The organism is Pseudomonas sp. AK106 (assembly GCF_053903055.1).
In genome coordinates this window covers 2,801,939-2,858,338 of record NZ_CP096426.1, presented here as the reverse complement: position 1 = coordinate 2,858,338, position 56,400 = coordinate 2,801,939, and the positions used below count along the sequence as shown (strand labels likewise).

The 56,400-nt window shown below is 57.0% G+C and carries 54 protein-coding genes and 2 pseudogenes (2 of these 56 only partly in view); 15 read left to right on the top strand and 41 right to left on the bottom strand.

The window, feature by feature from the left end; all coding sequences use genetic code 11:
• From M1E04_RS12805 to araD1, 3 genes are all read right to left on the bottom strand, one after another.
• On the bottom strand, window positions 1-395 hold the start of the coding sequence (locus M1E04_RS12805; RefSeq protein WP_192131584.1) for a UxaA family hydrolase. 1,162 nt of this gene lie to the left of the window's left edge; 395 of the gene's 1,557 nt are visible here — the first part of the coding sequence; the start codon lies at window positions 393-395; the stop codon falls past the left edge of the window.
• A 55-nt stretch (window positions 396-450) separates the two neighbouring features.
• On the bottom strand, window positions 451-1,770 hold the full coding sequence (locus M1E04_RS12800) for an MFS transporter (protein WP_456291421.1): 1,320 nt from the start codon (window positions 1,768-1,770) through the stop codon (window positions 451-453).
• A 69-nt stretch (window positions 1,771-1,839) separates the two neighbouring features.
• The gene (araD1, locus tag M1E04_RS12795; protein ID WP_192131588.1) at window positions 1,840-2,838 is read right to left on the bottom strand and encodes an AraD1 family protein; all 999 of its coding nucleotides are present in this window, start codon (window positions 2,836-2,838) and stop codon (window positions 1,840-1,842) included.
• 103 nt (window positions 2,839-2,941) lie between these two features.
• Between araD1 and M1E04_RS12790 the strand changes: the two genes are divergently transcribed.
• Window positions 2,942-3,886, top strand: coding sequence for a LysR family transcriptional regulator (locus M1E04_RS12790; protein WP_065991691.1), 945 nt, complete (start codon window positions 2,942-2,944; stop codon window positions 3,884-3,886).
• A gap of 98 nt (window positions 3,887-3,984) precedes the next feature.
• Here M1E04_RS12790 and M1E04_RS12785 read toward each other — a convergent pair whose 3' ends face one another.
• Together M1E04_RS12785 and M1E04_RS12780 are read right to left on the bottom strand one after the other, a co-directional pair.
• Window positions 3,985-4,443 carry a GNAT family N-acetyltransferase gene (locus tag M1E04_RS12785; protein ID WP_192131590.1) on the bottom strand — a complete coding sequence of 153 codons (459 nt, stop codon included), beginning with the start codon at window positions 4,441-4,443 and terminating at the stop codon, window positions 3,985-3,987.
• Window positions 4,444-4,610: 167 nt separating this feature from the next.
• Entirely contained in the window at window positions 4,611-5,237 is a 627-nt protein-coding gene (locus M1E04_RS12780) for a glutathione S-transferase family protein (protein WP_456291420.1), read from the bottom strand.
• A 255-nt stretch (window positions 5,238-5,492) separates the two neighbouring features.
• Between M1E04_RS12780 and M1E04_RS12775 the strand changes: the two genes are divergently transcribed.
• Entirely contained in the window at window positions 5,493-5,741 is a 249-nt protein-coding gene (locus M1E04_RS12775) for a CsbD family protein (RefSeq protein WP_192131594.1), read from the top strand.
• A 208-nt stretch (window positions 5,742-5,949) separates the two neighbouring features.
• On the opposite strand, the gene M1E04_RS12770 is transcribed toward M1E04_RS12775, so the two are convergent.
• The 8 genes and pseudogenes from M1E04_RS12770 to M1E04_RS12735 all read right to left on the bottom strand — a co-directional run bounded on the left by M1E04_RS12770 (window position 5,950) and on the right by M1E04_RS12735 (window position 13,596).
• Window positions 5,950-6,306: a hypothetical protein gene (locus M1E04_RS12770; RefSeq protein ID WP_456291419.1), complete on the bottom strand. Its 357-nt coding sequence runs from the start codon at window positions 6,304-6,306 to the stop codon at window positions 5,950-5,952.
• Window positions 6,307-7,246: 940 nt separating this feature from the next.
• On the bottom strand, window positions 7,247-7,963 hold the full coding sequence (locus M1E04_RS12765; RefSeq protein WP_456293190.1) for a methyl-accepting chemotaxis protein: 717 nt from the start codon (window positions 7,961-7,963) through the stop codon (window positions 7,247-7,249).
• Between the two features lie 204 nt (window positions 7,964-8,167).
• Window positions 8,168-8,377: pseudogene (locus tag M1E04_RS12760) on the bottom strand (methyl-accepting chemotaxis protein); the annotation flags it as partial.
• 1,192 nt (window positions 8,378-9,569) lie between these two features.
• The gene (locus M1E04_RS12755) at window positions 9,570-11,096 is read right to left on the bottom strand and encodes an IS66-like element ISPsy43 family transposase (RefSeq protein ID WP_456291418.1); all 1,527 of its coding nucleotides are present in this window, start codon (window positions 11,094-11,096) and stop codon (window positions 9,570-9,572) included.
• Between the two features lie 83 nt (window positions 11,097-11,179).
• Window positions 11,180-11,515 (bottom strand): IS66 family insertion sequence element accessory protein TnpB, encoded by a 336-nt coding sequence (tnpB, locus tag M1E04_RS12750; RefSeq protein ID WP_456291417.1) that lies wholly within the window; start codon window positions 11,513-11,515, stop codon window positions 11,180-11,182.
• Window positions 11,512-11,844 (bottom strand): IS66-like element accessory protein TnpA, encoded by a 333-nt coding sequence (gene tnpA, locus M1E04_RS12745; protein ID WP_003317539.1) that lies wholly within the window; start codon window positions 11,842-11,844, stop codon window positions 11,512-11,514. Before tnpA ends, tnpB begins: the two co-directional genes overlap by 4 nt.
• A 197-nt stretch (window positions 11,845-12,041) precedes the next feature.
• On the bottom strand, window positions 12,042-12,698 hold the full coding sequence (locus M1E04_RS12740; RefSeq protein WP_456291416.1) for a hypothetical protein: 657 nt from the start codon (window positions 12,696-12,698) through the stop codon (window positions 12,042-12,044).
• Window positions 12,685-13,596 (bottom strand): helix-turn-helix transcriptional regulator, encoded by a 912-nt coding sequence (locus tag M1E04_RS12735; RefSeq protein ID WP_456291415.1) that lies wholly within the window; start codon window positions 13,594-13,596, stop codon window positions 12,685-12,687. Before M1E04_RS12735 ends, M1E04_RS12740 begins: the two co-directional genes overlap by 14 nt.
• A gap of 384 nt (window positions 13,597-13,980) precedes the next feature.
• On the opposite strand from M1E04_RS12735, the gene M1E04_RS12730 reads away from it, so the two are divergent.
• The 3 genes from M1E04_RS12730 (at window position 13,981) to M1E04_RS12720 (ending at window position 16,298) form a co-directional block, all read left to right on the top strand.
• Window positions 13,981-14,127, top strand: coding sequence for a hypothetical protein (locus M1E04_RS12730; RefSeq protein ID WP_456291414.1), 147 nt, complete (start codon window positions 13,981-13,983; stop codon window positions 14,125-14,127).
• A 76-nt stretch (window positions 14,128-14,203) separates the two neighbouring features.
• A complete protein-coding gene (locus M1E04_RS12725; RefSeq protein WP_456291413.1) occupies window positions 14,204-14,917 on the top strand; it encodes a toll/interleukin-1 receptor domain-containing protein in 714 nt (237 codons plus the stop codon).
• Window positions 14,918-15,002: 85 nt separating this feature from the next.
• Window positions 15,003-16,298, top strand: a complete 1,296-nt coding sequence (locus M1E04_RS12720; protein ID WP_456293133.1) for an MBL fold metallo-hydrolase — start codon at window positions 15,003-15,005, stop codon at window positions 16,296-16,298.
• Between the two features lie 169 nt (window positions 16,299-16,467).
• On the opposite strand, the gene M1E04_RS12715 is transcribed toward M1E04_RS12720, so the two are convergent.
• Entirely contained in the window at window positions 16,468-16,950 is a 483-nt protein-coding gene (locus M1E04_RS12715) for a hypothetical protein (protein ID WP_456293132.1), read from the bottom strand.
• An 896-nt stretch (window positions 16,951-17,846) separates the two neighbouring features.
• Between M1E04_RS12715 and M1E04_RS12710 the strand changes: the two genes are divergently transcribed.
• From M1E04_RS12710 to M1E04_RS12690, 5 genes and pseudogenes are all read left to right on the top strand, one after another.
• Window positions 17,847-19,256, top strand: a complete 1,410-nt coding sequence (locus M1E04_RS12710; protein ID WP_456293131.1) for a DUF2130 domain-containing protein — start codon at window positions 17,847-17,849, stop codon at window positions 19,254-19,256.
• A 49-nt stretch (window positions 19,257-19,305) separates the two neighbouring features.
• Entirely contained in the window at window positions 19,306-20,490 is a 1,185-nt protein-coding gene (locus M1E04_RS12705) for an SIR2 family protein (protein ID WP_456293130.1), read from the top strand.
• Window positions 20,487-22,259, top strand: coding sequence for an ATP-binding protein (locus M1E04_RS12700; protein WP_456293129.1), 1,773 nt, complete (start codon window positions 20,487-20,489; stop codon window positions 22,257-22,259). Before M1E04_RS12705 ends, M1E04_RS12700 begins: the two co-directional genes overlap by 4 nt.
• Before the next feature lie 8 nt (window positions 22,260-22,267).
• On the top strand, window positions 22,268-22,480 hold the full coding sequence (locus tag M1E04_RS12695) for a KTSC domain-containing protein (protein ID WP_456293128.1): 213 nt from the start codon (window positions 22,268-22,270) through the stop codon (window positions 22,478-22,480).
• 243 nt (window positions 22,481-22,723) lie between these two features.
• A pseudogene (locus tag M1E04_RS12690) lies at window positions 22,724-23,278 on the top strand (AAA family ATPase); the annotation flags it as partial.
• 333 nt (window positions 23,279-23,611) lie between these two features.
• On the opposite strand, the gene M1E04_RS12685 reads toward M1E04_RS12690, so the two are convergent.
• Window positions 23,612-24,046, bottom strand: coding sequence for a hypothetical protein (locus M1E04_RS12685; protein WP_456293127.1), 435 nt, complete (start codon window positions 24,044-24,046; stop codon window positions 23,612-23,614).
• Between the two features lie 84 nt (window positions 24,047-24,130).
• Here M1E04_RS12685 and M1E04_RS12680 point away from each other — a divergent pair, with 84 nt between their 5' ends.
• Window positions 24,131-24,400 (top strand): helix-turn-helix domain-containing protein, encoded by a 270-nt coding sequence (locus M1E04_RS12680; protein ID WP_456293126.1) that lies wholly within the window; start codon window positions 24,131-24,133, stop codon window positions 24,398-24,400.
• Between the two features lie 242 nt (window positions 24,401-24,642).
• On the opposite strand, the gene M1E04_RS12675 is transcribed toward M1E04_RS12680, so the two are convergent.
• Genes M1E04_RS12675 through M1E04_RS12660 form a run of 4 tightly spaced genes read right to left on the bottom strand, consistent with a single transcriptional unit; the run spans window position 24,643 to window position 29,595 of the window.
• Window positions 24,643-25,107 carry a hypothetical protein gene (locus M1E04_RS12675; RefSeq protein ID WP_456293125.1) on the bottom strand — a complete coding sequence of 155 codons (465 nt, stop codon included), beginning with the start codon at window positions 25,105-25,107 and terminating at the stop codon, window positions 24,643-24,645.
• Window positions 25,104-27,449, bottom strand: coding sequence for a hypothetical protein (locus M1E04_RS12670; RefSeq protein WP_456293124.1), 2,346 nt, complete (start codon window positions 27,447-27,449; stop codon window positions 25,104-25,106). Before M1E04_RS12670 ends, M1E04_RS12675 begins: the two co-directional genes overlap by 4 nt.
• Window positions 27,446-28,957 (bottom strand): tyrosine-type recombinase/integrase, encoded by a 1,512-nt coding sequence (locus M1E04_RS12665; RefSeq protein WP_456293123.1) that lies wholly within the window; start codon window positions 28,955-28,957, stop codon window positions 27,446-27,448. Before M1E04_RS12665 ends, M1E04_RS12670 begins: the two co-directional genes overlap by 4 nt.
• Entirely contained in the window at window positions 28,957-29,595 is a 639-nt protein-coding gene (locus M1E04_RS12660; RefSeq protein WP_456293122.1) for a tyrosine-type recombinase/integrase, read from the bottom strand. Before M1E04_RS12660 ends, M1E04_RS12665 begins: the two co-directional genes overlap by 1 nt.
• A 1,568-nt stretch (window positions 29,596-31,163) precedes the next feature.
• Here M1E04_RS12660 and M1E04_RS12655 point away from each other — a divergent pair.
• A complete protein-coding gene (locus M1E04_RS12655) occupies window positions 31,164-32,468 on the top strand; it encodes a tyrosine-type recombinase/integrase (RefSeq protein WP_369317885.1) in 1,305 nt (434 codons plus the stop codon).
• 41 nt (window positions 32,469-32,509) lie between these two features.
• Here M1E04_RS12655 and M1E04_RS12650 read toward each other — a convergent pair whose 3' ends face one another.
• From M1E04_RS12650 to M1E04_RS12610, 9 genes are all read right to left on the bottom strand, one after another.
• Entirely contained in the window at window positions 32,510-33,601 is a 1,092-nt protein-coding gene (locus M1E04_RS12650; protein ID WP_456293121.1) for a protein-glutamate methylesterase/protein-glutamine glutaminase, read from the bottom strand.
• Complete coding sequence (gene cheD, locus M1E04_RS12645) at window positions 33,564-34,097, bottom strand: chemoreceptor glutamine deamidase CheD (RefSeq protein WP_456293120.1); 534 nt, start codon at window positions 34,095-34,097, stop codon at window positions 33,564-33,566. The genes M1E04_RS12650 and cheD overlap by 38 nt, the downstream gene beginning before the upstream one ends.
• Window positions 34,094-34,903, bottom strand: coding sequence for a CheR family methyltransferase (locus M1E04_RS12640; RefSeq protein WP_456293119.1), 810 nt, complete (start codon window positions 34,901-34,903; stop codon window positions 34,094-34,096). The genes cheD and M1E04_RS12640 overlap by 4 nt, the downstream gene beginning before the upstream one ends.
• 11 nt (window positions 34,904-34,914) lie before the next feature.
• Window positions 34,915-35,454, bottom strand: coding sequence for a chemotaxis protein CheW (locus M1E04_RS12635; protein ID WP_065990844.1), 540 nt, complete (start codon window positions 35,452-35,454; stop codon window positions 34,915-34,917).
• Window positions 35,455-35,490: 36 nt separating this feature from the next.
• Window positions 35,491-37,149, bottom strand: coding sequence for a methyl-accepting chemotaxis protein (locus tag M1E04_RS12630; protein WP_456293118.1), 1,659 nt, complete (start codon window positions 37,147-37,149; stop codon window positions 35,491-35,493).
• A 29-nt stretch (window positions 37,150-37,178) separates the two neighbouring features.
• A complete protein-coding gene (locus M1E04_RS12625) occupies window positions 37,179-39,233 on the bottom strand; it encodes a chemotaxis protein CheA (protein WP_456293117.1) in 2,055 nt (684 codons plus the stop codon).
• A 66-nt stretch (window positions 39,234-39,299) separates the two neighbouring features.
• Window positions 39,300-39,587, bottom strand: coding sequence for an STAS domain-containing protein (locus M1E04_RS12620; protein ID WP_065990831.1), 288 nt, complete (start codon window positions 39,585-39,587; stop codon window positions 39,300-39,302).
• Between the two features lie 23 nt (window positions 39,588-39,610).
• The gene (locus M1E04_RS12615; protein WP_065990830.1) at window positions 39,611-39,979 is read right to left on the bottom strand and encodes a response regulator; all 369 of its coding nucleotides are present in this window, start codon (window positions 39,977-39,979) and stop codon (window positions 39,611-39,613) included.
• Between the two features lie 9 nt (window positions 39,980-39,988).
• A complete protein-coding gene (locus M1E04_RS12610; RefSeq protein WP_432213760.1) occupies window positions 39,989-40,900 on the bottom strand; it encodes a methyl-accepting chemotaxis protein in 912 nt (303 codons plus the stop codon).
• Window positions 40,901-41,774: 874 nt separating this feature from the next.
• Between M1E04_RS12610 and M1E04_RS12605 the strand changes: the two genes are divergently transcribed.
• Window positions 41,775-42,299 carry a cyclophilin-like fold protein gene (locus M1E04_RS12605; RefSeq protein WP_456293116.1) on the top strand — a complete coding sequence of 175 codons (525 nt, stop codon included), beginning with the start codon at window positions 41,775-41,777 and terminating at the stop codon, window positions 42,297-42,299.
• Between the two features lie 187 nt (window positions 42,300-42,486).
• A complete protein-coding gene (locus tag M1E04_RS12600) occupies window positions 42,487-42,882 on the top strand; it encodes a PA0061/PA0062 family lipoprotein (RefSeq protein ID WP_456293115.1) in 396 nt (131 codons plus the stop codon).
• Window positions 42,883-42,961: 79 nt separating this feature from the next.
• Here M1E04_RS12600 and M1E04_RS12595 read toward each other — a convergent pair whose 3' ends face one another.
• From M1E04_RS12595 to M1E04_RS12575, 5 genes are all read right to left on the bottom strand, one after another.
• On the bottom strand, window positions 42,962-45,334 hold the full coding sequence (locus M1E04_RS12595) for a pyrroloquinoline quinone-dependent dehydrogenase (RefSeq protein WP_456293114.1): 2,373 nt from the start codon (window positions 45,332-45,334) through the stop codon (window positions 42,962-42,964).
• A gap of 66 nt (window positions 45,335-45,400) precedes the next feature.
• Window positions 45,401-46,498, bottom strand: coding sequence for an MFS transporter (locus tag M1E04_RS12590; RefSeq protein ID WP_456293113.1), 1,098 nt, complete (start codon window positions 46,496-46,498; stop codon window positions 45,401-45,403).
• Window positions 46,499-46,831: 333 nt separating this feature from the next.
• Entirely contained in the window at window positions 46,832-47,737 is a 906-nt protein-coding gene (locus M1E04_RS12585) for a LysR family transcriptional regulator (protein WP_065990892.1), read from the bottom strand.
• A 163-nt stretch (window positions 47,738-47,900) separates the two neighbouring features.
• On the bottom strand, window positions 47,901-48,347 hold the full coding sequence (locus M1E04_RS12580; RefSeq protein ID WP_244656952.1) for a (R)-mandelonitrile lyase: 447 nt from the start codon (window positions 48,345-48,347) through the stop codon (window positions 47,901-47,903).
• Window positions 48,348-48,554: 207 nt separating this feature from the next.
• The gene (locus tag M1E04_RS12575; RefSeq protein ID WP_192131685.1) at window positions 48,555-49,082 is read right to left on the bottom strand and encodes an AAA family ATPase; all 528 of its coding nucleotides are present in this window, start codon (window positions 49,080-49,082) and stop codon (window positions 48,555-48,557) included.
• Window positions 49,083-49,531: 449 nt separating this feature from the next.
• Between M1E04_RS12575 and M1E04_RS12570 the strand changes: the two genes are divergently transcribed.
• The gene (locus tag M1E04_RS12570; protein WP_065990812.1) at window positions 49,532-49,774 is read left to right on the top strand and encodes a hypothetical protein; all 243 of its coding nucleotides are present in this window, start codon (window positions 49,532-49,534) and stop codon (window positions 49,772-49,774) included.
• A gap of 60 nt (window positions 49,775-49,834) precedes the next feature.
• Here M1E04_RS12570 and M1E04_RS12565 read toward each other — a convergent pair whose 3' ends face one another.
• The 8 genes in view from M1E04_RS12565 to M1E04_RS12530 are tightly spaced (at most 37 nt apart) and all read right to left on the bottom strand, a layout consistent with a single transcriptional unit that may run on beyond the window.
• Entirely contained in the window at window positions 49,835-50,185 is a 351-nt protein-coding gene (locus tag M1E04_RS12565; RefSeq protein WP_407073248.1) for a RidA family protein, read from the bottom strand.
• A 37-nt stretch (window positions 50,186-50,222) separates the two neighbouring features.
• On the bottom strand, window positions 50,223-51,383 hold the full coding sequence (locus tag M1E04_RS12560; protein ID WP_456293112.1) for an NAD(P)/FAD-dependent oxidoreductase: 1,161 nt from the start codon (window positions 51,381-51,383) through the stop codon (window positions 50,223-50,225).
• Between the two features lie 22 nt (window positions 51,384-51,405).
• The gene (locus M1E04_RS12555; protein ID WP_456293111.1) at window positions 51,406-52,800 is read right to left on the bottom strand and encodes an FAD/NAD(P)-dependent oxidoreductase; all 1,395 of its coding nucleotides are present in this window, start codon (window positions 52,798-52,800) and stop codon (window positions 51,406-51,408) included.
• Window positions 52,797-53,180 (bottom strand): (2Fe-2S)-binding protein, encoded by a 384-nt coding sequence (locus M1E04_RS12550; RefSeq protein ID WP_192131692.1) that lies wholly within the window; start codon window positions 53,178-53,180, stop codon window positions 52,797-52,799. Before M1E04_RS12550 ends, M1E04_RS12555 begins: the two co-directional genes overlap by 4 nt.
• Complete coding sequence (locus M1E04_RS12545; protein ID WP_456293110.1) at window positions 53,170-54,312, bottom strand: NAD(P)/FAD-dependent oxidoreductase; 1,143 nt, start codon at window positions 54,310-54,312, stop codon at window positions 53,170-53,172. Before M1E04_RS12545 ends, M1E04_RS12550 begins: the two co-directional genes overlap by 11 nt.
• Window positions 54,309-55,106, bottom strand: a complete 798-nt coding sequence (locus M1E04_RS12540; protein WP_192131696.1) for an ABC transporter permease — start codon at window positions 55,104-55,106, stop codon at window positions 54,309-54,311. The genes M1E04_RS12545 and M1E04_RS12540 overlap by 4 nt, the downstream gene beginning before the upstream one ends.
• Window positions 55,107-55,112: 6 nt before the next feature.
• Window positions 55,113-55,985 (bottom strand): ABC transporter permease, encoded by an 873-nt coding sequence (locus tag M1E04_RS12535; RefSeq protein WP_410933555.1) that lies wholly within the window; start codon window positions 55,983-55,985, stop codon window positions 55,113-55,115.
• Window positions 55,972-56,400, bottom strand: the 3' end of a protein-coding gene (locus M1E04_RS12530; protein WP_456293109.1) for an ABC transporter ATP-binding protein. Its footprint extends 645 nt past the window's final position; the window shows 429 of its 1,074 coding nt (coding positions 646-1,074); the start codon falls outside the window, past its right edge; its stop codon occupies window positions 55,972-55,974. Before M1E04_RS12530 ends, M1E04_RS12535 begins: the two co-directional genes overlap by 14 nt.

The following is a 56,400-nucleotide window of genomic DNA, read 5'->3' as shown; positions in this document are numbered from 1 at the left end:
TAATTGCGGGTCGCCACGCGGCCATCGGCGCGCACGATGCCCATGAACGTCTCTGCGGTGGGGGCAGGACTGCCTTTGGCGTCGACACCGAACGCGTAGTCCCGAGAGAAATCCCCCATGGCGACGTTGTGGACATGCACGTGCTGCCCCGCTTCGATGGGCTGGCTGGCGAAGCCGATGATCTGACCGTAGCGGCGCACGGGTTGGCCCACGTCGATATGACGGGCCGCGACTTTGTGACCGGAAGGCACAGGCTCAAGCACCTCGATACCTTCGGCTTTAAGCACCAGACCTTTGACCAGCGGTTGCCGTGCGATCAACACATCGTCCAACGCGTTGAGTCTGATCACGGCATGGGCAGCGGTTTCGCTGCCTGTTGTTGTTATGAGCTGCATGACGATTGCCTCGGTTATTCAGTGAGCGCAATGGGAATGGGGAGAGCAGGGCAGGTCAGGCCAATCCACGCTCGCGGTAATCAATCAGGCTGGAGAACAGCATCAAACCGGACGCCATGACGACGAAGAAAATCAGCGCCAGGAAGTACGAGCCGGTGTACTGCACGATCAGGCCAATCAGGATGGGCACAATCACACCGACCATGTTCCCGCAGAAGTTCATGCTGCCGCCCAACACACCGGCTTTGGACTGGCCGCCGAGGATCGCGGGCAGGCACCAGTACATGCCGCACCAGCGAATGAAAAACAGCGCGACACACAGCAGCGAGATAACAACGACGGCGTCACGGGTATAAGCCACAGCGAGAATGCAAATGGCGGCAATGGCCGCGGAGCCTGCGAACATGCTGCGCATGACGGTGTTGGGCTGGCCGCCGGCCGCTTTCCATTTGTCGGCCACCCAGCCGCCAAACAATTCGCCGATGAACCCGCACATGAAGATCAGAAAGGTCGCGCCGCCCATGGCCTTTATGTCCAGGTTATGGGCCTGGTGCAAGTAGCTCGGCATCCAGGTCAGCAGGCCGTAAAACACACTGTTGTAGCAAGCGAAGCCCGCGAACATGGCCAGCACGGAACGGCTCTTGAGCAATTCCTTGAGGATCGCCTTGCGCCCGCCCGTGGCTTTTCTGGCGGCCTCATTGGCGTCAGTGATGTACGCCAGCTCTGCCGCATTGACCTTGGGGTGTTCACTGGGGTGGTTTCTGATGTACCACCACGCCCAGACGCCTACGACCATGGTGCCCACGCCGGCGATGACGAAGGCGATCCGCCAGGAGTCAAACCAGGTGATCAATCCCGCAATGAGGATGGCGCCCAATGCAGTGCCCAGCGGTGCGCCGCCATCGACGAGGGTCGCACCGCGTCCGCGTTCATTGGGCGTGAGCCAGGCACCGTTGAGCTTGGCCCCGGCCGGCATGATCGGTGACTCTGCGACACCCAGGCCGATGCGCGTGATGAGCAGCGTGATCCAGTTGTGCGCGCCGCCCGCCAAGGCCTGAAACAGGCCCCAACCAATGGTGGCAATGCCGACAATGTTACGGGTCTGAAAACGGTCGAGCAGCATGCCGCCAGGGATCTGCATGAGCGCATACGACCAGAAGAACGCGCTGAGCATCAAACCTTCCAGCGCCGGCGTCATGTTGAAGTCAGCCGAGATCAGCGGCAGCGCAACGGACAAGGACGCCCGGTCGATGTAGTTGATGGCGGAGAGCAGCAGCAGGAGCAGGAAGATCCTCCACCGCACCGTGGTGGGGCGGGCGCTCGCGGCACTCGTGGAAGCAGCAGGCGTGACGACCTGTACATTGCCAGTGGTCATGTTCATCTCACTCTTATGTTTATTATGAAATGCATCCGTTGCTAAGGGCCCGGTGCAGGGCCTCACCCGTCAGAGCGATCTTGTTTCTCCAACATTGAACGCTGAGTCGACGACTTCGAAGGAGTTGCACAGGGGTTTTCCGAACTCCTCCATGCTGATCTCGAACCGATCACCCGGCTGAGTTTTGACGTTGTCTGCAACCGAAAGGGTGGCGGTGCCGAAGAAGTGCACATGCACATCGCCCGGGCGCAGGAACTGGGTGTACTTGAAGTGGTGATACTCCAGGTTCTCCAGGCTGTGGCACATGTTGTCCTCGCCGCTGAGAAACTCTTTCTCCCATAACAGGTTGCCGTCGCGCCAGATCCGGCTGGTGCCGGCCAGGTGCCGTGGCAATTCACCGACGCGCAGCTCTGGCCCGTAGGCGCAATTGCGCAGCTTGGAGTGGGCCAGATACAGGTAATTGCGCCGTTCCATGACATGGTCGGAGAACTCGTTGCCCAAGGCGAAGCCCAGGCGGTAGGGCGCGCCGTCATGGCCGATGACGTAGAGGCCGGTCAGCTCGGGTTCTTCGCCTGCATCTTCGGCGAAGTCCGGCGACTGGAACGCCTGGTTCGGGCGTACCACAATCGAGCCGTCGCCCTTGTAGAACCACTCTGGCTGAGCGCCCACGGTGCCGGCCACCGGACGGCCGCCGTCGATCCCCCACTGGAACATCCGCGCGGTGTCCGTCAGCGCATCCTGACTGTCGACGTTTTTCTGGTGCATCTTGTCGCGGGTCGAAGCACTGCCCAGGTGAGTCAGGCCGGTGCCGCTGATCAGGCAGTGAGCGGGGTCTTCATGGTCCAGTGGCGGCAGGACGCGGCCGGTGTCCAGCAGATGGGTATAACTGTCGGCACTCAGTACCGTGCCCACGCTCCGTACTTCCTGCTGCAGGCTGTGGCCATTGGCAATGGCGGCGAGGGCAAGGGTGCGGGTGCTGGCTGTACCGTTGACCACCTGAATCGAGTCGCCCTCGACCACGCCGACACGGCGCTGACCCGTGGCATCTTCAAACTGGATTAAACGCATGGTGAGGCCTCGACGTGTTGTTATCGTTGAGGTCACTTTAAATTTCCAGCCTGCTGCTGCCTAATGAGAGTTACGACCCAAGCGATAACCTTTAGGTATACCCATGCTGCCGTCCCTCTCATCCATGGTGTCTCGTCTGCGACTCAAGCAGCTGCGGCTATTGATAGCGCTCGACGAGCATGGCTCGGTGCGCAAGGCATCCGAGATCATGGCGTTGTCGCAACCGGGCGCCACCAAGGCATTGCAGGAAATCGAGACTGTTTTCGGTTCAAGCCTCTTCGAGCGCACCAGCAAGGGTCTGGAGGCCAACGATCTTGGCCGCTGTGTGATTCGTTATGCCCGCCTGATTCACACCGACCTTGAGCACCTTCGCGAAGAAATGGTCGGCATCCTCAAAGGACAAGGCGGGCGCCTGGCCATCGGCACCATCATGGGCGCCGTGCCGACGCTAGTGGACAGCCTGGCGCGACTGCGCGACAAACAGCCGGAGTTGTCGATCTCCATCGTCGAAGACACCAGTTCGCGGTTGTTGAGCTTGCTGGATCAGGGAAGGGTGGATGTCGCGATCTGCCGAACCAGCGTGAGCCCACGTCCGGGCGCGTATCAAACCCGCTTCCGCGCACAGGAACCGCTGGTGGTGGTGGCCAATCCTGCGCATCGCCTGGCCCATGCGCCGACGCTGCAACTGGACGACTTGATGGACAGCCGCTGGGTGGTGTTCCCGGTCAACATGCCCATGCGCTTGACGCTGGAGCGCGAGTTTCGCCAGGTGGGGTTGAGCTTTCCGCTTTATGCGATCGAAACCTCGTCGACGTTTACGACGTTGTCGTTGTTGCTGAAGGATCCGAATCTGGTGGCGGTGATGCCGAACGACGTCGCGCAGATGGCGCTGGACCACGGCATGTTGGTCAAACTGCCGCTGACGATTCAGTCCACCAGCGAGCCTTATGAAATCGTGACTCGATCGAATGTGGAGTACACGGCGTCGATGGTGTTGCTGATTGAGGAGATGACGGGGGTGGGTTTGGATTCAACAAGGGATGAGTAGGCTTGCCATCCATAAAGCATCAGCCTGGAAGGATGGCGTTTGGTCGGTCGCAACAGCTTGCAAGCTGAGCGGTGTCATCTGTGCGGTACAGGGTAGGCCTAAAGCCGGCGCTGCATCAGCGAATGCTCTTTGCCCCAAGCTTGAAATGACTCTAGATACTCCCATCCTCGCTTTGCGTAATAGTCACGTCGGTCATGTGTGTGCAAATAAAGTTTCTGATGTCCGACTTCTTTCGCGTTAGAGCAGACCTCTGTAATGAGTTGTTCGGCCAAGCCACGCCGCCTTGCCGACGGAGCAACAAGGACACACGCAAGCCACGGCCCGAGTTCTGGGTAATCAGGCGAATCGTGCTTGGCCAGGGCGGCCCCTCCGAGGAGCTGACCATTTTCCAGAGCGATCACAGTTCGCCAGTTCCCGTCATTCTGGCCATCTTTGAATTCTCGCTGCCAATCATGGAGCGCCTGTGCAGCGAACTCATACGCGAACTGTTCATGCAGCCACGATGCGAATGTGTCGCTATAGTCCATGTGATGGCACAGCAAGGCCGTCTGGAACATATGATTAATTCTCGAGATGAGCAGGTTGTTAGTGTCTGCAGGTGAGGTCGTAGAAACCAAGCGCGGCAACCATAAGCGTTTGAAAGCCGGGAATCGCGCTGACGTGATCAGTGGAGGCTTGGAGACGCTTTTCAGGGCAGGACCTACCAAGCCTGCGTGTTTACCACTCAGCCCGCGAACTTGTAATCACCGCCTTTTTTGATCGCATTGATATAGGCCGGCCGCGCCTGGAACCGGTCGATCCAGGCGGCTAGGCTAGGGTAGTTGTTCAGCATGCATTGGGATTTTGCAAACTCGCCAATAAAGCTCATTTGGATATCCGCGCCGCTGATTTCTTCACCCAACAAATACGGGGTAAGTTTCAACGCGGTCTCCAGATAACCTAGATAGTTAGCCAGTTCAGATTCAATTCGCGGCTGCAGCGGCTTGCCAGCGTCCCCAAGACGCCCGACATAAAGGCTGAGCATCAGCGGCAGCATGGCCGACCCTTCTGCGAAATGCAGCCATTGCACGTATTCGTCGTAGGTCGCGGTAGCCGGGTCAGGCTGCAAGCGGCCATCGCCGTGCCGGCGGATCAGATAATCGACGATAGCACCGGACTCGATCAGCACATGAGGTCCGTCCTGAATAACCGGTGACTTGCCCAGCGGGTTAATGGCTTTCAGTTCAGGGGGCGCCAGGTTGGTCTTGGCGTCTCTTTGGTAGTGCTTGATTTCGTAGGGCAGGGCGAGCTCTTCGAGTAGCCAGAGGATGCGCTGCGAGCGGGAATTATTGAGATGGTGAACGATGATCATGAAGTTCCCTATGAGGTGTAAAGGTGTGTAGGGACAGACTGTCGTGGCCCACTGAGGTTCTAAATGGTTGCGAAATCAGCAGTCAGTAGCACCGTCCCGAAGGCGGCGCCTCGATCATGATGCAAAACCTAATTCGCGAGGAATCCATCGGCTCATCCTCGCTGAACTAATCACTGCGCCCGTCCCCTAATTCTGCGCACGTTGCCCAATCCCAGGCTGATCCTGGGTCACTCACACACGAAGGTTTGGTGAATCATGAAGAGCGAACAGGTAGAAGGCGTTGTAGAACAGGTTGCCGGCAAAGCACAGAGCGCAGTTGGGAAACTGTTTGGTGATTCGAAGCTGGAGGCGGAGGGTACCGGTCGCCAGGCTTCTGGTCAGTTGACCCAGGCCTATGGCGATGCGATGGACAGCATCTCTGCGTTTGTTAAAGAGAAACCAGTCGCTGCAGTTGCCATTGGTGGAATTGCGTTGCTGATTCTGGACCGTTTCTTCCGCCGCTGAGTGAGGAGCAAGGGAAGCTCCGCCTGGGGCGTCCCGCTTGAGTTTACATTTCCCCGCCTCCTTAAGGACTGTCTACCAGCAGCTTGAAGGAGGCGAGGTCAGGTACCTTCTGTTGATTCGCTGCCTCTTTTGAGCGCGCTGAGTGTTACCCCCGGCAGCAATAAGCAAATTATTCCCTTGCCCGTTCGATCAAGCCAGTTAGCGAAAGCTAGTGTGAAGGCCTGGATCGATCGCGTTCGGCCTTGCGCGCCGCTTTGACGATCAGCCAATAGAAAACCAAGAGCAAGGGCATCGGAAGGATCAGCGTCAGCAGGGCGCGGATGCCCTCGGGCATGTCACCGGTATCGAGATCTCCGAACACCTGGATTATCAAGATACATGTAACGAACCACGAGAAAAGGTTGCTCGCCAAGACGGCCATGACCCTGAAGAACACTCGCCAGAATCTTGATGGGTGGTCCACGTTCTTTGATGCTGGCGGCATTGCGGTGTTAGGGACCAGCACAAGTGCACCGACAATCCCCAAGCCCCATTGGAAGACCGTGATCCAGGCTGTGAGCGTCATGAGAGAGTAACCAAGCGGGCGAAGTCGCGTCGAAACGATTTAAAGACGCGGCCAAGACTGTATTTAGCTTTTGGCAATGGCGCTGTGGCAGCGCTGTGCAGTGACATGATTCATGCTCCATCCGTGAATACGTGCCCGGTCCTTGCGAAAGACGTTATGAGCTGATCGACATTTTGCTTATGAGCACGTTGGTATGACAAGGGTGAGGCCGATGTTAAAGGCCAGCTGTCAATAGGCGGCTGCGCGGATGCATGAGGTAAAGTGTTTCATAATTTAACAGAGTAGGCCGTTTCGCTGGGTGTTGCGTTTCAGCTTAAGCCTTAAGCGCCAGGATTTACTAGGCTTGTGAATTGAATTCTTCGCCTGCAATGAAAAAGCTATGTTGCTCGTCTAAGTCAGCCCCCTGTTGCAAATAATTTGTTACACGTCGGGCGATCCAATGCAGCCGGCGATCCGATAAAAATAGCTACCGACCTGCGATCATGGAGCGAAAATCACATCTCATAGCATCTCTTCCAAATGATCGCTATTAGCCGTTTTCGGCCCGTCGCGACAGGCAGAAAACGGCCGATTCTGTTGAAAAAGTCGATCTGCCCAAACTGCCTGACCATTGACTGGTGAAAACGCCTTTTTTGCACGCTGCTACGTGAAATCCGAGTCCGGAAGCCTCTGCCAAAAGTAAAGATTTCAATCTCGGGCGCGTACTTTTCCGATGCGCAAACCATGGCCGACTTTTTCAACAGAATCGGCCAATACCGGCCCGTCAATGTAACCGTCCGGGCAAGTCATCTAGCGTAGCTGGCTCTAATGTTTTACGAGATTGCGCAACGATGAAGCTCAGCCCTCAATGTCGATCAGGGACTGCCGGGCATCATCACCCCAGTCAGACCCGATAAGCACTTTCTCGTGCTATCAACAATTGAAACGCTTGAGATTCCTTTCAAGCGTTGCTGGATAACTTAAACTTGCCGACTACGCCGCGAAGTTCATTAGCGAGCAATGAAAGCTCGTCAGCCGTTACGGCGTTGTCCTCTACGCCTTCCATGACGATTAAGCTGCTGTTTCGAATGCCGATGACGTTGCGATTGATATCCTCTGAGACCGAATGTTGCTGCACCGCCGCACTTGCAATCTGAGTGTTCATGCCCACAATTCCGTCTACTGCTTCATTGATCTGGTTCAGGCTGCCAGACGCTTGGCTCGCTGCCTGAATGCATTCCCTAGCTCGGGTTTGCCCAGCTTTCATCTGTTGAACAGCGGCATCAGTAGCGCCTTGCAACTGTTGGATGATCCGTCGAATTTCTTCTGTGGAGTTTTGTGTGCGCGAGGCCAGAGTCCGCACTTCGTCAGCCACGACCGCGAAACCACGGCCTTGCTCGCCAGCTCGCGCCGCCTCGATGGCCGCGTTGAGGGCCAGCAGGTTAGTCTGATCCGCGATGGTACTGATGACCTCGATGACACCACCGATTTCTTTGCTGTGTGTCGCTAACGCTTCGACTTTGCTTGCACTGAGCTCCACTTCGCTGGCCAACGCCTCAATAGCGGCACTTGTTTCAATCATAACTTTCAAGCCGTCGTTAGACGCACTGCTTGCAGATTCAGCGGCACGTGCTGCGCCCTCGGTATTCTGGGCCACGTCGGCAACGCTCGCGGTCATTTCGTTGATGGCAGTAGCAACCTGCTCGGTTTCAGCCTGTTGTGAGTTCATTGAGGCTTTGGCTTGGCCTATGGAGATCTCTAGTCGCTTTGCCGCATCTGAGACTGAATGCGAGCTACGCTCCACCTGGCTCAGTGAGCCAGAGAAGGCCGTTACCATGCGGTTAAGTCCCTCGCCTACATCACCGATTTCATCGTGGCTGTTGATTCGGACGCGCGCGCTCAGATCGCCTTGAGCAATACGTGCCGTCACAGCTAGGAGCTCATCAACCCCAATCCGCAGAGCCTTGTAGATGCCGACGAACGCATAGAGCAGCAGTATCGCAATGGCGATAAATAGCTCAGTGCCGAAAGTACGCTCATTACTCAGTGTATTCAGACGCTCATCAATTCGAATTCGCAGCGATTCCTGCATCTGATCCTGAGCTTTGTAAAACTGAGCAACCACGGCGTTTCCACGCTCGCCCAAGGTGTTGGCATTCACGTTTGAGCGCTTGCTCGGATCAAGGTAGTCCACCAGGTCTTTACGCAGATTTTCCAGGTCGGTAATGGCTGTTGTTACAGACGGCTGAACTACACCAGATAATTTCGGCTCTTCTCGGCGAAGCAGGGAAAGGCTCTGCTGCAACTCTTGACGCATTAGCAGCTCCTGTTTCAACAAAGTCTGGGCAAAAATACGAGTGGTGTCGTCCAGAGGACGGTCAGCGCTAAAACCGCTGGCCAGACCGCGAATCTGTCCGACCAGATTTATTTGCCGAGGCAGACGTATAGAGCTCAGATCGATGAGGTACAACGAACCTGCGTCTTCGTCCAAAATCATGCCGGAAGTGGCCGTAATGTAGTAAACGAAATTCATTAGGTCGGTTAACTGGTCGTTCCACGCGGAAAAGATCACCAAAGGTGCTTCGCCTGCTTTGGCGCGTTCAACCAGCTGCACACTAGCGGTACGCAACGTCTGAACTCGGTCTGTCGTTGCCAGTTGGGTGCTAAATTTTGCGTCCTGCGCAGCAAGAGTCGCATAGGCATCGTTAAGCTTTTCAGCATTGCGTGCTGCATTGGCTACTGCGTTGGTGTCACCGCTGAGCATGCCGTGTGTCAGCGCCCTCTGAATCATGGTTAGACGCAGGATAGGGGTGACGTCCAACAAGTATTGTTGACCCACCTGTTCATGCTTGATGCCCGTGATGCTCGTGTTCAGTGAAAGCATCGCCCGGGTGCCTAGCAGGAGCAGAGGAATCAGGACAATAAATCCCAAAATTGCGAATTTCATGGGGAATCGAACACGGTTGGTAACGAACAGGGCAGGCGCTAATAAATTCATCGGGTTCTCGATCACTCAAGGTCTGTGAGTGCTTTCTTAGGCGTTAAAAAGTGCCCATCTCTCATTTATGGTTATGAGGTAATGAAAGCATTCCAAGAGATCTTCCTCAAAAGCCGCTTACTCTCCTTTGTTACAGGATCGAATTGCCGCGCTTCTCTTGGTACGAAAACTATCGGCTGAACCGGGCGAAGCTGTAGGGAGGAATGCATGGATAACCAGCATAAAGGCTGAGTAGACCGGTAATGGCACCAGTTGGAGGTGCGTCCGGGCATCCCGTCTTGCGCAACTAAACCGGTCGCCACCTATGCGGTAGTAGCTCCGCAATCTCACTTGCCCGCTGCGTCGGCAGGCGCGTGAGGATGTCCTTCAAATAAGCATACGGATCATGGCCGTTGAGTCGCGCCGACTGGATCAAACTCATGATCGCCGCTGCACGTTTACCGCTGCGTAACGATCCCGCGAACAGCCAGTTCGAACGCCCAAGAGCCCACGGCCGGATTTGATTCTCGCACCAGTTATTATCGATGGGCACGGCACCGTCATCGAGATAGCGCGTCAGCGCTATCCAGCGTTTGAGACTGTAATCCAGCGCCTTGGCGATGGCCGAACCCTCAGGCACAAGCTGTCTTTGGGCGATCATCCAGGTATGAAGTGCGTCGGCGATTGGCGCTGCTTTTTCCTGCCGTATTCGCTGCCGATCACCCGGCTCCAGCTCTCGGACTTCTCGTTCAGCTTCGTACAAGGCCGCGATGTAGTTCAGCGCTTTTTCGGCGACCTGGCTCTTGTTGGTCACGTGCAAGTCGAAGAACTTCCGGCGGGCATGGGCCATGCAGCCGATCTCCGTAACGCCCAGTTCAAAGCCTGCCTTGTAGCCGGCAAAGTCATCGCAGACCAGCTTGCCGTTCCAACTGCCCAAGAAGGCTCGGGCATGTTCGCCAGCGCGGCTCGGGCTGAAGTCGTAAACGACCGCCGCCAGGTTGGAGAACTGACTGGTGGCATAGGCCCAGACGTAAGCGCGATGAGTTTTTTTCGCACCAGGCGTCAGCATTTGTACCGGCGTCTCGTCGGCGTGAACGACGTCGTGCGTCAGCACGGCTTCGCGCAGCGCATCAACCAGCGGCTGTAATTGCACGCCGCAGTTGCCCACCCACTGCGCCAAGGTCGAACGGGCGATGGGCAGCCCGGCGCGGCCGAAGATTTTCTCTTGGCGATACAGCGGCAGATGGTCGGCAAACTTGGCCAGCATGATGTGGGCCAGCAGGCCTGCGGTCGGGACGCCTTTGTCGATGACGTGCGCCGGTACCGGCGCCTGGATCAGTGTTTCGCACTGTTCGCAGGCCCACTTTCCACGGATGTGGCGTTCGACTGTGAACACGCCGGGCGTGTAGTCGAGCTTTTCGCTGGCGTCTTCGCCGATGCGCTTGAGTGCGCAGCCGCACTGGCAGTGGCTGTTGTCCGGTTCGTGATGGATCAGTGTGCGAGGAAACTGCGGTGGCAGCGGTGCGCGCTTGGGTTGCTGGCGCACTTTGGCTTCGACAGGTGCCGGTTGCAGCGCCTCAAACTCGGCTTCGATAGCGGTGATATCCGTATCGATCAAGTCGTCGAGCAGGCTGGCTTGATCCGGGCTCAACTGCTCGCTGCGCTTGGCAAACTTGAAGCGTTTGAGCAGCGCGATCTCGTGGGCCAGCTTCTCGTTGACCGATTTGTGATGAGTGATTTGCTTGTCCATCGTCTCGACGCGCTGGATCAACTGCGCCGCCAAGGCACGCAGTTCTTCAGGGTTTAATTGATCGAGATTCGGATGCGAAGTCATGCCGCCGATTTTGCCAGAGAGGGCTAGTGGCGGCGATAGACTGATGGGCCAATTGCGCTGGCAAGCAGGCCATGGCAGGCGAATTAGAGCACCGTGATGGCTGCTCCGGAACCGACGCGTTGCCAAGGCAAGCCGAGCACCAAGGCTTGAAGTTGCTCTGCATCCAACTCGACTTCAGAGCCGTGCCGCACGCCCGACCAAAAAAAACGTCCTTGATTCAAGCGCCGGGCAGCAAGCCAAATCCCCAAGCCATCATGCACCAGCACTTTCATGCGATTGGCACGACGGTTGGCAAACAGATAAGCACAGTGCGGCTTCGCCGCACCGAACACCGCCACGACCCGCGCCAGCGCAGTTTCAGTGCCTGCGCGCATGTCCATGGGCTCGGTGGCAAGCCAGATGGAGTCGATGCGGATCATCGCAGCAGGTCTCGCAGGAAAGCAGAACACGCCGCTGCATTTTCTGCCGGCCAACTCACCACGACTACGCCTTTTGAATGCGGCACTTCGATTCGGATCGTGGCAGGAAGGGCCTGATGCATCGGCACCGGCGGCGATGTCTTGACCGGGATGAAGGCGGTTTGAAGTGTCAGGTTTTTCTGTGCATGCACCCGAATCCATTTATGGACGAGGTTTGCATTGAGGTTGTGGGTCAAGGCGACATTGGCAATTGAAGTGTCAGGTTGGGCGCACTCAGCAATGACCTGGGCCTTGAAGGACTTGGAATAGGAACGGCGTTCTTGTGGCATGGGCGTCCGCTTAAAAAGGCTAAAAATGGTGTCCACCTATATTTGGGTGGACACCATCGCCTCAAGCGACGGTGTCAGGAAGGTGTGTTGCCCGGACGGTTACCCGTCAATGCCAGCAGATAGAGGTGAGTTTCCATCTGGGCGATAGATATGACTATTTAACCTTGGAGGAGCCGATTAGGGAGACCTGAGAGACCTCACTTGCCGCGGTTAAGAGACTTCGCGGCCCTGACAAATTTTGCCTTGTGGAAATAATCATCGAAGTTGCCGAGGACATCGAATAGCTTGCCGCATGTGAAGTCGAGGTCGTCTACCACTCGCGCTTCCCCCTCAGGAGTCGGCAAGAGGCAATTTCCTTGGTCAACAGCCACTAGAATCAGCCGCTCGATAAGGTTGTGGTCATAGTAGATGTCGCACCAATAGCCCGTTGCTTTGGGATGAAGCCATTGGTTAGCCCAAGGTTCGAAGAAATCTTCGCATTGAGTGCCTTCATCATCGTAGGTGATTCGAACGCGGAGCCTTGGGTCTTCTTTCAGGAAGCGTTCGGACATCCACTTACGGGTGAAAGCTACCCAGTCCTTGGCCGGATTGGTGGTCGTAATGAAGTCCAAGATTTCTTGATGCATCATGTCCCTGACCAATTTTCTGTTCGGGTAGAAAAACTCAGCGACTGATGGAAGCGCAAAGAACACTGTTGAAATCATACTCAGCAGGAAGGTCGTCGGCTCTGCATCAGAGCCATACCACCAAAAGATCGCTGAGATGACAGTAAGCCCGAAGAAAACGCTGCCTAAGAGAGTGTAAATACCTGGCCGCGACTTTACATAAAGCGCAGCTCGTTTAACTGGCTTCAACTTTATCGCTCCCGCCTAGGTCACCATTTGGGCTTTTGTATCCCGGTGCGAACATTGAGCTTTCTACCCCATAGAGAACCAAGGGATCACTGAGCCATAGACGGTATGCTTTGTCTTCAATGCTGTGGTCAGGTGAGCAGTCCACGTGGTACTGCTGTAGGACGTACCCAGCCATCGCAGCGCGCACTCGAAGCCTGAGCACACCGCCAGGCATCTCGTAGTCGAGCATCACAATCTGCGCATAATTCTTATCAGGGTGCGGCACGAGGGGGAGATCCAGCATTCGATTCCACTGATCATCGTGCTTTTGGTCTTCTTCGTTCTTGGGTTTAACCCCCCACTGAGTATGAGCAGTACCGATTCGAGCCAAAACGAAGTCTACAAATTTCCGGCGTTTCCGATCATACGCTCGGACGTGCCAGCGCAAGCCATCGCAGCTGACCGCGAACGGCACAATTTCCCGCTCAGACTCGCCCGACCCTGAGGTATAGCTGATTTTTACCACCTGGTTGAGGCTGATCGCGCGCGAGATCGGCGCCAGAACTTCCACCTTCGGCTTGCTAAGCAGCGAAACGGATTCGTTTAGGATGAGCGGCTTCTCTCCATCCAGACCGTATCCGTACCCTTGGGAAAGCGCCGTGAGCACGCGCTCAGGCGAGTGCGCGATTAGAGGCGAGAACGTCTCGCGTATCACGTAATGCTTGGTCACAGTGTCCAGCTCAGTATTCTCAGGAGCAATCTCCCGATACTGTGCAAAGTCACGGGTGGCAGCTGCCGCGCCTACCCCAAAACGATCCATGAGATCAGTTCGTGAAACGGCCCCTGTGAAGTACAGGCGGAAGTCTATGTACACCAGGCGCTCGCGTTGCGCTTGGCTGTAGTCGTTCAAATCAATCATTTGTTCTCCGTCTTGCCTTCTTGCCGTCTTACCTGCCTTGCTGAACAACCCGATATCTGGTCGGACATATCTAATAGCTCATGATAATACATGAGCATTTGACGTAATCAAAATGATTATGTTAGCCTTTGAATATGGTCGCAGTACATCTCTATCCATAGCACCTTAGGCGTTTCAAAGAGTAGGCTTGGATGGAATGTCAGAACGCCAGAAACAGAAAGGCCGGTCAAGGTACGAACTTGACCGGCCTTAGGGAAAAGACGTCTGAATCGGCTCCAGATGTCTCTCGCGCTTTGTGGAAAAAGCTTGTGGATGGTAGCCCCTATAGGCTCCCTTCGCAAGGGAGCGAGTTCTGTGTTCGAGCCACCTCAGAGGAGACATTTTATGTCCCAGCTTGAGATGTTCGAAAAACCCGAGGGGGAAGGTGAGGTCATCTACCGTATGACCATCACGACCAAATCGGGGAAGGTGATTCGACGTGCTAACGGCCAACCGTTCCGCATCGTCATTCGCCCAAAAGCGACCAATTGATTTAGTCGCTTAACAGAGCCCTGGGCACGCTTTGTGCTCTGAGGGCTAGTCGCTCCCTATATGAAAGGATTACGACATGTCTAGATGCACAGCACCAGTACGTGGACATAACTCAGCAGCCGCCGCCGCTGCCTGCCCTGCATGCCGATATCGCACCAGTTCCCGCAGTGGCTCCCGCTATGAGGGTTATGGCTCGTCCTACTCCTCGTCGGCCGGCAGTGGAGGTAGCTATGGCAACAGTGGTGGCGGTGGTGGCGGCTCCCACAGCAGTTCAAAGCCGCGCTGGTCGAGAGCGGGTTCATCCGTATCGTACACACCAGCCCAAGTGCAGTCCCTCACTCCAATTCGAGAAACCGTTGAGACGCGAGCAGCGGAGCAACCTGACCTTCGTGACGTCTTCCTGTGCCACGCGTGGGACGATCGGCATGGGCCAGCGAAAGAGCTGCACGAGTTGCTCGTGGCGGCTGGTGTCAAAGTTTGGTTCAGCGAGAGGGACCTAGGCCTCGGTATTCCAATGATGCGCGCAATCGACAAGGGCTTAGCGAATTCGCGAATCGGGCTAGTGCTGGTCACTCCCGCGTTGTTGGCGCGCCTTCCCAAAGAGAGTGTCGCCGACAAAGAGCTTTCGGCACTTCTTGCGGGTAACCAGCTCGTTCCCATTGTGCACAACACGACGTATGAAGCTCTCCGCAATGTAAGTCCCTTGCTCGCCTCCCGAAGCGGTCTGGACACTGCGGAAAATTCAATGACGGTGGTCGCGGCGAAGATCGCCGAGCTGGTAGCGCTCTAGCTCTTTTGCCCAAACAGTTTCGGCATTCAGATGCGGCTGTACGTACGCTGTAGCTGTAGCTGTAGCTGTAGCTGTAGGTGTGACCGTGTATCAGCATCTTTTAATTTCAGTGGAAGATTTTGGAGAATTGATGGACCAGCTCGTAGCTCTGCCGGTTTTTGGTGATGCATTCTTACTACGCCGTTCTGGACGCGTAATTCTTGTCGATGGCGGGAAGAGTAGCGTGCTTCTTGCAGGAGAATTGGCCAAGTACGGTGTGAGCCACCTGGATATTGTAGTTTGCACTCATGCTGACTACGACCATGCTGGTGGGCTGGTCGATCTGCTGGATCGTTCGGCGATAACAGTAGGAGAGTTTTGGTTACCAGGAGCGTGGGCGGAGTCACTGCCTACACTGTTAACAGCCCCGGTGGAGGTTGTGGATGATTTGATCCTAACCTTGGATCGTGAAATAAATGCCCGTACTTTGGACGCCGACTCGGAAGAGTTCGAGGAGCAGATGCACTCGTACGTTAGTCGCCGGAGAAATGAATACAGAAAAGCTGAACCTCCGGCCGACAGAGATGACCACAACGAGCCCTTCAAATCGACTCGTGAGCAGGGGGCGACTGGGCAGTGGAATGCTGAACTGCCACTGGACGAGGACGCTGAGGTGCGGGCAGTCAGAGCGTTCCGGAGTGGTCGCAGTCGAATAAGGTACCGGGTCGCTAAGAGGAAGGTCAGGAAAACGGTCGCTACTGTCTGGTTGGGTTTGATCGACACTGCGGAGCGAATTCGCCGGATAGCTGTGCAGGCCACGCATCACGGCGTCTCTGTGCGCTGGTTTGATTTTGGAGAGTTTGCGAAAACGAACCGAGCTGGTGGGGGGGATGCGGGGTTTCTCATTCCTCTCAATGCGGTTGAGCTTGCTAACCCGCCACCCCCGCCGATTGGGCTTTCATTTTTGGTTCGCCTCACCCCGGTTAATGAGGAATGCCTAGTATTCCTCTCCCCGAATATCGATAAATTTTGGTGGGAATGGAGCATCTTGTTTACGGGCGGCTCGCCGTTAGGGAGTGGAAAAAACTATTCTGTGAGCTGGTTGCGATGGCCTAAAGATGCGTCACGCAGCGTGATTGCGACTGCCCCCCACCATGGCTCAGAAAGCAATTTTTCAGCGTATGATCACCTTGATAAGAAGAAAGTGGCTGTGCGGGTTTGGGTGCGTTCCGGGGGTACCGACAAGCACCCAGGGAAGACTTTCCGTATGCTCCATCCTTCCTCCCGGATATGTACATACTGCCCTCATGCAAAAAAGCCGCGACAGGCCGCTGAGATCTATTTCCCAAAATCCCCGTGGTGGCCCCCGTTGCATACTAATGGCCACATTTGTACCTGCTGAATCCTTCGGGTGAACTACCTGTCAGTGGATTATAGGAAAATTCTGGTAGTTGCCGTTTTCCACTGACCGCTTTTGGCCGATTGCAGTCGGTGGTGACAGGCAGCAATCGGCCAAAAGCCGTCATCAGGTCTCTACGCAATCAGGACCGATTTAGACAAACGTGTTGGTTCTAATCGAGCACCATTTGAACCATCCCCGTTTTTTCTAAGAATTCGGAGCCCACCATTACCGGGCGGTGGTAACCGGTTTTAGCATCTTCTGCCTTGTTGGGCGAAACAATCATTATGCATTTGTGAGCTGGGTGTTCACCTCGACCAAAAAGTATGTCTGCATGAGCTTCGGCAGTACAGTCTAGGATTGTCCCGTCGGAAAGAGTCAACCAAACGTGGGCCTTGATGGGCTCAAAGATGTTGGTGCAGGTGAGTTCGTTCTCGACCGACTCTTTAGTCATTTCACAATAGACATAGTCATCCCAAAATCTATCGCCAATCGTGATCAGGCTTTCAATACCAAGATCAGCTTTCAGACGTTCCTTGAGCATTAGATGAATAGGAGCGCATTTACCCGCCAAGTGAGAGGATCTTTGCAATCCGGCTTGATATAAAGCGTCTCCACAGAGCTGGAAAATTTTCTGCTTAATGTTATCTGCCAATTCAACATCCAATGACAATGCTGAATTGTCGATATGTAGCCTTAAGCTCCGAGTGTACGTGATGGCTTCTAACAGTCTGTCTTTATAATTCAATTTAGATAGCTCAAATATTCAGAGATCGGCTCGCACACCAGAAAAATGAGCCTGTGACACCATCTTATTTGACTGCGTAGATTGCATCAACGCATAGCGTCTGCTGACGCCCGACGGGCTGCCGACCACCGCAGCGCTGGCGCCAGTAGTACTGACCCGCGTGCGCAGCCGTATGGGGCACGACCGACCTTCCTGTCCACCCTCACCACCTTCGGTATGCACCTGGACATCACCGTGGCTTCGCTGCGGATCGAATACCTGATTCCCGCAGGCCCACAGACTTGGCAGGCCATGACCCACGGGGTTGAGCAGTGGTTGGCAGAGCAGGTTAAGGAGGCCGGAACGTCCCGCTGCACCAGGAGTTGAGGAGCGGCTCCAATCGGCCAATTGCAGCACTTCGCCACATGCAGCAATCGACCCAGATGGTTATTCGATGCTGCCCTACCAAAAGCATCGAGATTGCTTGAATTGCACTGAGCACGCATGCGTGAAAGGCGACTCGTCAGAGAAGAACACCTGATGGCTCATGGTCGGCAGATAGCGGAACAGAACCTTGGTGCGTTCCTAGCCTGGGTGGTGGGAAACGCTGATCTCGACTCACAGACGCAGCGGGAAAATGGCGTGGCGCGACTTGATGGCACGCGGCCATGTGCTACAGTCGCGAGGAAAGTGATGGAGTCAGGGGACCCAGCAACGGCCGTTCTGGTATGCAGACACGCACGCAAGCGAAGCGCGCAGGCCTGAAGCTGGAAGCCGAGCCGTAGGCGCCAGGAAAACTCAGGAAACTGCACGGAGGCGAAAACATGCATGAGATTATCTGTCCGCATTGTGCAAAGGCGTTCAAAATTGATGAGGCTGGATACGCAGATATCCTGAAACAGGTTCGAGATGCCGATTTCGAGAAGCAGTTGCATGAACGACTTGAACTGGCTGAGCAAGATAAGCGGAATGCCGTTGAGCTAGCGATCGCCAAGGCCGCTACCGAAATGCAGAGGTCAGCGACAACCAAGGATGCAGAAATTCAAGAACTGCGGTCCAAGATTGATACTGAAGAGGTCGCGCGAAAACTCGCCGTCAGTGAGGCGCTAAGCGTTGTAGAGAAAGAGCGTGACACGCTTGCTTACGAGCTTGAGCAGACACGCCGCGAAAAAGAATCTGCCTCAAAGTTGGCTGAAGCGAAGCTTCTAAATGAATTGCAGAAGAGCGCAGCGACCAAAGACTCTGAAATTCAGGAGTTGAAATCTAAGCTCGAGTCTATAGAGATCGGCAAAAGGCTTGCGATTACTGAGGCCATTAGCTCTGTCGAGAAAGAGCGAGATAAGCTGCAAAGTGGTCTCGAAAAAGCAGAACTAGAAAAGCAACTTGCAGAAAAATCGCTCAAGGACAAATACGAAACGCAGATCAAAGATCGTGACGACACTATCGAGCGTCTCCGAGATATGAAAGCGCGCCTATCGACAAAGATGGTTGGTGAAACCCTCGAGCAGCACTGCGAAACAGAGTTCAATCGTATTCGAGCTACAGCCTTTCCAAGGGCATACTTCGAAAAAGACAATGATGCACGAACCGGAAGTAAAGGGGACTATATATTTCGCGATTCGGACGAGGCAGGAACAGAAATCGTTTCCATTATGTTCGAAATGAAAAATGAGAACGATCGAACTGCAACTAAAAACAAGAATGAAGATTTCTTAAAAGAGCTTGATAAAGATCGCGTTGAGAAAGGGTGCGAGTACGCTGTATTGGTATCCCTTCTGGAACCTGAGAGCGAGCTGTACAACACTGGAATCGTTGATGTTTTTCACCGCTTTCCAAAAACGTACATCGTCAGGCCTCAATTTTTCATTCCAATCATAACGCTGCTGCGAAACGCGGCTATGAACTCCCTAAAATACAAATCTGAGCTTGCGCTTATGAAGGCGCAAAACATCGACATCACAAACTTTGAATCTGAGCTTGAGGGATTTAAGTCAGCATTCGCAAAAAACTTTGACCTTGCCTCAAAGCGATTTCAAACGGCAATTAGTGAAATTGATAAGTCAATCGACCATCTCCAAAAGACGAAGGAGGCATTGCTAGGTACCGACCGAAACCTTCGTTTAGCGAACGATAAGGCACAGGATGTTACGATAAAAAAACTTACCCGCGGCAACCCAACTATGGCTGGGAAATTTTCCGATCTTGAAAGCAATGTAGCAAACCCAGGAAAATAGTATATATTCAATCAACTAGGGTCGTTGAATTAATATATTAGGTAAAAAAATGGAAAATACCTCGCACAACCCCGACCAGCACATGTTTGGATTTCGCCAGCTTGCTACAAATGGAAGAAAGAGAATAGGAATACTGCTCGGTGCAGGGGCACCCGTTAGCATCAACATAGGTAAGGCAGGCACTTGGAAGCCGTTGATACCAAATATCGCCGGCCTTGAGAAGATTGTGTTAGATGAACTTTCGGAAAGTCAACGGGGAGTTTACGATCAAATAAAATCCTCATTTCCGGACTCAAACCTAGAGAAGGTGCTGTCACGTGTCAGAATGCTTGCAGAGGTTATTGGCGATGGTAAGCTCTTTGATTTTACGGAAAATGATTTCTCCGGTTTATCAGAAGCAATATGCAATTCGATTCGGGAAGTGGTTGCGCAGGACTTACCATTGGGCGCAAACCCATACTCTGAACTTGTATCGTGGATTAACGGCATTAATAGAAAGTATGCGATTGAAATCTTTACAACAAATTATGATCTTTTAATTGAAAATGCCTTGGAGCGGGCTCGAACACCCTATTTTGATGGGTTCAGCGGTTCCAAGAGCGCTTTTTTTGATCCTTCAAGCATTTCAAAAAATGATCTTCCCCCGCGTTGGGTAAGGCTTTGGAAGCTTCATGGCTCCATTGGCTGGGAGTCAAATGCTAATGGAGAGGTTGTACGCGTACCAAACTCTAAAAACGCCAATATGGTTTATCCATCGCACATAAAGTACGATCAAACGCAAGCAGCCCCATTTTCTTCTCTTTTTGATCGTTTGAAGAACTTCATCCTTGAACCAGATACATTAATTTTAAGCACCGGATTTTCTTTTGCTGATGCCCACATTTCATCGCGGCTGCTTGAGTGCCTAATGGCGAACCCCACCGCCGCATTATTTGCCTTTCAGTTCAACTGCCTGGCAGATGAAAGGGCCGCCAAGGAGTTGGCGCTAAAATGCCCGGGAATAAGTGTTTTTTGTAGCGATGGCGCTGTGATTAATGGAGTAGAAGCAAAGTGGAAAATCGGTACCCCTCCAACCAAAAATTGGCATGAGATTCGAGCAGAATACTATAAAGACAATAAATTTTTGCTTGGAGATTTCCTACGGCTAGCTCGTTTTCTGGCAACTGCAGGTAGCGATATATCTCAAGACGCAGTTCCTCCTGTACCACAGGAAGTGCAAGAGGAGATAATATGACAATTATCCAACCAACGTTTCTGGGCCTTGTAAGCACCGTCTCAAGCTCTTCGGTGGCCGTTGAACTCGCTGCCTCAGTGGAGTCTGGAATTGTCGTTTTGGAAGGACGCAATTATCGAATCGGGCAAGTCGGAAGCTTCGTGAAAATTCCTTTGGGATATAACCACCTATACGGAGTTATTTCCGAATCTAGCGAAACCTCAACTGTCGACACCGATTCCAAAATGTCTTCGGAGAGAAAATGGATCAAAGTGGAGCTAGTGGGAGAATCCATCGGCGGAAATTTTGATCGCGGCATAAGCGAGTACCCAAGCATCGGCGATCATGTCCATTTTGTCGTCGAGAGCGACCTGAAATTAATTTTCAGAAAGAACTTGAATAGTCACTTCCAAGTTGGCCGCCTATCTAGTTCGGAAGGAATTGAAATAAGCTTGGATCTGGATAAGCTTGTCGCTCGCCATTCTGCAATTTTGGGGTCTACTGGATCTGGGAAGTCAACCAGCACGGCAAGCATCCTTCGATCGATGGTGATCAAGCCTGATGAGTCACCCTTACCATCTGCGAGGGTTTTGCTGATAGATATTCATGGTGAATATGGTCCAGCACTTAGCGATGTCGCCAAGACCTTTTCAATCATGCCCTCGGGCGAAAATCAGTTGTACATACCGTTCTGGTGTATCTCACCAGAAAAGCTTATTGATTTTCTTTGCAATAATCCAAACGATTCTCAGCGAACACTTTTCATGGACAAAACCGTTGATGAAAAGAGGTTTGGCATCATTGAGAATGATATACCAAATATAGATGCTGATAAAATAACAAGTAATACGCCGCTTCCTTATAGATTAAAGAAGATATGGTATGAGCTTTGTTATGAAGACGGTGTTAATTACAGTGATGCCGCCATGACTACGCCAGCATACTCTCCTGGCGGAGAGGGGGCTTTTGATGATTTGATCGCCCCTAAATTTCTCCCTCCAGGGGCTGGCACATCACTACCGAAGAAGGGCGGAACTGGGGCAATGAAGAGGCAGCTTGATTTGATGAAATCAAGGCTGCTTGATACGCAATACTCGTTCTTGCTAGAGCCAGGCGATTGGAATCCAGACAAAGAGGGCAAGATCAAGAAAGATCTAGATGGGCTTCTGGAGGATTGGCTTGGGCATGATAAGCCTATAACGATATTTGACTTGTCCGGTATGCCCTCGGCACGGTTGACGCTTCTTTTGGGGGCAGTTCTCGATATTATTTTTGAGTCAGCTATTTGGGGGAAAAATGTCACTGAGGGGATGCGTGAGCGACCCCTTCTTATCGTCCTTGAAGAAGCCCACCGTTATCTTGGGAAATCAGAGAGTGGGCACGCAAAAGAAATGGTACAGCGGATTGCTAAAGAAGGTCGCAAGTTTGGGGTCGGCGCAATGATTGTTAGTCAGCGTCCATCCGAGATAGATGAAACTATTTTATCTCAGTGCGGAACAATTATATCGCTGCGTATAAACAACTCGACGGATCGTGGGATAGTAAAAGCAGCTATGTCAGATGGCTTAGCCGGGATTGTTGACTCACTACCCATCCTTAGAACTGGGGAGGCTATTATTGTGGGAGAAGCAGCACAACTCCCTACCCGGTGCAGATTCAATGTTTTACCAGATGATAAATATCCTAATAGCGGAGACCCTAAAATCGGCGAAAAGTGGAACGCTGCACGCGGTGACGAAGATTACTCCAAGCTTGTTCGGGCATGGAGAAACCAAGATAATGCCCAATAGGAGAAATCATGGAACGTGTATCTGTTAGCTCTTCAAATATCGCCTCTGTTGGACATAACGAGTCATCACAAATTCTCGAAGTGGAGTTCTTGGATGGGGCGGTATACGAATATTACGATGTGCCTGAACATGTCTACCAGGAGTTGATAACCGCATCTTCCGTGGGAGGTTATTTAGCGCAGCGGGTAAAAAATGTGTATAGTTTCTCCCGTGTTGGATAGGGCTGTTACATGATGCATGGTTTTTTGGCTTGATTTTCATGAATCACGCTTTGTTCAGAGGAGGTTCGCATCGCAATGCAACCTCCTGGGTGAATCACGGCTCTAGATCTCTGATCTTTAGGATTTGGCTTAGCAAGAATGCGCACCAAATTTCTAGCCTAGTCAAAATAATCCATGCTCAGCAAACGACATCGTGGATGAACAACCTGGGTGGTCCAAGTCGTATCCATAGGGTGACGCGCCGGATATCGCACCACCACCATCATTCCGATCGATTCCGCAATGACCGGCATCGTGGGCCGAAACGACTATGGGAAATCGACTATCCTTGAGGCTCTGGCCATCTTCTTCGATAGCGCAGATATCAAGCCTGACAAGAGCGATATGAACTGTTTTAGTCTGACGGAGAGGCATGACAAATTCGAGATTGCCTGCGAGTTCGACGACCTTCCGGAAGCCCTGGTGCTTGATGAGAATGCTCAGACCTCATTGTCGCAGGAGTTCCTGCTAAACGGGGAAGGCGCCTTTGAAGTTGTCAAAACCTTCAAGGCCAGCACCGGCAAACATGACGGTACGGCCATTCGCTGTCAGCACCCCGCAGACAAAGCACTCGCAAGCCTGCTGAATCTGAAAATGATGGATCTGAAAAAGCTTGGCGAGCAATTTGGAGTCACTGAGCAAGTGGCTGATCAGCGGGTGGCTTCACAGTGGCGGCAAGCGATTCGCAATGCAGCCGGAGATGTTCCCTACCAGGAAACGCTGCTCGACGTAGGCAAATCTGCTGAAGCTCGTCGCTTGAATTCCTCGACAGCTAGCGCGCGGCTGAGATCCGTTTTCGGTCAGAAGCCTCGTCGTGCGACTGGTCGCATTGGTTCGTTCTCTGCCGGTCGTCACTACGGCGTGTGCTGGTCTAGTCGAACGCAAACGATTGGTCAGATCTGATGCAATTGACTGGTCAGTGGCAATGCAAATTGGTAGTCAAGTCCATGCAATTACGCAACTAGTAGTGGCCGTGTGGAACTCCTCCGATCTGCTGATCTGGAGGAAGGCCGAGGAGGGCGGTCTCGTCTATCGCCCGGGTCCTGGCAACCGCCGCTACAAGATTACGGCCCAAGACAGACGAGGACATCGTCAACTAACGAATGAGATCACTCGTCTATTTTTATTCTGCTGCTCTGCCTCAAGGCCTGGATCACAGTCGTTTGTATAACTCTTTCCATCTGCAACTACGTAGATGTAGTGACGACGGCGAAACTCGGAACTCTCAACGTAGTTAATTTCCAGCAATGGCTCCATTAACCACCTGCTCTGACCGTTCATGGTGGCCGGTGACACCAGCAAAATTTCTTCTACCAGTCCCGAGCTCAAACTCAGGTGGAGGCTTTCCAGGGTGGGAACATCAGAAATCATCAGCATTTCCTTAGAAATCGAATCACCCTGGCTCCGCACCACCGTCACATAAAACCAAGGGAGGTGGAGAATCTGTTCCACGTAGGGCCATAACTGAAGGCCGGGCTCCAGTCTTGTGTTGAGCGGGATTGCGGTGTGTCGATAGGTTCTGAACATAAAAATCCTCCAAATGAACACTATAGATTGTAGCCCTATAGTGTTCGAAAAGGCTTCATCGTTCCATTTGCGAGCGATGAAAAAATGGAACTGAAGAAAGCTTTTGGTATTGCACTGAGAAGCCTTCGCGTCAGCAAGGGACTTACTCAAGAGGACTTCTCAATTGTCAGCAGCCGCACCTTCCTTAGCTCTCTAGAGAGAGGGCTGAAGGGGGTCACACTCGAGAAAATTGATGAGCTAGCCTCAACAATAGGAGTACATCCGGTGACACTCGTAATAGCCTGCTACCTTCAAAAAGACTCTGCCTCAGAGCTGAATGAGCTATTTAGCCAAGTCCGCGCGGAGCTGGAGTGAAATCGGAATATTTGACAGCCTTCGAAGCCAAAACATTTAGCCTGGAGGAACGATTAGACCAAGTGCATTCCGAGCCTCCTTGACGCTTCAGCCCTCGATGTTTTCGATCAGCGGCAACAGTATGTCTAAAGGAAGGGCAGGGTAGCTAACCCTGACGGAACCCATTTAAGGCGGGGAAGTTTCAACCACACCAAACGCGTTTCAGCTGAGTATGGGGGTGATTGAATCGTGTTCCCCTGACATTAGACAGCCAGTTTTTCTGGTTTACCGTGGCTGGGAGTGGAAAACAATTCAGCATTGGGTAACGCTTGCAATTGTCTGAGTTGCTCCCGGGTTTCTTCCCATACAGGGAAAAATTTGCGCCATGCAGTCATACCGCCCATCTCACCAACAGCTAGAAGCATTGCTTTGTGGGATGCTACAAGTAGATCCCGCTCGCCTTTCAGCACATCATTTTCTTGCGTTAGACGTGCCACCTTTGCTTGTAGGTGGGTACGGGATTGTTTGTCTGTCTTTTCCATTAAGTTACGCAATTCGCGCTGACGCGTTTTGTACCGGTCCAGTAACGCTTTACGTTCGGGTTGACGAGTCACATCGCTAGCGTGCTTGAAGGGGCAGTCCGTTTCCCGAATTACAGAGCGCGCACTGATGTCAATGTTGTCGTTGAGCATTCTTTGGAGGATTGCGTCCAGCCTCTGGTCTTTCATGTGGGACTCCAAATCTTGGGTTCATCCAAGATGGTTGACCCTCGTTTGCTCTCAACGGGGTTGTATAGATCTTCACCATCTGGAAATGGCCGCTCGCCGGGAGCAGTAACAAGTATTTTTTCTAGGCTTTCAAGACGCGACTGTGCATGTTTTAGCTGGTTCTGCCAGCCAACATTTCGTGCTTGAGGCGGACTTGTCTCAATAACGGTAACGACATCGATCATTCTCTGCTTCAGCTGTTGCAGATTCTGATTTTCCTCGGATATTGGCGAGCGAGTCAGATGCCGACAGTCGTAGCATTCTAGATGTTTAGGGCAGGGGGCAACCGTAAAACTGTTCACGCAGAACCCAAAAGGTGTTGCGTGTAAGCCGTCTGCCTCCGCAGATAAATAGCGAAAAGCTTCGTCGTCGCCAAGATCTTTCTGAATCTTCTGGAACTCGTCGATAATCGGCCCCCTAATTTTCTTGGCCATGATCATTTTCAGGGTTTCTTGAGCTCTAGGAGCCATATCCTCTGCGCCGGATGGCAGATCAATATTGGCTAGGTCCTCCGCTAAGCTACGATGGTCATACACATAGCTCTGGGCAACACTGTGCCTATTGAAGCGTTTGGTGATGATTGTGTCAGCCACGCCAAGTCGAAAAAGTTCAGCATTTTGAAGATGGCGGAGTGAATGTGTATTCAGACTTAGCGCGCGATCCGCTTCCGTCTGACCATAGCGAGAAAATATATTATTAGCGCCTCCGCCAAGATGAAACTGAAGATCTTGGTTAGATGCACGACCAACCGCAAAATATCGATTGATATCAAGTAGTCCACCATTTCGCAATTCGATATGTGCTCGGATGGGCATAAGGAACATTAGTTCTGTGGGATACAGGCGCCCACCGTCGCGGAGTAAAAAAGCTTTAATATCAGGCAGTTTTGAGGCCATGGAATTCTGGATCAGAACTTCCACCTCGCTTACTCTAAAATGAGCTTTACTCCAGTCAACCGTACCGACAAAAAGAGAGCCATCGGCGCGCCGAGGAGCGATAGGCCATTTGTTGAAGTACTTCAAACAATTATTGGACAATCCATGAGTGTCAACGCGGTCAATTTGCCATTTGCGGATTTCATCTAAATATTTGGAGTCAAACGTTTTGCGGTATTTTTCGACTAAATCCTCAGGCATTGGCAGAGAAGTGAATTCAAGAGATCCCGTCACTCGACTGTAGATGTCCCACGCCGGCGCTAAAGCATCCGATGCTAGCTCTGGCATTAGCCGTCCCGAGGTGATCTGAAGCCGTAGACGTTCGCGTAGAGGCGTTGTAAGTCTTTCTACTTCTCCAAGGGCTTCAGAAATCAGATCTTCGAAGATAGAAGGAGTGTGTTGAGTATTTTCGACAAGTACGATGCCCTCTGCGCCCACATCCTCATCCTGTTTTTCGGCAAAATTCCGAACTGACAGAGAACGAGAAATCCCCCCCTTCGCTCCCGCCGGGGAGCCATCAGTTGCCAAATACTCATGCCAGCGTGCCCAATCTAGTGGAAGTAATGTGTTCTCACCAACGCGAAAACCGCAGGCTATGGCGACTTTGATTTGGTTGAAACGAATAGCGTCGACAAAAGTCTTGGGTTGTTCGGTAAAGACAATACGAACAAGCTCCCAGAAAGCTTTGTCACTTGGTAGTTTCGCTGCTCCTTTTCGATCGGAAAGCTGCGCCCTCAGGTTGTTCGTTTGACGGTACGTATTATTGCCACGCTTGAGTTCTGCCACTTTATCCTCTGAGAAGGACTGATTTGGATAGGCGAAGCAGTGTTTGGAGAGTGGCGAGCGATCAGCGATATGCAGACCATCGATCAAGGTTCGAACGACCATGGAAATATTAGCGGCTATTTTTCCCGAGGAGCCGATATCTAGGGCGACGTTATATGCGCGCTGTATCGTAGCCGGGGTTAAGTCCCATGGTGCTTCTGAATCAGCGCATGTGGCGATGATCCGAAGAGGGCGCCCGACATTCAGCAGCGCATGTCCTGGCTTGTTACGCTTTACAAGCAGCTCATTCAACAAGGTAGCTTGATATAAGTCACGCCAGTGTTCTGGTAGGGGCTGAGCAGCAAGGCCCGGCAGATTCTGTTGTTCGCGCAGGACATTGAGAATGTCCAGGGCATTGACGTCGTAACCAAGCGATGAGTGCCAGAAGTAAGGTGGTGTTACAAGGCCGCAAAGCGTAGCTAGGTCCCAGCGTGCTGCCTTTGATACCTTTCCCACATCATCGACTGGCAGGTACCAAAGCAGCCCCCGCAATTCTGCCAATGATTTACCGTTCTCGATGAATCTAAGATAAAAATCATTCATGCTGGCTTAGCCTCATCATCAATCTGCATTAGGCGAACTTCCTCCGCTACTTTTAATGCTGCTTGAAACATTCGACGTAACTGAGTGTAAGCAGGGCTCTCGTCGTTATAGCGGGAGGCAGTAGCAAAGGCAGTAACAACTGGTCGCAAGCTCTCAACTACGGATTCATGGATTTTGGGATCAGATAACGGCAAAAATTTTCGGCAAGTGTAGCAACTTAAAATTGGGTTCTTAGTACACAGAGATTGTCCTGCGGAACAGCCACCAATACCGGCAATAGGTATGCCGTGTGGAACTCCTCCAATCTGCTGATCTGGAGGAAGGCCGAGGAGGGCGGTCTTGTCTATCGTCCTAGTCCTCGCAACCTCCGCTACATTGGAGTAGATGTTAGAAAGGGCAAGCGCCTGGTTGACCCGCTGCGCCTGAGTAGGGGACGCATCAAAATAGACGTTGGCGGTCAATGTTGTTGCATGCCCCATAAATTCGGACAAGGAAATGTGGGATACACCGGAGTCGACAAGTCGTTGAGCGGCGCTGTGTCGCAGATCTGTCGCACTCCAACGTTGCCCAGTTATCTTCTCTGTCAGGCCCGCAATAGCTAAGGAGACATCTATAGGAGGCATACGAAAAAATAAATGATTGGGGTAGTCGTTGTTTACAAATAGGTATGAGCTTGCATCAATGTAAGAGTTAAAAATTTTCACCCAGTCGGTTTTTATTCTGCGAGTGATAAGACGTTTTTTTTCTGTACCCCGTTGCTTTCCAAGAGGTACAGAAATGTGGAGTGTTTTGAGATTATACGATCGTACGTCAGCAGTTTGAATGCGGGCAATTTGCCCCGGCCGAAGACCGAACTGATGACTTAAAATTAGTAAACATGCATCTCTAAGGACTAGCGCAGCCTCTAAATTCAAGCTTGAATCCCTCCGAGCTGCTATTTCATCCAAATACTCAATTATCAAAGATTGGTGATCAAGCGGAAGAAAACACTCCTGCATGCGAACGGTTTTATATGAGTCCATCTTAGGAGAAGGAAGCAGGCTTACATAATCACGCAAATCTAGCGTCCAACCGCCTAAATTTAATCTGCACATCGAATGAACGGCCGTTCTTGTCGCAAGAGCATTCAAGTATTTCCATTCAGGCACACTGGAAATCCAATAATCACGAAATTTTTGTGGTGGCTCGTGGATAGCTACTATTGCATGGTCAGGGGTGCGAAGAATGTTTTCTAGAAACATAATTGCTGATTTGACATCCAGACGCCCCAACATATCGATTGCAATATGCTTGAATGCTAGCCTTACACTCTGAGGAATCTTTGTAAATTTCACAGTGAGTTTTTTACCATCGAATTCTGTCTTCCACTCATCCTGGCTCAGATTACTGATGGTGTTATATTTATCCTCAAAGTCATCGTAATAGCGGACAACGCTTGGTAGTACAGGGAGCGAATCATCCAACAACAGCTGATACTGCTGAGGGTAGCCCTCGCTGCGGCTATCCATTAGCGACCTCCCTCAATTTCACGGAGTGCACTAACAAATGTATCGTAGCTATCTGTCCAAACATCCGCAGACTCCGATTCAAAATAGGCTCGTGCGTAGTGTCTTGGCATGGCTGATGTCGCAGACCAGCCAAAAAATACGCGCAATTTATTTGTTGCCGTGTCGAGATCAATCCCCGACTCCATAAACTTAGTTAGCCGATAAACAGCACATGTATGACGAAGATCATGCACTGTAATGCATTGACTTGCTCGATTCACCAGAGCCTTTTTCGCTGTCGCGGACAGATGCTCTGAGGCAACCTCAAAAATACGTTGGATGGACCGCAAAGAAATGGGTTTTCCCTTTTGAGATCCAAATAAGTAGCTGTGAGTCCGTGTACGTCTATAACCCATGCTCAAGTTGTCATTGGCAATCAAAACGTCCTGAGAAATAGGTAACTGTCGCCTGGATTGGGAGTTTTTAAGGCTAGGAGCATCAAAGCGAGAGTCCTCTTGCTCATAAGGGCTCTCGTCGACATTAAGCCAGTAGCGCTCCTTACCTGTAGCAGCGTCGAAGTCCGACTTAATAGCATCCAACGGCAAAATTGCTATTTCAGACCTTCGTAGGCCCATTGTTGCTGCTAGCAAGAAAATCATGTAATTACGCCACCGTAACTGTTCTGTGCGAAATGGGTTTTCATTTGATAGAGGATTAAATACCCGATAAAGATCATCGATCACAATAGACGGCAGCGCCCTTATTGGAGCGGGAGGTCGTGGTTTGCACGGTGCTAACTGTGCGTAGAGTCGCTCAAGCCTGAGAACTCTTACCGCTAAAGTATTACGTATCTCATCGGTCCACGCTCCGACATGCCGGATTACGTCCAGCATGAAGTTAAATGCGGACGCCCACGTTGAGGAGTTGTCCACGCCGTCAAAGGTGGCTTGATTCCTAAGGGACGAGAGAAACCCCGTAAGACCCGACTCGATTTCGTCAAATTGACAATCAGTCAGTAGGGCATCAAGCAGATCAGATCCGTACTGACGCTCGAAATGCAGGTACAAGCGATCTATCGCGTAAAGATGGCGGCAACGCGTGCTGTCCTCAAGTCCTGCGCGAAGAACGTCAGCCCACACGGTGGGCCAATATCTCGGCATTCCTAAGGCATCTGTTAGGACCCAGCCCCCAAGCGCTTTGGGTGTATGAGGTGATCGTAGTCTGAGACAAGGCATCGACTGATCGTAGTCAGTGATCTAAAAAAAGCCAAGCAAGGAGCAAGCATCAGAAACATTGCTAGGGTTAGCCATTGGGTGAAAATGCAACGCTTACGGAACGTCCTGTCTTTAACATAATATACATTATGCGTAACAAGACATTACGCCGCTGGGCGTGGTGTCAGAGAATCGAGCGTGGCGATTCTCCGTGCTCACCCTCGACGTTAACCACGCATCATCAGTTACCGCTCGCCACCCACGGCTGATAGCTTGCCGTTCACGTAAGCCCGACGATTCAACAATCGCGATCACCGCTTAACCCCAACGCAGCGCCCAACCCACTGCAGCGTTCAGCGGATCAATCACACAGACATCAAGCAACCCAATCGCCGTCAGGCTTCACACCGAGCGCACGTCAGCATCTGGCCGGCACCAGCAACAAGCGCCGCCGATCAAGCACCACAGGCGCAGCGCCCAAGACGTCGCAAAACCTATGACGACGCAGTCCACCGACATCTGCCTGACCACCCGCAGTGTGAACAGCGACTGCTTAATGCCAAGCTTCGAACTCGACCCCCAGATTAACCCGTGCCGATCCGATACCCGTGCAAGCCTTGTGGACAGTCAGCCAAACTGCGTATCGGCCAGCTCAACAACGGGGATCGTAAAGGTCCGCAAACGCCTGACCCGCCTCGAAAGCCCATAAAACAAGGCCTTCAGAGCAGCAATGCGCCCGCAGTAGCGCCTGATCAGCCCGCGAAATCACCACTCTTGGAGCCCAAAACTCACCCAAAAAGCGCAAAACCACCGACCACCATACGAATACACCACCAGATTGCGCTAAGAAGGCGTAAATCAGCCCCAATAAGCCAAGTCGCTCAAGGCAACCCCGCTAACACACCCCAACCCACAAATGCAATATCCGATAACTGTCAGACCCGGATATTGCATCTGCACCCATCCTGCTGGATTATGCCGCCATCTTCCGCATTCCCAGTCAGCGAATTCAAATGCCCGCGCCCTCGTCACCTCATCCGCTGTTCGAAACCTACGCGAAGTTCGGCGAGCTTAATTTCAGCTCCTTAAAGGAAGAGCTTCCGGCGATCCGGGATTATCTCGAGCAGTTCCCCGCAGAAACCCAGGCCATCGAAGGCTACCGCGCCGTGCGCAGCTTCCTCAAGTCCTACGCCGGCAACGAGTCCACGTTCAATTCCTACCGCACTCACGTCGAACGACTGCTGCTCTGGACGATGCTCAAATCCAGAACGCCCCTCCTCGCCATGCGCCGCACCCAGGCCGAAAGCTTCATGGAGTTCTGCCTGGCGCCTGACCCCGCCTGGGTCGGTCCGGTGGTGAAATCCCGCTTCACTCGCCTGGGTGCGCGCAAGAAAACCGCGACGGACACCTACGTGCTCAACCCCGATTGGCGGCCATTCAGCCAGACCGTCGCCAAGGAAGAACGCAAGCGCGCCGAGGAAGAAAACCGGCCCGCCCTTCAGGACACTTACCGGCTGGCCCAAGGCTCTATCGCGCAGATCTTCGCGGTGTGTGGCAGCTTTTTTCAGCACGCGATTGATGAGGGTTTCTGCGAACAGAATCCGTTTCGCGCGGTGAAGCAAAAGAGCAAATACAAGGAGCGCAACACCGACAACCAGGACACGCGCATCCTGACCTCGCTGCAGTGGGATTTCGTGCTGGAGACCGCTGAGCTCATGGCCGCGGAGGACGCCAGGTTCGAGCGCACGCTGTTTATCGTGGCGACGATTTTCGCCATGTACCTGCGGGTGTCCGATCTGGTGGGCCGTGACAACTGGAAACCGACCATGGGCGATCTGCGCAAGGACAGCGCCGGCAACTGGTGGTACCACGTGGTGGGCAAAGGCAATAAAGCCGGCAAGATCAGCGTGCGGGACGACTACGTCGAGAACTACCTCAAGCGCTGGCGACTGCACCAAGGTCTGTCCCCCCTGCCCGGCTTCCGTGAAAGCACGCCGCTGATTGCCACCCAACGCGGTCGCGCCGGTTTGTCGGACCGGCATATCCGCGTGTTGCTGCAGGAGGTGTTTGATCGCGCGCTGCAGCGTATGCAGGCCGAGCACTGGCCGGACGAAGACGTCGGTCGCCTGCGCGCGGCGTCCTTGCACTGGCTGCGGCACACCTCGGCGACCTTCGATGCGCCGCACCGCGACATGAAGGATCTGCAGGTCGATCTGCGTCACAACAGCCTCAGCACGACACAGAACGTCTACTACAACTCCGAGGATGAAAAACGGGCTTACTCGGTCAAGCGTCTGCCCATGAAAGAGCGTTCGTGATCGGGTATTCCCTGGACAGATTCTGAAGGTCAGCGGTCAGGCTAACCGTTCAGGATCGCCTGATGAATATGCTCCAGCGGCATGATCCGCTGGGCGGCGTTGAGCTTGATGGCCTCTTTGGGCATGCCGAAGACCACGCAGCTCGCCTCATCCTGGGCCACGGTGGCGGCGCCGGCGTCGAGCATCTCCTTGAGGCCGCGCGCGCCGTCGTCGCCCATGCCGGTCATGATAATCCCGGTGGCGTTCTTGCCGGCGAACTTGGCCACCGACCGAAACAGCACATCCACAGACGGCCGATGCCGGTTGACCTGGGGTCCGTCGATCACCTGGGCGTGATAGTAAGCACCACTGCGGGTGACCATCAGGTGCTTGCCACCGGGGGCGATCAGGGCCAGTCCGGGCAGGATGCGGTCGTTGTTGCGCGCCTCGCGTACCTCGATCGCACAGATGCTGTTGAGGCGCTCGGCAAAGGAGGCGGTGAACTTCTCGGGCATGTGCTGCACGATCACAATGCCCGGGCACACCCTTGGCAATGCCTTGAGCACTGCTTCCAGCGCCTGGGTTCCGCCCGTGGAAGTGCCGATCGCGACGATGCGTTCAGTGGTCTGTGCCATGGCGTGGCCAGTGGCGTGGCCAGTGGCGGCCGGGAGGATGGCGTCGGCAGTGAGCTTGCCCGCCGGAGCAAGCGGAACCGGGCTGGCACTGCGCTTTCCCAGGTTTCTGACATTGGAGTTGGCGGCAGCGCGTATCGCGGCCACCAGCTCGGCCGCCGATTCGAGCAGAAAATTCTTCAATCCGGTCGTGGGTTTGGTGATGATTTCCACAGCGCCTGCCGACAGGGCCTGCAAGGAGGTTTCGGCGCCTTTCTGGGTCAGTGAGGAACAGATGACGACCGGCGTCGGCCGCTCGCTCATGATTTTCTTGAGAAAGGTGATCCCGTCCATCCGTGGCATTTCCACGTCCAGCACGATCACGTCGGGCCATTCCCGGGCGAGCTTGTCCATGGCGAAAATCGGGTCAGACGCCGCGCCCATGACGTGGATATCGGGTGTGTCGCTGAGAATGGCCATCAGCACCTGGCGCACCACGGCCGAGTCATCGACCAGCAGTACGCTGATTTTTTTGGTAGGCATCGTGTTGAAGTGTTCCCATTGGTTGGTGCCGAACCCAGACGTTGCCGTTCCACACGTCGAACATGATCGTGCGGTGACCGGTGCTGCCCATGTCCTGAGCCGTCAAGTGCAGGTGGTAGCGCTCGGCCAGGACCAGCGCCGCGCGAATATTCAGGCTGGCCACGTCCTCCGTGCGCAGGTCGCGCGGGTGGTCGGGAAACATCCTGCCGCCGCCGAACAGCTTGACCTGGTAATCCTGCACCTGAGTGCCGTTGATAAGGACGTGTCGAAGCAGCAATTCCATTGCCTCATCGCCATATCGGCCGTCCAGCGGCTGATCGTGACGCAGGCGTCCTGGCAGCATGAAGTGGCACATGCCGCCGATCAGCCGCTGCGGGTGCCAGAACGTGATCGCCACGCAGGAACCGAGCAGTGTGCGCAAGCGCGTCGGACGCGTCGCGAAACTGACCTGTCCCGGGGCCAACACCACTTCGGCCGCGCCGACGGGCATTTTCATGGCTTGCGATAAATCGACGGCGCCACCAGCTTCAAGGTGTCGTTTACACCGTTGAGGCTTTCCGAGTGACTGATGATCAAGTAGCCGCCTGGCTTAAGGAGCGGCAGCATGCGTGCGACGACCTGGGTCTTGGTCGGCTGGTCGAAATAAATCATCACGTTGCGCAGGAAGATCACCTCGAACTCACCCAGGGCGGGCAGCGATTCGTTGAGGTTGACCTGGACAAAGTTGACGCGGTTGCGCAACGCCTTGTCGATCAGAAAGGTGCCCTCCTGGCGCCCGATGCCCTTCAGGCAGTATTTGACCAGCAGCGGCTGGGGCAACGTCTCGGCGCGACCCATGGCGTAATGGCCGCTGCGCGCTTTGGCCAGCACTTGGGTACTGATGTCCGAGCCAACGACTTCCCAGGGCGTGGTTCCAAGGCCCTCGGCGAGGGTCATCGCCAGGCTATAGGGTTCTTCGCCCGAGGAACTGGCCGCGCTCCATACCCGAAACACCTTGCCCGGCGCAGCCTTGGGCAGCACCTGCTGGCGCAGGAAGTCGAAGTGCTTGGGCTCGCGAAAGAAATAGGTCTCGTTGGTGGTCAGCAAATCCAGGGCGACCTGCAGCTCGCCCTTGCGCTCGTCCTTCATGATCAGCTTGAAGTACTCGCCATAGCTCTGCAGCTCGTAATGCTTGAGGCGCTTGAACAGGCGCCCTGCCACGAGTGCTTTCTTGGCGGGTGACAGGTTGATGCCGGCCGCGCGGTACAGCCAGCTCTGGAACTGACCGAACTCACGATCATCGATGGTCGCGTTGTCTGGCATAGGTTCGGGCCTCAACGCGGGTCGAGATCAAGGGCCGGCGCCTGACCGGCTTCGGCAAGGCTGGACATCTCGTCGATGGACAGCACGTTGTCCACGTCCAGCACGATCACGAACTTGCCATCGACCTTGGCCATGCCGCTGATGAAATCGGACCGAATCCGCGCGCCGAAGCTGGGCGGCGGCTCGATCTGTGAGGACGGAATCTCTTGCACCGCAGACACGGTGTCGACCAGCAAACCGATGTCCTGCGCCTGCCCCTCCTCGGTGCTCGCCTCAATGATGATGACGCAGGAGCGCCGGGTGATCGCCGAGTTGGCCCGCCCAAAACGCGCCGAGAGGTCGACCACCGGCACCACCGCGCCGCGCAGATTGATCACCCCGCGCACAAACGCGGGCATCATGGGCACCACGGTCAGGCTGCCGTATTCGATAATTTCCTTGATCCCCAGAATGCCGATGGCAAACATCTCGCCGCCGAGCATGAAGGTCAGGTATTGCGCGTCCTCATCCACCGCAACTGCGGTCTGCCGAGTGGTCGTCACTGCGCCCATGTCGTTCTCCCTGTAGTCCCGCATCGATGCTTGTGATCAGAAGCGGGTGAATTCCGATTCGTCCGGGGCACTGGCTATGCTGTACGCGAACGCTTTGCGCGGCGGCTGCGGTTTCACCCGTGGCGGCTGATGGCCTGGCTTGCTGCCGGCGTTGTCCGCGCTGCTGCCTTGAGTGACGGGCCGCGGGGTTGAATCCAGCACGAAGAAGCTCATGGCCTGTTGCAGCTGTTCGGCCTGGCTGCTCATTTCTTCGGCGGTGGCGGCCAGCTCCTCGCTGCTCGACGCATTCTGCTGGGTCACCTGGTTGAGCTGGGTCATCGCCGTGTTGATCTGCGCGACACCGGCGGCCTGCTCTTCGGACGCCGCGCTGATTTCCTGCACCAGATCGCTGGTCTTGTTGATGGACGGCACCATTTCGCCGAGCAACTTGCCGGCCTTCTCCGCCATGTCCACGCTGCTGGAAGACAACTCGCCGATTTCCTGGGCGGCGACCTGGCTGCGTTCGGCCAGTTTGCGCACTTCGGCTGCGACCACCGCGAACCCCTTGCCATGCTCACCGGCCCGAGCGGCCTCGATGGCGGCGTTGAGGGCCAGCAGGTTGGTCTGGTAAGCGATGTCATCAATGATGCTGATGCGCTGGGCGATTTTCTTCATCGCCACGACGGTTTGCTGGACCGAGTCGCCGCCCTCGGTGGCTTCCTTGGCGGCTTTGCTGGCCATGCCATCGGTGACTTTGGCGTTCTCGGTGTTCTGGTTGATGCTGGCGCTCATCTGCTCGATCGAGGCACTGGTTTCCTCGACGCTGGCGGCCTGTTCACTGGTGGCCTGGCTCATCGATTGCGCGGTGGCGCTGACCTGCTCGGAGGCGCTGGCCAGGTTGTCAGCGGCGTTGCGCACCTCGCCGATGATGTGTCCCAGCTTGCCGACCATGTTGCGCATGGCGTTGAGCACCATGCCGGTTTCATCTTTCGTGCCCGGTGCGATAGGTGCACTCAGGTTGCCTTCGGCCAATTGCTCGGCGGCGCTGGCGGCTTGTCTCAGCGGACGCGAAATGATCCGCGCGATGAACACGGCCAGGCCCAGGCCGATCAACAGGGCAGCGACCAGCGCCGCGATGATCGCCAGGCGGGCGCTTTCGTACAGCGCCGATCCTTTGTCACCGGCCGCCGTTGCGCCAGCGTCGTTGAGCTCGACCATTTTCTGCAAGCGGTTGGTCAAGTCTTCGAAACGCACCTTCGACTCACCCCTGAGCAGGCTGCGGGCCTGGTCCTCTTGGTTCTGCCGGGAGAGATCGAGCACCTGATTGCTGCTGGTCAGGTAGGAAGCCCATGCGCTTTTCGCCGCTGCCAGAAGCTGACGATCTTCGTCGTTCGACAGCAAGTTCTCATAGGTGCCCATGCGGGTTTCGAACTGCTGGCGGGCCTCGGTGGCTTCCCGCTCGGCCTGGGCCTTCTCTTCAGCGACATCGGTGCTGATGTGGCGGTTTTCTTTCAAGCGATAGTTGGCGGCAAAAAAACGCATGCCGGCCGCTGCGCGCATGGAGGGCATCCAGTTGCCACGGATGTCCTGAGCAGCCTGGTTCACGGCTCCTAGCTGGTGGATGGCGAAGACGCCCATCGCCGCAGTGAGGGCCAGAACCACCAGGAATGAGCTGATCAGCTTGGTGGAAATTTTAAGATCGTAGAACCATTTCATCGTGGAACCTCCAGGGTGTTGCAAATACGTCAGCGGGCGACGACGGTTGGCGAATAAGGCGCCTGGGTCGTGCGGGCTTCCAGTTGTACGATTTGATTGAGCAATGCCGGTACGTCGAGGATCAGGGCCACCGCGCCACTGCCCAATATGGTGGAGCCGCTGATGCCGCGCAGTGCGCCAAACAACTTGCCCAACGGTTTGATCACGGTCTGGAACTCACCCAGCAGGTCGTCGACGACCAGCCCGGCCTTGTGCTCGGCATAGCGCACCACCACCACATTCTGGCGTCGGCCGGCGCTGCCTTCGTGGCTGAAATGCTCGCGCAGGTCCACCAGCGGCAACACCTCGCCACGCAGGTCCAGGTAGCCCTTGTCACGGCTTGACTGTCGCTGGTGTTCGTCCAGTTCGATGCATTCCTGAACCATGTCCAGCGGAATCACGTAGGTGGAGGCATCGATGCCGACCAGAAACCCGTTGATGATCGCCAGGGTCAGCGGCAAACGAATGCGCACCACGGTGCCCTGGCCCGGACGACTGTCCAGATCAACGGTGCCGCGCAGCAGCGTGATGTTGCGCTTGACCACGTCCATGCCGACGCCACGGCCCGACAGGTTGGTCACCGCCTCAGCGGTAGAGAAACCCGGTTCGAAGATCAGGTTGTAGATCTCCTGATCGGAGAGCACCGCACCGCTCGCCACCAGGCCGCGCTCTTGAGCCTTCTCCAGGATCCGTTCGCGGTTGAGTCCGTTGCCGTCGTCGGCGATTTCGATGACGATGCTGCCCGAGTCGTGGTAGGCGTTGAGGCTCAGATGACCCTTCCCCGCCTTGCCTGCAGCGCGCCGCGCATCGGCGCTTTCGATGCCGTGGTCCATGGCGTTGCGCAGCAGGTGCATCAACGGGTCGCCGATTTTCTCGACGACGGTCTTGTCCAGTTCGGTTTCTGCACCGCTAATGGTCAGCTCGATGTCCTTGCCCAGCTCCTGGCTGATGTCCCGCACCACGCGGCGGAAGCGGTTAAACGTGTCGCCGATGGGAATCATGCGCAGGTGCAGTGCGCCGTCGAGGATCTCCTCCACCAGTCCCGACACCGTCGACGTCGCTTCCTGCAGCGGGTCGTTGTTGCAGGAACGGGCCAACAAGCTGGCGCCGGCGCTCGCTATCACCAGTTCGCCGACCAGGTTGATCAGTTCGTCCAGCTTGTCCGCGTTGACGCGCACGTAGTTGCCGTCCCGGGTTTTCGGCTCACTGGCCGCCGGCAGACGCTGCACCGAAGCGGTCAGTGGGCCCTGCTCGGCCTGAGCAACCAGCTCGCTGCCGATGGCCACAGCGCTGTGGGGCGCTTCGTCGATGGCATCGATGCGCACGTCACAGTCGTCCCGCACGAAGTCGAAGACTTCATTGAGGGTGGCGTGGCTGGCCGTCGAGCGCAAATCGATCTCGAAACCCAGGTAGCAGCTTTCCGGGTCCCAGCTGTCCAGTGCCGGAATGCTGTCAGTGAGGGTCGTGACCTGGGCTATCTGACCCAGGGTTTCCAGGTAGCGCAGGAACGAGAGCGGGTCCATGCCATTGCGAAATACGTGCACACCGAAGCGCAGGGAGATATGCCAGAGCACCTCGGCCGGCGCGCCTGCACGGTCAGCAGCGCCGGCTTCTGTGTGTTGCGCGCCGGTGTCGGGGGTATGGTGCGACGCCTGATAGGTGCTCAACGCCTCGCGCAACGCCGCTTCACGCTCCAGGGCTGCCGGCTGGAGCGTCTCGCCACGACTGGCGACGACGTTGATCAGCTCCAGCATATGGTCGCCGCACTTGAGCAGCACCGCGATCAGCCGGGAGTCGACTGCCACACTGCCGTCGCGCAGTCGGTCGAGTACGTCCTCGACAATGTGCGTGAAGCTGACGACCGGGTTCAGGCCGAACAGGCCGGCGGACCCCTTGATGGTGTGGGCGGCACGAAAAATCGCGCCGATGGCATCCTGGTCGGCGGGCTCGGTTTCCAGTTGCAGGAGGGATTGCTCCATGACCTGCAACAGTTCGTGGGCTTCGACGATGAATGTCTGCAATGCCTGGTCGAGATTGATGCTCACCTGGACCTTCCTTGTCTATCAATGAACGTGCAATGAACGCGATTGGGGCACGCGTCGCTGGACTGGCTATGAAGCGGCTTTGCGACACAGCTCAAGGGCCTGCGTGACCGCCACGCTCTGGCCGGTGACGCTCAACGCTGTGCCAGCGCTGTCGGCTTCACGCTGGATGACCGCGAGCAACTGCAGCCCCGCGCCATCCATTTCGGTGACCTGCGAGAGGTCCAGCATCAGGCGTGGCGCGCCGCTCATCCGGGGCAACAGCTCGCCCGCCAGCTCAGCGACGGTGTAGATCGTCAGCTCGCCGTCAATGCTGACGCAGGTGCTGTCGTCGAGTGTTTCGATGGTGATCGGCATCGCAGCCTCCCTCGCGCAAGGATTCAGGGCAGGATCAGTTTCGACACCGCTGCCAGCATCTGTGCGGGCTGGAACGGCTTGACCACCCACGCCTTGGCACCCGCCGCCTGCCCCTCGGCCTTCTTCGACTCCTGGGACTCGGTGGTCAGCATGATGATCGGGGTGAACTTGTAGCTGGCCAGTTTCTTGACCTCCTTGACGAAGGTGATGCCGTCCATGTTGGGCATGTTCACGTCGCTGATGATCAGGTGCACTTTCTGCCCGGTGAGCTTGCCCAGCGCATCCTTGCCGTCACACGCCTCGATCACGTCATAACCGGCGCTTTTCAAGGCAATGCCTACCACTTGCCGCACGCTGCTGGAGTCGTCGACCACTAATACATTCTTCGCCATGATGAGCTCCTAAAAGAAGGTGATGTCTTGAGAGTTCTGCTGCACAGGCGTCTCGCCACGATGGGTGCGCCGCTGCTCGTCGGTGGCGTAGGTAGCGTCCATTCGCGCCAGCCACTGGCGGGCGTCGATGGACGTTGCCTGGTCCGGGGCCTCGTTTGCCTGCCGCAGGTGGCCATGCAAATCTTCCATGTTGTCCCGCACGTGGCTGAGGATCTGGCTCACACGGTCCTGGAATTGCAGGTCGACCAGCACCTCCGTCATCTCATCACCAATGCCGCGGCTTTCCTGCTTGAGCAGGTCCGCGGATTCGGCCAGGCGGCCGGTGATGTTATGGAAGCGTTCGAGCACGACTTGAATGCTGTTTTCTGACGCGGCCACCGATTGGCTGTCCTGATCGGCGCTGCTGGAGGCGGCGTGCACCAATTGGGTGATGCCGTTATTGATGATGTCGACCTTGGCCGACATCTGCTGGCCGGTTTCACTGGATTTGCTCGACAGGCTGCGCACCGCGTCGGCCACCACGGCAAAGCCGCGACCGGCTTCACCGGCACGGGCCGCTTCAATGGCCGCGTTCAGCGCCAGCAGGTTGGTCTGCGCGGCAATGGCCGCTACGTCGGCGGCCATGGTGCGCAGTTCGCCGGTATACGCAGTGAGGCCGCGCACCTGGGCCAGGGTTTGGTCGCGGCTGGTTTGAGCGGCCTTGAGCGAGTTGATCACCTGGCTCAAATCGCTTTCGCTGAGGGACAGCACTTCAAGCGCCCCGTCTGCGGTTTGCCCGTCGAGTTCGCCGGCAGCGCGCTGGGACGCCTGAACTGTTTCCTGCAATCGTGCGGCAATCCCGATGAATCGATTGGTCAGATTCACAATCGCTTCTTCGGTCTGATGCCGTGAGCTCTCCACCTGCCGGGCCCAAATCGGCATGGCGCCCAGCAGCACCTCATCGAGTTGTACCCGCGAGTTAATGCTGTGGCTCGCGGCGTCTGCCGCTGACTGATCCGCTTGAGCCCGGGCAGTGGCGCGCAGCACCACGTCACGCCGGGAAGCAGCACTCCAGGCCCCCGCGCCGAAGCCGACGAGGACCAGCGCCGCGCACGCGATCAGGTTAGGGAGAGAGGTTGACTGACTGAGTACCCATGCAACGGCGGGCACGACCGGAATGAAAGCGAACCAGAGAAAACGCGGCTGAGCGGAAAGGGCAATGCGAATGGATTGACGCTGGGTCATGGGTTCGATCCTTGAACAAACTTGCGTATGTAACTGACATCACGGTTATCTGCCCAGTGCGTCACAACTTGAGTCACCCCCTCTGCCTTCCGTCTGGTTTATGACTGTCGCGTGACGCTGAAGATGCCTGCGCTGCCTGTAACCGCCGGCCACGATGACCCGATTGAGAGTCATTCAAACGTGCCAAATCGTAAACCTTTTTGTTGCGGCACGATGCGCAAAGTGTCCGAACCCCCTGCTATCGCATTGGCAGAATGATGGGATGAGGGCTCGGCAAAGATCAACCGTCGTCAACATCCTGATTAAGACTTATATAAGTGTCTGGAGATTGAAACGCGCTTCCCCGGGCAACTGGCGCGCTCTGCCCTGCAACTTTCCGGCATTGGTGAAGTTTGTTCATAAAAGCATTCTGGAGAGCCGTATGGTTCAGGCCAATACCCCGACGTAGAGTGTTGTGACAGCAGGTATCCGATGGGGATTGGACGCGAAAGCAATGAGATCGCTGACCACTTACTCCATCACGGCTGATTAACATTTTCCGAATCACCCCACTGCATAAGGTGCCCACAGGATGCGCGACAAACGATTCGCCCTATTCACCCAAGCTCATGTCGGGGGCGTAAGGGGACTGACGCGGGCCTTCGGACTTCTGTTGGGCCTGACAGCCTTGAGCGAAAGCAATGCCTCGCCTGCGACCCCCGTGGGCCCTGCCCCCGCGGCCACGTCAGCCACCGCGCAGCTTCCAGAATCCCGTATCTGGATGACGGTTCGCGACACGCGCTTCGCGATCACCCTGGCGGATACACCAGCGGCGCGGGCATTTGCCGCCCTGCTCCCACTCTCCATCGACATGCCTGACCTGAACAATAACGAGAAGCACGCCGAACTGCCGACATCGCTGCCAACAAGTACGATTCGCCCCGGCACGATCCACAGCGGCGATCTGATGCTGTACGGACCACGCACGCTGGTCGCGTTCTACTCTACTTTCTCATCGCCCTATTCCTACACTCGTTTGGGCCGCATCGACAATGCCGCCGAACTGGCCCGCGTCTTTGGCAGCGATGCAGTACGCATCGCTTTTTCAAAACAATAACGTCAGACGTTTTTTCTCAAAGGGCTGCGCTTTTTGACGGCCCGTTGGTGGACATCATTTTTATAACGAAAGCACTCACGTTGCGATTCTTGAGTGACGGCGCCTGTCGTCATGTCGAGCGCCGCGGGCGAAGCGTGGTGCGCGTTAAATATTTAAAGACATTAACCAATTAATGAACGGGCATCCCATGAAATTACGTACTTTTGCGACAACCTTAGTGTCTGTCGCGGTCATAGCCGGCTGTGCCACTGGAACAACACGCCCTGAACCTGGAGAGTCCGTCATCAATATAGAGGCCCACGCAGGAGACGACATGATCGCGAGACGTCTCGACGGAAATCAGGCCAACAGTTTGAATCACTTCATTGTTTCGCCGGGCAGGCATTCGATGGAACTGGGGATTGTGATGATCGGGTATCAGAACAGTCATCGTCGTTGCACGGCGACACTTGATTACGACGGGTTTGCAGCCGATGAACGCTATACGCTGGTACAGAGCCGAGCGGACGCAGAGGTCAAGGTGTCGCTGGTGGACAGTCGAGGCGTTGCGGTGGCTCAAGCCGGCAAGGTGCCTTGCCTTTAATGAGCCCATTGGCCCTGCAGGCATTGGGAACTGAAACGAGCGTGGCATCCAGCAAATGTGTGGATGCCACGCTGGCGTTTCAGGGTTTGGGCGCCGGCAACGCGAACGCCACGATCTTGTTGTTCAAGCGCGTTTTGAGCGCTTTCTTGCCCCCTGCCGCAATGACCACGAACTGCCTGCCGCTGTGGGGACCGATATAAGTCACGGGACTGGCATTGCCGCCCCCTGGCAAACGCGCCGACCAGAGTTCTTCACCGCTGTGCACGTCCAGTGCCCGAATCGTGCGCTCGGCGGTCGCCGCAATGAAGATCAGACCACTGCGGGTGCTGACCGAGCCGCCGGTCATTGGCGTCCCCACCGTCACGGGCAACATCGACGGGATCCCCAGCGGGCCGGTGTCTCTTGCCGTCCCCAGCGGTCTGGACCAGAGCAGTTTACCGCTGGCCAGATCCACCGCCGAAATCAGGCCCCATGGCGGCGCGTTGCAGGGAGTGCCAAGCACCGATAAGAAGGTTGTGCCGTAAGCGCCATAAGGCGTGTTGAGCATGGGCCGCTGCGCATCACCCCCCGGGCTCTGACCGTCCGACAGCCTGAACTTGCGTTCAACCGCCTCCTCCCGGCTGACCAGTTCGACGCGGTCCACCATCCGCAGCCAGTTGACGACCATCACGCCATGGTCGAGGTCCACCGACACACCGCCCCAATTGATCCCTCCGGCCGAACCCGGCGCGATCAGCACGGGCTTGCCAAAGGTAATCGGCGTCAGGTGCCCCTCGTAGCGTGACTGGCGAAACTGAATGCGGCACAGCATCTGGTCCAATGGGGTGATGCCCCACATGTCACGTTCCTGCAGCGTCGGCTGGCGAAACGCGGGCAAGCCGATCGACGCAGGCTGAGTCGCCGACAGCCGCTCGCCCTCCGCGATTCCGCCCTGAGGCACTGCCTGCTCTTGAACGGGCGCAATCGGTTTGCCCGTCTCCCGATCCAGGACGAAGACCTCGCCGCGCTTGGTCGCCTGAATCAGCGCATGGCGGATGGCGCCGTCGACGGGCAGATCCACCAGCGTCGGCTGAGCCGGCACGTCGTAATCCCAGATGTCGTGATGGGTGGTCTGGAAATGCCAGCGCAACCGACCGGTTTCAGCGTCCAGCGCAATGACCGAGCTGGAGACCTCGTCGTCCCCCGGCCGGCGCAAACCGCCGAAGTTGTCAGGGGTTGCATTGCCCATGGGCAGATAGACCAGGCCGAGGGTTTCATCGGCGCTGATGGGTGCCCAGCTGTTGGGTGAGGAAGGTGAGTAAACCTCGCCACTGGGCGGAGCACCGGCACGATCAGGCTGCTCGGAGTCATAGGCCCAGGCCAGTTGGCCGGTCGCGGCGTCGAAGGCGCGGATGACCCCGGACGGGCCGCCCCAGTACTGACCGTCCGGAATACCGCCGCCGACGACCACCTTGCCGCGAATGATCTGCGGCGCCGAGCTGACGTAATACAGACCGTGCGGATAGGCCTTGATGCCCTCTCGCAGGTCGACGAAGCCCTTGTCGCCGAATTGCTCGCAGAACTCGCCTGTGCGGGCATCAAGGGCCACCAGCCCGGGCATCTGATTGGGCGCGATGATCCGTTGGGCGCAGGGCCCCTCGGCATTGGGCACCTGGTAGAAGGCGACGCCTCGGCAGGGTTTGCCGGATGCCGCCGTGCCGCCTGAAATGTCCTGATGCCAGCGCTCTTTGCCGGTTTCCGCGTCGAGGGCGGTGACGCGATTCTGATCGTTACAGGCATAAAGCGTGTCGCCGACCATGATCGGCACGACTTCAAGGCCACCCTCCGGTCCCGGCCCCATAGGCCCTGTCTCAGCTTCCCAGGCGACTTGCAATTGCTGGACGTTGTCGGGCGTGATCTGCGTCAGCGGGCTGAAACGTGTGCCGCCCTGATCATTGCCGAAAGCGGGCCAATCCTGTCGAGCGGCCGCCTCAGTCATGCCGTTTGCCGGGGGATAACTGTTCGATACGCCTGCACGCAGCAGCGGATCAGAGCCCTCGCCCGACTGGCCATGCAGCACCGCGCCCACCGCAACGCTCAACGTCAACACCGCCAGCGAGCCGAGCCATGCCGATCGGCGCGGAGCTCGAAGCCCCACGGTGCTGGCCACCAGCAGAACGGCCAGCAGCACAGGCAGTCCGAGCCGTGGCAGTAACTGCCAGCCCTCGAACCCGACCTCCCAGACACTCCATGCCACCGTCGCGGCTAACATCATTCCGTAAAGCGGGATAACGCGAGGGTCGCGCCGGAACACGCCGATGGCGCAGATAACCCAGACGATGCCTGCCACCCCGTACCAGGCAGATCCGCCGTCACTGAGCAATACCGCACCTCCTAGAGTGATGGCGACACCCAAAATGGCCAATACCCCGCCAACGCCCTGTCTGAAGAGCCGGGCTGTTCTGTTTTCCATGCGCATGATGTGCCTGTCTGTGAAGGTGTGTTGTGCTGCGGTCAGGGCTGGGCTTCGAAGCCGGATTCAGCCGCGCAAGCGACTGCCGTTCCCGACGATCAACGCACCGAGCACCAGCAATGCGGCGGCGCCCATGAACGTCGCGGCAATAGAGAGGTGATCCAGCAGCAGGCCACCCAGGGCGCCACCGACCATGATCGACAGCTGGATCGCCGCAACCAGCAAGCCGCCTCCGCTCTCCGGGTCATCACTGACGCTTTTGCTGAGCCAGGTGGACCACGCCACCGGAATGGCGGCGTTCAGCCCGCCCCAGCAGATCATCGCCACGGCGACGCCGGGCTTCAGGTGGCCGAACAGCAGCATCAACAGCGTCACCGCCGCCAGCAGCCATGGCAGCCAGCGCAACAGCGCATACATCCGGTCACTCACCAGCGCCGTCCCCGCATAGGTGCCGGCAAAACCCGCTACACCGAGCCCCAGCAGGAAGAGCGACAGCTGCGGGGTGGTCGCGTGCGTGTAGGTTTCAAGGAACGGCCGAAAGTAGGTGAAGGCCGAGAACGCACCGGCGAAGGTCAACATCACCGCCATCATGCCGAACGCCACGTGGCGACGACGCAGCAGCGCGAACAATTGACGGACCGAGCCCGCCGACTTGGGCGGCATGGACGGAAGGCTGATCCACTGCCACAGCAGGTTGATCAGCACCAGCGGAACCAGTCCCCAGAACACGCCTCTCCACCCGATGATGCCGCCCAGGTAGCTGCCGATGGGTGCCGCAAATGCCGTGGCGATGGCATTGCCGGTGAAAATGATGCCGAGGGCTTTGGGCACGGTGTCGGATGGCACGAGCCGCATGACGGTCGCCGTGGACAGTGCCCAGAACCCGCCGATGGCAATCCCCAGCACGGCGCGCGCAATCATCAGGATCAGGAAGCTCGGCGCCTCGGCAATCAGGATCAGCGAGGCCAGCATCAGGCTGGTCAAGCCGATCAACACGTACCGACGATCAATGCGCCCGGCGATGACCGACATGAACAGGCTGGTGACGACGGCAAACAGTCCCGAAATGGAGATCGCCTGGCCGGCCATCCCTTGGGTCGCGCCGAGGTCCGAGGCAATCGGTGTCAGCAGGCTGACCGGCATGAATTCGGATGAAATGAGCATGGCCACGCACATGGCCATCGCACCCACGGCGCTCCACACACCTCGATCTGGCCTGGCAATTTCAGGCTCGGCTCTTTGTAGCTCAGCAGTACGCATTCATACCCTCGACACGTGTCCGGCCCGTGCAGTCGCCTCACGCCAGGGTGATGTGCAACAGACGCCGGTTTTGATGGATTGAGTGGCGTCACGGTACAGGCGCGCTCCGCCCTCGCCTATCGGGGGTACGTGTGATGCGGTGATGAGCAATGCTCACTAATGACGGGAAGCGGAGCACTCTGTGGGACCGGCTTTAGCCGGGAAAGCGTCAGGCGTCCCGGTTTGAGCCGTTGCGGATCACCCCAGCGGCGCGATATCCCGGATCATGTCGATCAGCAGACGCAGCCCCAGCGGTTGCTGGCGATAGCTGGAGTAGTAGATGTGGAACCCCGGGCTCACGCACGCCCAATCCTCAAGGACGAGCTTAAGGGAACCGCTCTTCACATAAGGTGCGAGGATCGGTTCAGCGGCGTAAATCAGTCCGCTCCCTTCACAGGCCAATGCAATCGCGATTCGGGTCTCGTCGAGAATCACGCCACCGAACACCGGGACCGCCAGCTGCACGCCTTCTTTCTCGAATTCCCAGTCGTAAAGTTTGCCGGTGCCGACCTTGAACTTGAGGCAGCGATGCTGCTTCAGGTCTTCAGGGTGAACGGGAGTGCCCCACTTGCGCAGATAGTCGGGCGTGCCGGCGACCAGCCAGCGCACATCCGGCGACAGCCGATGGGCAATCATCCCTTCCGGCACGGTCGCGCCAAAGCGCATGCCGGCGTCAAAGCCCCCCTCCACGACATCGACCATGCTGTTGGAGATCGAAATATCCACTTCGATGTCGGGGTAACGCTCACCGAACAGCGGCAGTACGGGCGCCAGCAGCAACAGGGCGGCGTCGCTGAACACATTCAGCCTGATCCTCCCCGTGGGCTCGTCCCGGTAACGGTTAAGCACCTCCATCGCCTGGTCGATGCGGTCGATGGGCTCACGAATCGACGCCAGCAACTCCTGACCGGCAGCGGTCAACGTGACATTGCGGGTGGTCCGGTTCAGCAAGCGCACGCCAAGCCTGGCTTCCAGCGCCTTGATGGCATGGCTGAGGGCCGACGGGCTGATGCCGACTTCCAATCCCGCACGGCTGAAACTCAAATGCCGGGCGACGGCCAGGAAGTACATGAAATCGGCGAGGTTGGCACGGGTGAGCTGCATCATCTACCTACGCTAGGTGTGAATCGGACCGGCAATGAACGGGTCGATCAACCCGAATGCGTGCGTTGCGCGGAGTATATCCGGGTTGACCGGCCGCTTTAGACGAGCTTGGCTCATTACTGCGCTGAGGGTCACTCAGCAGTCAACGCGTGTCGGGCAAGGATCATCGGGAGGCCTCGTACTGGGCATTGGAAACGGGCTCCATCCACTCCACATTCTGGCCATTGAGGGATTCCTGGATCGCCATGTGGGTCATGCCCGTGCGGGCCGTGGCCCCGTGCCAATGCTTGACGCCGGGCGGCGTCCAGATCACGTCTCCCGGACGAATCACCTGTTTCTCCCCGCCTTGTTGCTGCACCCAGCCCGTGCCTGCGGTCACCACCAGCGTTTGCCCCAACGGATGCGTGTGCCAGGCGGAACGCGCCCCCGGCTCGAACGTGACATAGGCCGCCGTGACCCGGGACGGCTCATGGGCGGATACCAAGGGATCGATGCGCACCGTGCCGACGAACATCGCCGGGCTCCCGAGAATCGAGGATTGGGAGCCGTTCGGGACGACGGTCATGGCGGGCGTGCTGTCGTCCGCCTGAACCTTGGCGAGCATCAGCATCATCCCCAGCGTGGTGATTGCTGCGACTGTGTGCATGGGCGAGCTCCTGGGTAAATGAGATGTCCTCATCAACCTAATTCACGCGGCAGCGATGTACTACAGGGCCCTGTGACAAACAGCAGTGAGCGATGCTCATGAATTCAGGCTGATCACCCCTCTCCTGAAACGCACAACACTGCGAAGGTGTTCAACGCCACCACGGCGCCGTTAGCCCTGCTCAGGGGTGAATAAATCAGACCGTTTCAAGTAATCGGCAATCGCCGCCAATGCCTGCGCCGGGGAATTGAGCGCGGTATCTACGGTGAAGGGTTCTGTGTCCCAAGATTCATACTCATGATTCAGCACGGATTGCCAGGTAGGAGGTGTCAGCCCCGGGATATCGACCTGCCTGGTCTCCACCCTGCGTCGATGCTCCATCCTGTCGGAACAGATGACCTGAAGATTCACCAATGGAGCACCGGATCGAGAGGATATGGCGCTCCATTCTCTTCGGCTTTCAAGCACGGGATTCACACAATCGACAACCACCGTGCCGCCCAAATCAAGGTTGCTGGCCGCCAACCCGTAGGCAATCAGATACCCCGTGCGGCCCACATCCCGCGCAAAATCCGGCGAATCACGAAGGGCTTGTTCAATCGTATCGATACGCACATAAACAGCACCCAGCGTTGCGGCCAGACCCTTGGCGAGGGTCGTCTTACCGGTACCGGGCAGACCACTGAAGACGATGAGCATTTGAGACTCCCCATAGGATCTGCTGTTCAAGCAGGCTAATTTACTCCTGTGAGGGATGCCAACGCCGCCGGTGGTGTTCAAGATCAAATAAATCAGACCCTTTGAATATTCCTGCTGCTGGAGTTGTTTCGCAAATAGGCGCAGAGCTATCAGGCACGCTGGAACTGGTTGCGCGTTGTTAAGCGAGCCCGATTGCGGTCTCTAAGAAGGTTTCAAAAGCCCCTGCCAGCGCGCTTAAGTGACGCCAGACTTAAGTAAACCGGCCCGCTTTAAAAAACGTGACGTCAATTTACCGACTGCAAATTTACCCTCTAATCCCTTGAAAACCCAAAACCGTCATATTCCCGACGAAACGCACTTTCACCGCATTGCCTTCTGCCATCACCTCCCCTCAGAATCGCTCACACCCGCTGTCCCGCGCCGTGATTTGCCAAAAAGGAATGAGAGCAATGAAGAGCATCTTTGTGGTTGTAATGAGTATGTGTTCCGGTGCGGAAGGATGTGTGGACGAGAACCAGCCGACGGCGTATTCGACCCGCGCAGAATGCATGGAGAGCGTCGCGCTGATGCCGACGAGGAAAGGCATCAAATACCACTGTTCTTCGGTGCCTCAGGTGCTGATCACGCAGCAGCGTCGCACCACCAAAAACCACCTCGTGACCAACTCCGCCGAAGCGTCTGTCCGCCCTTGAGCGGCAACGCCGGGTCGGGATAAACCCGGCCCGGCGCAGTTCATTCCTGCAGCAGCTCATTCAGCCCGCGGCCACCACGGTGATTTCCACCAGCAAATCCGGCGCGGCCAGACGTGATTCCACGGTGGCCCGCGCGGGTGCGTGCCCTTCCGGTGCCCAGGCGTCCCAGACTTCATTCATGCCGGCAAAATTCGCCGCAATGTCCGACAGCCAGACCTGCGCGGTGAGAATCCGCGTCTTGTCCAGACCGGCCTTGGCCAGGTAGTTGTCGATCTTCTCCAGCACTTGCGCGGTCTGCCCTTTGATGTCGAGGGTGCGATCCGTCGCGGTCTGGCCGCCGAGAAAGGTAAAGCCGTTGCACTGCACGACGCGGCTCATGCGTTGGTTGGTTTCGATACGGTTGATTTCCAGCATGTGAACTCCTGATGGGTCGGTAGGGTGTACGGGATCAACGGGCCACTGACGGTACGTTGATCGGGATGTGGGCGTCATTAAGGCGGGTCTTATCAAAGCGGGCGCTATCAAAGCGTCCTATGTCGAATGCCTCCAGCGAAATGTCCGAATGCTCGCCAAGGATCTGCTGGGCCAGGCGCTTGCCGGTGCCGGGCCCCATCTGGAAACCGCTGCCGCAGAATCCGAACGAATAGCTGAGGTGACTGGCCTTGCGGCTGGCCCCTATCACCGGCAAGTCATCAGCGGTAAACGCTTCGACGCCGGCCCAGACCCGATTGACGCCCAAGTGCTTGAGGTGGGGAAACAGGTCGGTGACGGTCCTCGCGCTGATGCCCAGACGCGCCAGATCCACTTCGCCGTGGCGCGCCGGGAAATCCACGCTGCCAATCAGCTTGCCGCCAATCACCACGGTGCCGTTGGCGAACTGCTTGAATGACAGCGAGCGACCCGTTGCGCCCAGCACCGGCGCGCAAAACGGCGCGACGCGGTGGGTCACCATCAGCATCAGGCCCTCGGGATGAGCCGGCACCGATTCGCCGACCTGTTCTGCCAGCTCCCGCGCCCAGGCACCGGCGGTGATGACCAGATGCCCAGCGCTGAACACCCCGGCGGGCGTGGTGACCTGCCATCCACTGCCCCGTTGCTCGATGCGCTGCGCCGGCGTCGTTTCAAGCACTTTCACGCCGAGCTTTTCGGCCGCCAGCCGAAAGCTCGTCACCGTCTTGTAGGGAATGGCGTAGCCGTCGTCCTTGACCCAGATGCCGCCGACCACATGCCGGGCGACAGTCGGAATGATCTCGAACACCTGTTGAGCGTCGATCAGCACTTCGTGGGTGAAGCCGAGGCGCTGCAGATGTTCGACGCGCTGTCGGCATTCGTGGAGTTCTGCAGCGGTTTCCGCGAGTTTGAGTTGGCCGCTGGGGACGAAACCGCCGTCATCGCCCAGCGTCTGGACAAGGTCGCGCCAGAGTTCGCGGGACGACAGCGCCAGCGGAATTTCCGCCTCGTGACGGCCCAGGGTTCGAACCCCGCCCGCGTTGACCCCGGAGGCATGACGGCCGCAGTAATCAGCCTCCAGCACCGTGACCTCAACGCCGCGCTGGGCCAGATGCAGTGCGGTGCTCAGGCCATGAATGCCGCCGCCTATCACCAGCACGTCGCTGTGCCTTGCCCGCGCCTCACTCACCGGCCAGTTCCCCCAGGGTGATGGGCTTGATCGGCGGGCGAATGCGGTAGTAGCCGACTTCCGCCGCCGACACGCCGCGGGCCTTGGCGATCACTTCGGTCACCGTCAAGCCGCACATCCGCCCCTGACAAGGGCCCATGCCGCAGCGGCCGAAGGATTTGGCCTGATTGGGGCCGGCGCAGCCCAGGGCGACGAACTTGCGCAGGTCCCCCGCGGTGACTTCCTCGCAGCGGCACACGATGACTTCATCGGCGGGAATGCGGTTCGCTTCCTTCGGCTGATAGAGCGCATCGAGAAACGGCCGAATGCGCAGGTTCAACGCCAGCTTTTCACGCAGCGGCGCGGCGCGTTGATCACGCTGAACGGCATCGAACGTCCCCAGCCGTTGCCCGATGCCCAGCGCCGCCAGCTCCCCCTGCAGCGCCGCAGCCTGGGCACCGCCAATGCCGGCGCCGTCACCGGCGACGAACATCCCCGGCACGTCCAGCTCACCCCACGGGTCGATCACCGGGCTGAAGCACAGCTGGTCGACGTCCCAGTGATGGCGTGCGCGCAACGACTGACTGAATTGAATGTTCGGGACCACGCCCTGATGCAGCAGCACGCAGCGCGCCGCAATACGCTGAGCCTTGCCGCCGACGGTGAAGGTCAGCGCGGTGGCGGCTTGGTCCCCTTCTATCGCCAGATGCTCGGCGCCGGTGTGGTGCGCGATGCGGGCGCTGCGCAGGCTGCGCATCAACTCCAGGCCCTTGCGCAAATACGGCCAGGCGCGCAACGCCGCGAACAGATGACGCCGGGCCCGCCAGTAATCTTCGGGGCGCGTGGTGTCGACCAAGGCCTTGATCGGCACGCCGGCGCGCAGGTATTGCCAGCCCAGCAGATACAGCAGCGGGCCGCAGCCGGCCAGGACCACCGGCTCGGTCGGGGCCAGGCCTGCGCTTTTCAGCAGAATCTGCGCGGCCCCCGCGCTCATGACGCCGGGCAAGGTCCAGCCCGGGATCGGAAACGGCCGTTCCATGGCGCCAGTGGCGAGCAACACAGCCTTGGCCTGCAGGGTGCGCAGACGCCCGTCGCGCAGGTAGCTGACCTGATGATCCCGGGTCACCTGCCAAACCGCCGCGCCGTGTTCATAGCGCACGGACGAAGACGCCAGGGCCTGGGCGAGCACGTTGCCATGGGCGTAGTCCGCGCCAAGAAGGTCCCGCCGCGACAGGGGCGCGAGGGTGATGCCGCGATAAATCTGCCCGCCCGGACTGCCCTGCTCGTCCAGTAACACCACCTGCAGGCCGAACCCGGCCAAGGCCACCGCGCCTGCCATGCCGGCGGCACCTGCGCCCACGACGACCACGTCCACGGCTTCCACGACACCGCCAAAATGATCATTCATGACTGCGCCTCGACGGTCTGCACGCTGGCGGTCTGCACACTGGCGGTGTGCACATCGCCGGGTTGGAAAATCAGGTCGCGAGCGCCTTCCTGGGAACGGATGCGCATGCCGTCCGCCACTTCGATCAGGCAGCTCTGGCGATTGGGTACGCCGTCGATGTCCACCAGACACTCGAAGCACACGCCCATCATGCAATACGGCGCCCGGGGCGATTCGCTCACCGGCGTCGCGCGAAAGCGGTTGATGCCAGACATCAGCAGCGCCGCCGCCACGCTGATGCCCGCCGGCACTTCAAAGGATTGGTCGTTGAAGCTGAGGCTGACAGTCCGTGTCGACCTGACTTCACTCGTGACCGGTTGAAACAGCGAATCAGTGCGCATGGGAAAACACCTTGTCAGTCAGGAAACGCTCGCCGGCAAATACGCCGAGCTCGTCGGGCATCGCACCGCCCATCACCCACGGCGCGATGCGCAGGGCATGGGCGGCGGCCAGGGTCACGCCACTGTGGCAGGTGACCACGAAGGCGCCCGGGTGGCTGGCCGATTGCTGATAGATGGGGAAGCCGTCGGGGCTCAGGACCCGCAGCGCGGCCCAGGCACGAATCAGCCGCACCTCCCGCAGCAGCGGAAAGGTCGCCACGCCACGCCGGGCAATGGCTTCCAGCACCTGGGTGGAGGTGCTGTCGTCGTAGCCCACCTCCTCCATCGAATCGCCCAGCTGAACGGTGCCTTCGTCGGTCTGCCGAACATGGACCGTCGGGTGATCGAGAAACGGCCGCACCCGCTCGCTGACCAGCACTTGGCCGCGATTCGGCGCCACCGGCGCATGCAGGCCCACCTGCCGGGCCAGCCCCGGATTGCCCAGGCCGGCAGCGAGTACCACCCGTGGCGCGATGAAGCGTTGAGTGCCGGCGGTGACGCAAAACTCACCTGTCGCGCTGTCGATGCGATCCACCTGAATGCCGCCGTGAAACCGCGCGCCTTTGGCCTGGGCCGAGGTGTGCAGCGCGCGCAGCAGTTTCAGCGGATTAACGTGACCGTCCTGGGGCGTGTAGCTGGCGCCCACCACGGAGCGGCCGATCAACGGCAGGCGCGCTTTGAGGTCAGCGGCGTCGAGCATCTGGAACGGGTAATCGCCGAGGGCGTCCTTCAGGGTTTGCAGGCGCGATTGCCGCTCGATCAGTTCTTCGTCGCTGAAGCACATATGGAAGCCACCGGGCTGGTGGAGCTGCACGTCCACGCCGCTGTCGGCCATCAGCGCCCGTGCGAAGTCCGGCCAGCGGGTCGCCGACGACTGCGTCCAGCGCGAATAGTCCGGCAGGTCGTGGCCCTTGCCCTGGACCCAGACCAGGCCGAAATTGCCCCGCGAGGCGCGAAACGCATCGTCGCCCTGGTCCAGCACCACGGTGTCAGCGCCGCTGCGGGCCAGGCCGTAAGCGACTGCCGTCCCCACCAACCCGCCACCGATGACGATCACGTCCGACTGAATGTCCCTCTGTGTGCCCTGGCTCATTTGCCTTCTCCAATCAACACCCGGTCCAATCCGACCATTCGGTCCAATATCAGCATCAGCAGCAACGTGCCGACGATCAGCACCGTTGAAACCGCCGTGATCAGCGGGTCGATGGTCTGGGAAATCTGGTTGTACATCGCCACCGGCAGCGTGGTGGTGCCGGGGGTGGCGACGAACACGGTCATGGTCAGTTCGTCGAAGCTCTGGATGAACGCGAGCATCCAGCCGCCGACCACGCCGGTGCGAATCCGCGGCAGCACCACCCGGTAGAACGCTGTCCAGCGACTGGCACCGAGTGACAGCGCGGCGTGCTCGATGTCCCGCTCAAGGCCGATGGTCGAGGCCAGCGTCAGGCGCAACGCATAGGGCAGCACGACAATCACGTGGGTCAGGGTCAGCGCCCAGAACGAGCCGCCGATCTGCGCCAGGGAAAAGAAGCGCAGGAACGCGATGCCGAGGACCACCGACGGAATCATCAGCGGCGACAGCAAAAAGCCGGTGACCGCGCCCCGGCCAGGAAAGTCATAACGGCTGATGGCCAGTGCCGCCGGAATCGCCAGCAGCGCGGCAATGGTCGCCGACGCCAGGCCGAGTTTGATCGACAAGGCAAAGGCATCCAGCATTTCCTGATTGTCCGCCAGCGCCCGGAACCAGCGCAGCGACAGGCCGTCGGTGGGCAACGACAGGTAGCCCTTGCTGGTGAACGCCATGGCCATCACCACCACCAGCGGCGCGACGATGAATGTGACGAACAGGGCATGGAACAGCAGCGAGAAAAATCCGTTCTTGTGCATGGTCGGCTACTCGAAGACTTGCTTGAACCGGCGCTCGGCCAGTTTGCTGCAACCCAGAATGATGATCAGATTCGCCAGCAGCAGAAGCATCGCGATGGCCGCACCGAGGGGCCAGTTGAGGGTGCCGAGGAACTCGTCGTACGCCGCCGTCGCCACCACTTTCAGGCGCCGCCCGCCGATGATCGCCGGGGTGGCGAAGGCCGAGGCAGCCAGGGCAAAGACGATGATCGAGCCGGACAGCACGCCGGGCATGATCTGCGGCAGGATGATCCGGCGGAACACCGTCAACCGCGACGCGCCAAGGGAAAGGCCCGCCCACTCCACTTGAAGGTCCAGCCGTTGCAGTGTGGCCCAGACGGCAATGACCATGAACGGCACCAGCACGTGGGTCAGGGCGATGACCACGCCCACCTGGGTAAACAGCATTTTCACCGGTTGGTCGGTGATGCCCACGGCTTGCAGGGCATCGTTGATCAGGCCGTTGTTGCCCAGCAGAATCGCCCAGCCCAGGGTCCGCACCACCACGGAAATCAGCAGCGGACCCAGCACCACCAGCAGGAACAGCGAACGCCAGCGCGGCGCCATGCGCGCAATGATGATGGTTTCCGGAATACCCAGCAGCACACACAACACCGTGACTGCGAGGGCCATGCCACCGGTGCGCAGGAATATCTCGTGGAAGTAGTCGTCCTTGAACACCTCCAGGTAATTGCCAAGGCTGTAGCTCGGCACCACGCCGTCAGTGTCGCTGAACAGGTTCAACGACAGCACGGCGGTCAGCAACAAGGGCGCCAGCAACAGCGCGATGAACACCAGCAATGCCGGGCCGCTCAGCAGCCACGGCGCCACGCCTACCCGTTCGGCGTCATACCTGGCCATGGGCGACCTCCCGGTCCAGCAGGCGCAGGTCGTCGTCGGACCAGTCCAGCCCGACCTCGCTGCCCTCCTCCGGCGGCGGTTTGCCGAGGTTGGGCAGGGTCATGTGCACCAGCCCCAGGCGGCTTTCCACCGCCATCAACCACAGGTTGCCGAGAAACACCCGCAGCCTGACGCGCCCGGAAAACCGTCCGCTGCCCAGCGCCACCAAACGGATTTTTTCCGGACGGATGTAGACGTTGACGTCATTGCCCAGCGTGCGGTCTTCGTGGGGCACGTGCATCAGCGTGTCGTGGACCTGCACGTGGCAGCAGCGGTCGTTACGCAATTGCACCGCGCCAGCGAAGGCGTTGGTTTTGCCGAGAAACGCTGAAGCAAAGGGCGAATGCGGCCGCTCGTAGGCTTCGAACGGCGTGTC

Excerpts from the sequence above, each read along its gene's own strand:
- M1E04_RS12770 (WP_456291419.1), bottom strand. The coding sequence starts at position 6,306 with ATGACGCTCACAGCCTGGATCACGGTCTTCCAATGGGGCTTGGGGATT.
- M1E04_RS12650 (WP_456293121.1), bottom strand. The coding sequence starts at position 33,601 with ATGCCTACCAAAAAAATCAGCGTACTGCTGGTCGATGACTCGGCCGTG.
- M1E04_RS12790 (WP_065991691.1), top strand. The coding sequence starts at position 2,942 with ATGCTGCCGTCCCTCTCATCCATGGTGTCTCGTCTGCGACTCAAGCAG.
- M1E04_RS12545 (WP_456293110.1), bottom strand. The coding sequence starts at position 54,312 with ATGAGCCAGGGCACACAGAGGGACATTCAGTCGGACGTGATCGTCATC.
- M1E04_RS12535 (WP_410933555.1), bottom strand. The coding sequence starts at position 55,985 with ATGGCCAGGTATGACGCCGAACGGGTAGGCGTGGCGCCGTGGCTGCTG.
- M1E04_RS12680 (WP_456293126.1), top strand. The coding sequence starts at position 24,131 with ATGGAACTGAAGAAAGCTTTTGGTATTGCACTGAGAAGCCTTCGCGTC.
- M1E04_RS12540 (WP_192131696.1), bottom strand. The coding sequence starts at position 55,106 with ATGCACAAGAACGGATTTTTCTCGCTGCTGTTCCATGCCCTGTTCGTC.
- M1E04_RS12700 (WP_456293129.1), top strand. The coding sequence starts at position 20,487 with ATGACAATTATCCAACCAACGTTTCTGGGCCTTGTAAGCACCGTCTCA.
- M1E04_RS12575 (WP_192131685.1), bottom strand. The coding sequence starts at position 49,082 with ATGCTCATCGTCTTCAGTGGTCTGCCCGGTACCGGTAAGACGACCCTC.
- tnpA (WP_003317539.1), bottom strand. The coding sequence starts at position 11,844 with ATGCCACAAGAACGCCGTTCCTATTCCAAGTCCTTCAAGGCCCAGGTC.
- M1E04_RS12595 (WP_456293114.1), bottom strand. The coding sequence starts at position 45,334 with ATGGAAAACAGAACAGCCCGGCTCTTCAGACAGGGCGTTGGCGGGGTA.
- M1E04_RS12765 (WP_456293190.1), bottom strand. The coding sequence starts at position 7,963 with ATGACCGCGAGCGTTGCCGACGTGGCCCAGAATACCGAGGGCGCAGCA.
- tnpB (WP_456291417.1), bottom strand. The coding sequence starts at position 11,515 with ATGATCCGCATCGACTCCATCTGGCTTGCCACCGAGCCCATGGACATG.
- M1E04_RS12775 (WP_192131594.1), top strand. The coding sequence starts at position 5,493 with ATGAAGAGCGAACAGGTAGAAGGCGTTGTAGAACAGGTTGCCGGCAAA.
- M1E04_RS12665 (WP_456293123.1), bottom strand. The coding sequence starts at position 28,957 with ATGGATAGCCGCAGCGAGGGCTACCCTCAGCAGTATCAGCTGTTGTTG.
- M1E04_RS12705 (WP_456293130.1), top strand. The coding sequence starts at position 19,306 with ATGGAAAATACCTCGCACAACCCCGACCAGCACATGTTTGGATTTCGC.
- M1E04_RS12620 (WP_065990831.1), bottom strand. The coding sequence starts at position 39,587 with ATGCCGATCACCATCGAAACACTCGACGACAGCACCTGCGTCAGCATT.
- M1E04_RS12675 (WP_456293125.1), bottom strand. The coding sequence starts at position 25,107 with ATGAAAGACCAGAGGCTGGACGCAATCCTCCAAAGAATGCTCAACGAC.
- M1E04_RS12580 (WP_244656952.1), bottom strand. The coding sequence starts at position 48,347 with ATGCTGATGCTCGCCAAGGTTCAGGCGGACGACAGCACGCCCGCCATG.
- M1E04_RS12590 (WP_456293113.1), bottom strand. The coding sequence starts at position 46,498 with ATGCTCATTTCATCCGAATTCATGCCGGTCAGCCTGCTGACACCGATT.
- araD1 (WP_192131588.1), bottom strand. The coding sequence starts at position 2,838 with ATGCGTTTAATCCAGTTTGAAGATGCCACGGGTCAGCGCCGTGTCGGC.
- M1E04_RS12725 (WP_456291413.1), top strand. The coding sequence starts at position 14,204 with ATGTCTAGATGCACAGCACCAGTACGTGGACATAACTCAGCAGCCGCC.
- M1E04_RS12780 (WP_456291420.1), bottom strand. The coding sequence starts at position 5,237 with ATGATCATCGTTCACCATCTCAATAATTCCCGCTCGCAGCGCATCCTC.
- M1E04_RS12635 (WP_065990844.1), bottom strand. The coding sequence starts at position 35,454 with ATGGGCGCAGTGACGACCACTCGGCAGACCGCAGTTGCGGTGGATGAG.
- M1E04_RS12550 (WP_192131692.1), bottom strand. The coding sequence starts at position 53,180 with ATGCGCACTGATTCGCTGTTTCAACCGGTCACGAGTGAAGTCAGGTCG.
- M1E04_RS12695 (WP_456293128.1), top strand. The coding sequence starts at position 22,268 with ATGGAACGTGTATCTGTTAGCTCTTCAAATATCGCCTCTGTTGGACAT.
- M1E04_RS12615 (WP_065990830.1), bottom strand. The coding sequence starts at position 39,979 with ATGGCGAAGAATGTATTAGTGGTCGACGACTCCAGCAGCGTGCGGCAA.
- M1E04_RS12800 (WP_456291421.1), bottom strand. The coding sequence starts at position 1,770 with ATGACCACTGGCAATGTACAGGTCGTCACGCCTGCTGCTTCCACGAGT.
- M1E04_RS12735 (WP_456291415.1), bottom strand. The coding sequence starts at position 13,596 with ATGATTGATTTGAACGACTACAGCCAAGCGCAACGCGAGCGCCTGGTG.
- M1E04_RS12630 (WP_456293118.1), bottom strand. The coding sequence starts at position 37,149 with ATGAAATGGTTCTACGATCTTAAAATTTCCACCAAGCTGATCAGCTCA.
- M1E04_RS12755 (WP_456291418.1), bottom strand. The coding sequence starts at position 11,096 with ATGACTTCGCATCCGAATCTCGATCAATTAAACCCTGAAGAACTGCGT.
- M1E04_RS12600 (WP_456293115.1), top strand. The coding sequence starts at position 42,487 with ATGAAATTACGTACTTTTGCGACAACCTTAGTGTCTGTCGCGGTCATA.
- M1E04_RS12670 (WP_456293124.1), bottom strand. The coding sequence starts at position 27,449 with ATGAATGATTTTTATCTTAGATTCATCGAGAACGGTAAATCATTGGCA.
- M1E04_RS12710 (WP_456293131.1), top strand. The coding sequence starts at position 17,847 with ATGCATGAGATTATCTGTCCGCATTGTGCAAAGGCGTTCAAAATTGAT.
- M1E04_RS12610 (WP_432213760.1), bottom strand. The coding sequence starts at position 40,900 with ATGCCGATTTGGGCCCGGCAGGTGGAGAGCTCACGGCATCAGACCGAA.
- M1E04_RS12585 (WP_065990892.1), bottom strand. The coding sequence starts at position 47,737 with ATGCAGCTCACCCGTGCCAACCTCGCCGATTTCATGTACTTCCTGGCC.
- M1E04_RS12730 (WP_456291414.1), top strand. The coding sequence starts at position 13,981 with ATGTCCCAGCTTGAGATGTTCGAAAAACCCGAGGGGGAAGGTGAGGTC.
- M1E04_RS12660 (WP_456293122.1), bottom strand. The coding sequence starts at position 29,595 with ATGATTTTCTTGCTAGCAGCAACAATGGGCCTACGAAGGTCTGAAATA.
- M1E04_RS12685 (WP_456293127.1), bottom strand. The coding sequence starts at position 24,046 with ATGTTCAGAACCTATCGACACACCGCAATCCCGCTCAACACAAGACTG.
- cheD (WP_456293120.1), bottom strand. The coding sequence starts at position 34,097 with ATGAAAATGCCCGTCGGCGCGGCCGAAGTGGTGTTGGCCCCGGGACAG.
- M1E04_RS12640 (WP_456293119.1), bottom strand. The coding sequence starts at position 34,903 with ATGCCAGACAACGCGACCATCGATGATCGTGAGTTCGGTCAGTTCCAG.
- M1E04_RS12655 (WP_369317885.1), top strand. The coding sequence starts at position 31,164 with ATGCCCGCGCCCTCGTCACCTCATCCGCTGTTCGAAACCTACGCGAAG.
- M1E04_RS12555 (WP_456293111.1), bottom strand. The coding sequence starts at position 52,800 with ATGAATGATCATTTTGGCGGTGTCGTGGAAGCCGTGGACGTGGTCGTC.
- M1E04_RS12570 (WP_065990812.1), top strand. The coding sequence starts at position 49,532 with ATGAAGAGCATCTTTGTGGTTGTAATGAGTATGTGTTCCGGTGCGGAA.
- M1E04_RS12785 (WP_192131590.1), bottom strand. The coding sequence starts at position 4,443 with ATGTTCCAGACGGCCTTGCTGTGCCATCACATGGACTATAGCGACACA.
- M1E04_RS12605 (WP_456293116.1), top strand. The coding sequence starts at position 41,775 with ATGCGCGACAAACGATTCGCCCTATTCACCCAAGCTCATGTCGGGGGC.